Source organism: Nocardioides daeguensis (assembly GCF_019192965.1).
In the GTDB taxonomy this organism is placed as follows: Bacteria; Actinomycetota; Actinomycetes; order Propionibacteriales; family Nocardioidaceae; genus Nocardioides; species Nocardioides daeguensis.
Map to the genome: position 1 here is coordinate 169,695 of NZ_JAHTKU010000019.1, position 57,671 is coordinate 227,365.

General features: G+C 66.1%; 47 protein-coding genes and 1 pseudogene (2 of these 48 cut by a window edge). 16 read left to right on the top strand and 32 right to left on the bottom strand.

Annotated features, from left to right (window positions below; genetic code table 11):
- On the top strand, positions 1-119 hold the final stretch of the coding sequence (locus KU893_RS15640) for a hypothetical protein (protein ID WP_218235304.1). The gene continues 1,219 nt to the left of window position 1, outside the view; only the last 119 of its 1,338 coding nucleotides appear in the window; its start codon lies beyond the left edge, outside the window; the stop codon is at positions 117-119.
- A gap of 8 nt (positions 120-127) precedes the next feature.
- Here KU893_RS15640 and KU893_RS15645 read toward each other — a convergent pair whose 3' ends face one another.
- Genes KU893_RS15645 through KU893_RS15665 form a run of 5 tightly spaced genes read right to left on the bottom strand, consistent with a single transcriptional unit; the run spans position 128 to position 5,379 of the window.
- Complete coding sequence (locus KU893_RS15645) at positions 128-1,891, bottom strand: TraM recognition domain-containing protein (protein ID WP_218235305.1); 1,764 nt, start codon at positions 1,889-1,891, stop codon at positions 128-130.
- Positions 1,888-2,376 carry a hypothetical protein gene (locus KU893_RS15650; RefSeq protein ID WP_218235306.1) on the bottom strand — a complete coding sequence of 163 codons (489 nt, stop codon included), beginning with the start codon at positions 2,374-2,376 and terminating at the stop codon, positions 1,888-1,890. Before KU893_RS15650 ends, KU893_RS15645 begins: the two co-directional genes overlap by 4 nt.
- A gap of 2 nt (positions 2,377-2,378) precedes the next feature.
- Positions 2,379-3,440, bottom strand: coding sequence for an ArdC-like ssDNA-binding domain-containing protein (locus KU893_RS15655; protein WP_218235307.1), 1,062 nt, complete (start codon positions 3,438-3,440; stop codon positions 2,379-2,381).
- Positions 3,440-4,975, bottom strand: a complete 1,536-nt coding sequence (locus KU893_RS15660) for a putative type IV secretion/conjugal transfer ATPase (protein WP_218235308.1) — start codon at positions 4,973-4,975, stop codon at positions 3,440-3,442. Before KU893_RS15660 ends, KU893_RS15655 begins: the two co-directional genes overlap by 1 nt.
- Positions 4,972-5,379: a hypothetical protein gene (locus tag KU893_RS15665; RefSeq protein WP_218235309.1), complete on the bottom strand. Its 408-nt coding sequence runs from the start codon at positions 5,377-5,379 to the stop codon at positions 4,972-4,974. The genes KU893_RS15660 and KU893_RS15665 overlap by 4 nt, the downstream gene beginning before the upstream one ends.
- Positions 5,380-5,423: 44 nt before the next feature.
- Here KU893_RS15665 and KU893_RS15670 point away from each other — a divergent pair, with 44 nt between their 5' ends.
- Together KU893_RS15670 and KU893_RS15675 are read left to right on the top strand one after the other, a co-directional pair.
- The gene (locus tag KU893_RS15670; RefSeq protein WP_218235310.1) at positions 5,424-8,255 is read left to right on the top strand and encodes a UvrD-helicase domain-containing protein; all 2,832 of its coding nucleotides are present in this window, start codon (positions 5,424-5,426) and stop codon (positions 8,253-8,255) included.
- A 42-nt stretch (positions 8,256-8,297) separates the two neighbouring features.
- On the top strand, positions 8,298-9,011 hold the full coding sequence (locus tag KU893_RS15675) for a hypothetical protein (protein ID WP_218235311.1): 714 nt from the start codon (positions 8,298-8,300) through the stop codon (positions 9,009-9,011).
- Between the two features lie 70 nt (positions 9,012-9,081).
- Here the strand turns inward: KU893_RS15675 and KU893_RS15680 are convergent, their stop codons facing one another.
- On the bottom strand, positions 9,082-10,881 hold the full coding sequence (locus KU893_RS15680) for a hypothetical protein (protein ID WP_218235312.1): 1,800 nt from the start codon (positions 10,879-10,881) through the stop codon (positions 9,082-9,084).
- Positions 10,882-11,041: 160 nt separating this feature from the next.
- Here KU893_RS15680 and KU893_RS15685 point away from each other — a divergent pair, with 160 nt between their 5' ends.
- The gene (locus tag KU893_RS15685; RefSeq protein WP_218235313.1) at positions 11,042-11,263 is read left to right on the top strand and encodes a hypothetical protein; all 222 of its coding nucleotides are present in this window, start codon (positions 11,042-11,044) and stop codon (positions 11,261-11,263) included.
- Positions 11,264-11,289: 26 nt separating this feature from the next.
- Here KU893_RS15685 and KU893_RS15690 read toward each other — a convergent pair whose 3' ends face one another.
- The 6 genes from KU893_RS15690 to KU893_RS15715 all read right to left on the bottom strand — a co-directional run bounded on the left by KU893_RS15690 (position 11,290) and on the right by KU893_RS15715 (position 15,412).
- Positions 11,290-12,756, bottom strand: coding sequence for an SCO6880 family protein (locus KU893_RS15690; RefSeq protein WP_218235314.1), 1,467 nt, complete (start codon positions 12,754-12,756; stop codon positions 11,290-11,292).
- Entirely contained in the window at positions 12,753-14,057 is a 1,305-nt protein-coding gene (locus tag KU893_RS15695) for a TrbL/VirB6 family protein (RefSeq protein ID WP_218235315.1), read from the bottom strand. Before KU893_RS15695 ends, KU893_RS15690 begins: the two co-directional genes overlap by 4 nt.
- A 25-nt stretch (positions 14,058-14,082) precedes the next feature.
- A complete protein-coding gene (locus KU893_RS15700; protein WP_191279889.1) occupies positions 14,083-14,355 on the bottom strand; it encodes a DUF6112 family protein in 273 nt (90 codons plus the stop codon).
- A gap of 96 nt (positions 14,356-14,451) precedes the next feature.
- Positions 14,452-14,625: a DUF6349 family protein gene (locus tag KU893_RS23325; protein ID WP_344771643.1), complete on the bottom strand. Its 174-nt coding sequence runs from the start codon at positions 14,623-14,625 to the stop codon at positions 14,452-14,454.
- On the bottom strand, positions 14,592-15,125 hold the full coding sequence (locus tag KU893_RS15710; protein ID WP_218235317.1) for a DUF6349 family protein: 534 nt from the start codon (positions 15,123-15,125) through the stop codon (positions 14,592-14,594). The genes KU893_RS23325 and KU893_RS15710 overlap by 34 nt, the downstream gene beginning before the upstream one ends.
- Positions 15,122-15,412, bottom strand: a complete 291-nt coding sequence (locus tag KU893_RS15715; protein ID WP_218235318.1) for a DUF6112 family protein — start codon at positions 15,410-15,412, stop codon at positions 15,122-15,124. The genes KU893_RS15710 and KU893_RS15715 overlap by 4 nt, the downstream gene beginning before the upstream one ends.
- A gap of 494 nt (positions 15,413-15,906) precedes the next feature.
- Between KU893_RS15715 and KU893_RS15720 the strand changes: the two genes are divergently transcribed.
- On the top strand, positions 15,907-18,339 hold the full coding sequence (locus KU893_RS15720; RefSeq protein ID WP_218235319.1) for a hypothetical protein: 2,433 nt from the start codon (positions 15,907-15,909) through the stop codon (positions 18,337-18,339).
- A gap of 55 nt (positions 18,340-18,394) precedes the next feature.
- Positions 18,395-18,823 carry a hypothetical protein gene (locus tag KU893_RS15725; RefSeq protein WP_218235320.1) on the top strand — a complete coding sequence of 143 codons (429 nt, stop codon included), beginning with the start codon at positions 18,395-18,397 and terminating at the stop codon, positions 18,821-18,823.
- 517 nt (positions 18,824-19,340) lie between these two features.
- Here KU893_RS15725 and KU893_RS15730 read toward each other — a convergent pair.
- From KU893_RS15730 to KU893_RS15820, 19 genes are all read right to left on the bottom strand, one after another.
- Complete coding sequence (locus tag KU893_RS15730; RefSeq protein ID WP_246592696.1) at positions 19,341-20,252, bottom strand: M23 family metallopeptidase; 912 nt, start codon at positions 20,250-20,252, stop codon at positions 19,341-19,343.
- Between the two features lie 187 nt (positions 20,253-20,439).
- Entirely contained in the window at positions 20,440-21,108 is a 669-nt protein-coding gene (locus tag KU893_RS15735) for a hypothetical protein (protein ID WP_218235322.1), read from the bottom strand.
- 29 nt (positions 21,109-21,137) lie between these two features.
- Entirely contained in the window at positions 21,138-22,118 is a 981-nt protein-coding gene (locus tag KU893_RS15740; protein WP_218235323.1) for a ParB N-terminal domain-containing protein, read from the bottom strand.
- Positions 22,111-22,968, bottom strand: a complete 858-nt coding sequence (locus KU893_RS15745; RefSeq protein ID WP_218235324.1) for a serine/arginine repetitive matrix protein 2 — start codon at positions 22,966-22,968, stop codon at positions 22,111-22,113. The genes KU893_RS15740 and KU893_RS15745 overlap by 8 nt, the downstream gene beginning before the upstream one ends.
- Entirely contained in the window at positions 22,965-23,327 is a 363-nt protein-coding gene (locus KU893_RS15750; RefSeq protein WP_218235325.1) for a hypothetical protein, read from the bottom strand. The genes KU893_RS15745 and KU893_RS15750 overlap by 4 nt, the downstream gene beginning before the upstream one ends.
- Positions 23,324-24,229: a bifunctional DNA primase/polymerase gene (locus tag KU893_RS15755; RefSeq protein WP_218235326.1), complete on the bottom strand. Its 906-nt coding sequence runs from the start codon at positions 24,227-24,229 to the stop codon at positions 23,324-23,326. The genes KU893_RS15750 and KU893_RS15755 overlap by 4 nt, the downstream gene beginning before the upstream one ends.
- Before the next feature lie 175 nt (positions 24,230-24,404).
- Complete coding sequence (locus tag KU893_RS15760) at positions 24,405-25,718, bottom strand: hypothetical protein (RefSeq protein ID WP_218235328.1); 1,314 nt, start codon at positions 25,716-25,718, stop codon at positions 24,405-24,407.
- Positions 25,719-25,778: 60 nt separating this feature from the next.
- The gene (locus KU893_RS15765; protein WP_218235329.1) at positions 25,779-28,874 is read right to left on the bottom strand and encodes a LysM peptidoglycan-binding domain-containing protein; all 3,096 of its coding nucleotides are present in this window, start codon (positions 28,872-28,874) and stop codon (positions 25,779-25,781) included.
- Positions 28,871-29,296, bottom strand: a complete 426-nt coding sequence (locus KU893_RS15770) for a pilus assembly protein TadG-related protein (protein WP_218235330.1) — start codon at positions 29,294-29,296, stop codon at positions 28,871-28,873. Before KU893_RS15770 ends, KU893_RS15765 begins: the two co-directional genes overlap by 4 nt.
- The gene (locus tag KU893_RS15775; RefSeq protein WP_257441406.1) at positions 29,293-29,721 is read right to left on the bottom strand and encodes a TadE/TadG family type IV pilus assembly protein; all 429 of its coding nucleotides are present in this window, start codon (positions 29,719-29,721) and stop codon (positions 29,293-29,295) included. The genes KU893_RS15770 and KU893_RS15775 overlap by 4 nt, the downstream gene beginning before the upstream one ends.
- Positions 29,718-30,071, bottom strand: a complete 354-nt coding sequence (locus KU893_RS15780; protein ID WP_229856493.1) for a TadE/TadG family type IV pilus assembly protein — start codon at positions 30,069-30,071, stop codon at positions 29,718-29,720. The genes KU893_RS15775 and KU893_RS15780 overlap by 4 nt, the downstream gene beginning before the upstream one ends.
- 22 nt (positions 30,072-30,093) lie before the next feature.
- On the bottom strand, positions 30,094-30,282 hold the full coding sequence (locus tag KU893_RS15785) for a hypothetical protein (protein WP_218235332.1): 189 nt from the start codon (positions 30,280-30,282) through the stop codon (positions 30,094-30,096).
- Positions 30,283-30,324: 42 nt separating this feature from the next.
- Positions 30,325-31,230, bottom strand: coding sequence for a type II secretion system F family protein (locus KU893_RS15790; RefSeq protein ID WP_218235333.1), 906 nt, complete (start codon positions 31,228-31,230; stop codon positions 30,325-30,327).
- The gene (locus KU893_RS15795; RefSeq protein WP_218235334.1) at positions 31,227-32,084 is read right to left on the bottom strand and encodes a type II secretion system F family protein; all 858 of its coding nucleotides are present in this window, start codon (positions 32,082-32,084) and stop codon (positions 31,227-31,229) included. The genes KU893_RS15790 and KU893_RS15795 overlap by 4 nt, the downstream gene beginning before the upstream one ends.
- Positions 32,081-33,433 (bottom strand): TadA family conjugal transfer-associated ATPase, encoded by a 1,353-nt coding sequence (locus KU893_RS15800; RefSeq protein ID WP_308167226.1) that lies wholly within the window; start codon positions 33,431-33,433, stop codon positions 32,081-32,083. Before KU893_RS15800 ends, KU893_RS15795 begins: the two co-directional genes overlap by 4 nt.
- A gap of 113 nt (positions 33,434-33,546) precedes the next feature.
- Positions 33,547-34,314, bottom strand: a complete 768-nt coding sequence (locus KU893_RS15805) for a CpaE/TadZ family protein (protein ID WP_218235336.1) — start codon at positions 34,312-34,314, stop codon at positions 33,547-33,549.
- Complete coding sequence (locus tag KU893_RS15810; RefSeq protein WP_246592697.1) at positions 34,314-34,886, bottom strand: SAF domain-containing protein; 573 nt, start codon at positions 34,884-34,886, stop codon at positions 34,314-34,316. Before KU893_RS15810 ends, KU893_RS15805 begins: the two co-directional genes overlap by 1 nt.
- 127 nt (positions 34,887-35,013) lie before the next feature.
- Entirely contained in the window at positions 35,014-35,973 is a 960-nt protein-coding gene (locus tag KU893_RS15815; protein WP_218235338.1) for a hypothetical protein, read from the bottom strand.
- A complete protein-coding gene (locus KU893_RS15820) occupies positions 35,961-36,569 on the bottom strand; it encodes a hypothetical protein (RefSeq protein ID WP_218235339.1) in 609 nt (202 codons plus the stop codon). Before KU893_RS15820 ends, KU893_RS15815 begins: the two co-directional genes overlap by 13 nt.
- Before the next feature lie 337 nt (positions 36,570-36,906).
- Between KU893_RS15820 and mobF the strand changes: the two genes are divergently transcribed.
- Positions 36,907-40,410, top strand: a complete 3,504-nt coding sequence (gene mobF, locus KU893_RS15825) for a MobF family relaxase (protein WP_218235340.1) — start codon at positions 36,907-36,909, stop codon at positions 40,408-40,410.
- A gap of 316 nt (positions 40,411-40,726) precedes the next feature.
- Here mobF and KU893_RS15830 read toward each other — a convergent pair whose 3' ends face one another.
- Positions 40,727-42,016 carry a DUF6884 domain-containing protein gene (locus KU893_RS15830; RefSeq protein ID WP_218235341.1) on the bottom strand — a complete coding sequence of 430 codons (1,290 nt, stop codon included), beginning with the start codon at positions 42,014-42,016 and terminating at the stop codon, positions 40,727-40,729.
- Between the two features lie 93 nt (positions 42,017-42,109).
- Here KU893_RS15830 and drmD point away from each other — a divergent pair, with 93 nt between their 5' ends.
- From drmD to KU893_RS15870, 9 genes and pseudogenes are all read left to right on the top strand, one after another.
- Positions 42,110-45,301 carry a DISARM system SNF2-like helicase DrmD gene (drmD, locus tag KU893_RS15835; protein WP_218235342.1) on the top strand — a complete coding sequence of 1,064 codons (3,192 nt, stop codon included), beginning with the start codon at positions 42,110-42,112 and terminating at the stop codon, positions 45,299-45,301.
- Positions 45,301-49,311 carry an Eco57I restriction-modification methylase domain-containing protein gene (locus tag KU893_RS15840; protein ID WP_218235344.1) on the top strand — a complete coding sequence of 1,337 codons (4,011 nt, stop codon included), beginning with the start codon at positions 45,301-45,303 and terminating at the stop codon, positions 49,309-49,311. Before drmD ends, KU893_RS15840 begins: the two co-directional genes overlap by 1 nt.
- Positions 49,312-49,926 (top strand): hypothetical protein, encoded by a 615-nt coding sequence (locus KU893_RS15845; RefSeq protein WP_218235345.1) that lies wholly within the window; start codon positions 49,312-49,314, stop codon positions 49,924-49,926.
- Between the two features lie 2 nt (positions 49,927-49,928).
- Positions 49,929-50,186, top strand: a pseudogene (locus KU893_RS23815) (HNH endonuclease); the annotation flags it as partial.
- Between the two features lie 9 nt (positions 50,187-50,195).
- Positions 50,196-50,867, top strand: a complete 672-nt coding sequence (locus tag KU893_RS15850) for a hypothetical protein (RefSeq protein ID WP_246592698.1) — start codon at positions 50,196-50,198, stop codon at positions 50,865-50,867.
- Positions 50,868-50,911: 44 nt separating this feature from the next.
- Positions 50,912-54,616 carry a DISARM system helicase DrmA gene (gene drmA, locus KU893_RS15855; RefSeq protein ID WP_218235347.1) on the top strand — a complete coding sequence of 1,235 codons (3,705 nt, stop codon included), beginning with the start codon at positions 50,912-50,914 and terminating at the stop codon, positions 54,614-54,616.
- A complete protein-coding gene (gene drmB / locus KU893_RS15860) occupies positions 54,616-56,661 on the top strand; it encodes an MrfA Zn-binding domain-containing protein (protein ID WP_218235348.1) in 2,046 nt (681 codons plus the stop codon). The genes drmA and drmB overlap by 1 nt, the downstream gene beginning before the upstream one ends.
- Positions 56,651-57,355, top strand: a complete 705-nt coding sequence (gene drmC, locus KU893_RS15865; protein WP_218235349.1) for a DISARM system phospholipase D-like protein DrmC — start codon at positions 56,651-56,653, stop codon at positions 57,353-57,355. Before drmB ends, drmC begins: the two co-directional genes overlap by 11 nt.
- Positions 57,356-57,455: 100 nt before the next feature.
- Positions 57,456-57,671, top strand: partial view of an HNH endonuclease signature motif containing protein gene (locus KU893_RS15870; RefSeq protein ID WP_218235350.1) — the 5' end (the start) only. The gene runs 594 nt beyond the window's last position; the window shows 216 of its 810 coding nt (coding positions 1-216); it begins with the start codon at positions 57,456-57,458; the stop codon falls past the right edge of the window.

Below are 57,671 nucleotides of genomic sequence, written 5' to 3' on the forward strand. Positions count from 1 at the left end.
GCGAGGCACTCGGGCGCATCTACTACAAGCCTGACGGCCAGCGAGTCCTAGTCAGCGTCCATATCAAGCAGGACGAAAAGCAGCAGAGACGGCCCATCGAGCGGCTGCGATCCATCTGAGTACCGGGTCATCGCCTCCTCAGAGCAGCCTCGACATCTGTCCGACTGGCAGCGAGAACGCAGGCATCGCTCCGAGCGGTCCACGGCCGGAGGTCGGTCACGATGGGCGGCGCGCTTCGGAGCAGGACGAGCGCCGTCCCGAAGGGAAGCGTCCGAATCGCTTCGGGCGGCATGACCGGCACCCGGCGCATGGATCTCTGCAGCGACCGGGAGCCGTAATCGCCAACAGAGATCGTGTCGGTGCGTTCGTCGCGCTCGCCGATCAGGGACGACAGATCCTGGAGGTCGCGTGCCGCCGAGGTACCGCCGAGGACGACTTTCACGATCGACGCGTCCCAGATCGCGCCCGCAGCGTGGTCACCCCACTTGTCTCTTGCCTGCGAGAGCGACTGCAGCACGGGCATGGTCGTGATCCCGGTGCCGCCGCCCTCTGCCATGAGCACTGGCAGGGAGGGGAGTGGCGAGAGATTGCCGATCTCGTCGAGCGCCATCAGCAGGGGCGGGTCGAGCCGCGCCCCAGGTGAAGCGGCGGCGAGGTGCCGAGCTGTTTCGACGAGGTCCTCGATGAACGCCGCGACGAGAGACCACGACGCGCCGGCGCCCGCGCCGGTTGCGAGCAAGTAGAGCGTGCCGTTGCTGGTCAAGAACTCGCTCGGATCGAACTCCTCGCCGGGGCCGGGGGAGACGGCGTCGAGGACCCTCGGGTCCGCGAGACATGAGAGCGCGAGCGATACTCCCATCCAGATCGAATCCCGTGTTCGTGGGTCGGCGTGGATCATCGACTCGAGCGAATCGGCCCATCCGGGGGCGGCGTCCCTGTGGCTGCTCAGGATGGCGACCGCGTCCGCTGCGGCCGACGGGGAGAGTGTCCATGCGAACAGTTCGGCGGGGCTGCGTCGGTCAAGCGCCGCCGCGTGAAGGAGCGACTGCAGCGCCGTCCGCGTCTTGCCCTCCCAGAAGCCGCCGGACTCAACTCCGCCGGTGGAAAGGCCCGTGGCCGAGGCGAGCCCTGTTGCCCGGATCATCGCGGTGAGTGGGTCCTCGCATCCGCGCACAGGGGACCACCGCAGCCCTGCAGGAAGGCCGTCGGCCAACCGTTGCGGGTCGAACACCGCGACCGGTCCGCGAGCGCTGCGGGCGGAGATGGTCGCAGCGATGTTGTCGGGGCGAGTGGCGGTCGTGATGACCGCGCCGGGGGCGTCGAGGATCGAGTTGATGACCAGGTGCAGACCCTTCCCCGAACGTGGCGGGCCGAGCAGGAGCACTGAGTCTTCGACGGACGCCCAGACCTCGGTGCCGCGGGCGCGCCCGAGCAGGTACCCGACATCGGCCGCCGATGGGTGCGGTAGAGACGGACGGAGTGTCCGCCCGCGACTGAGCAACGCTTTGCGGGAGGCGGTCGTGCGGACGTCGTGGTGGGAAGCGACACCGGCCAGACGGTGCGGGTCCCGCCGGTTGCGGGACTGAAATCGGCTCACTCTGCGCCACGCCACGCAGGCGGTTCCTACGGCCGCAGCGATCAGCAGCGCCATGACGCCCCAATACGCCCAAGCTGAGAGCTCCGGAGTGCCGAGCGCCACGCCAGGGGATCTGGGGTCCGCGAGCACTCGGAGACCGGAACTCCAGCCACGAATCGGCTGGTCGGCGCCCGTAAACCAGGCGGCCAGCGTTCCCGCAAGTCGCAGGATGGCGGCGAGCAGACCTGTGAAGGCGATCGCGATCAGCCCGAGGTTGACCAGGTCGTTGTCGACCGACTGGCTGTGGGTGTTCATTCGCCGAGGACCCTGATCGCACCGGATGTCCGACCAACCAGAACGACATCGCCTCGGTGGGCTGCCAGGAGCGCCGGCGGAATTCGAGGGGCATCGCCTGCGTCGCCGCGCTGCCGGGCGACAACGACGGCGACAGAGACCTCCTCGTCCGGCAGAAACGGCTGCTCGCTCTGCTTTCGGGCCGGGCGCGTCGGCCGCGCCGTGCGCTCTGGTGGCCTTGGTGGCGTGACGATGTCGGTGAAGGCGGAGCCGTCGGTTTCGTGGACTTCGACGCGCAACGGGGTTCCGAGGTCGTTCGCGATGGACTCGAGTGTCGACTTGAGGTCGTTGCGGTGGAGGGCGCCGTCGGGGGAGTAGGGCTCCCGGTCGAGGCGGACGTCAAGATGGCCTCGGTCGTCAACGGTGACCTCAACGAGCGGCATGACGACGGGCACGCGCAGGGTTGCGTTCTCGTCGCGCCGGTACGGCGTTGTGCTGTTCAACATCGCTAGATCCCCAGTGCTTCGCTCGTCTGGCGTCGAGCGGCTGGCGCGTCGACTGCAGGGGTTCCTCGCTGGGCGCCGATGGAATCTCTGTCGAGGCCCGGTGGCGTGCCGTCGCCGATCTTGGCCGTCGGGAGGCTGTCGAGGATCTTCAGCGATGCGGCCCGCACCCTGTCCGCGGTGGCTTGAACGACCTCGACCGGAGACTTGCCCGGGACATCGCTGGCCCAAGTCGACACGTAAGGGACCGTGTAGCTCGACGTGTCGAGTCCGTGTGCAGCGCCGACCATGAGAGCGACCGACTCGGCTTCCACCTCCGCCACGCCGCGGTGCATGACTGCATCGATGTTGTCGGGTCCGTGGAGCAACACGTGGCCGAGTTCGTGGGCCAGCGTCTTCACCTGGGCGGCGTCGTCCATGTCCATCCGGATCGACACCTCATGGGTCAGGTAGTCGGTGAGGCCGTTCGCGCCGCCGATCGACCGGGAGCTCGACACCAGTCGGAGCTCGAAGCCGGCGGCAACGATCTGGTTGGCGAGACCGTCCCAGAGGCCGTCGGGTGCCAGGCCCTGTAGGAGCGCGGGCCGCGGAGGTTCGGGAATCGGATCTCCCTCGGTTTGGGAGATGTCCCAGACGTGCGCGGGCTTTAGCCCGATCAGCCGAGATCGAACGGATTCACCCCACTTTGGCTTCTCGCCCCGCGCGAGCCGCCGCCACGACTCCGGGTTCTCCGGGCTGGCGGAAGCGAAGCGAGCCGTGACTGGCGCCAGGATCGCGTATCCGCCCTGGCCCTTCATGACATGGCGGTTGAGGCTGAGCCACTGCTTGAAGCCGGCGACGTACGTCGGGACCGGGCTGGGCACTCTGCACTCTTGGTACGCCGCGTTGTGCTGGCTGTAGATCAGGAGAGTGTTGTTGAATGACCGGGACCGGAATCGCGCTGCGAACTCCAGTGCGCGGCGCCAGTCATCGCCCGTCACCAGGGCACTGACCGAGTCCGTGAGCTTCTGATGGAGTGCGTCGAGCTTTGCTTCGCGCGCCTCGACGTCTCGTGTCTGCGTCCGCATTACTGGCCTCCGTCCGTCGTTGCCTCACCAGCGAGGTGTCCGGGCGGAGCCGTCGCGTTCATCCGGCCGGTCGTGTCGAAGAGCTCGAGCTCTGCCGGGTGAAGCTGGTGCTGGACGACGAAGGACCTGTGCTTGATCCGCCACAGCCCCTGGCCAGTCCCGAGCGTCGGGAGCAGCGACTGCTCGGTGCCGGTCAGCCCGAGCGCAGACGCCGTCGACCCGAGCTGATCTGATTCCTGGCGATAGACAATCCGGGTCTCGGCATTCGCCAGCAACGAGGAGGCGAGCGCTCTCATCGCGCTGCCCTGATCGCCGACGTTGTCGAGGTCAGACAGCTTGTGAAAGATCAGCATGTTCGCGATCCCGTAGTGCCGGGCTAGACGCCAGTGCGCATCCATGCGGCGCAGTAGCGCCGGGTGCGACATCAGGCGCCACGCCTCGTCGTACACCACCCAGCGCTGCCCGCCGGAGGGGTCGAGAAGTGCCGATTCCATCCATGCCGACGCGCACGTCATGAGCACCGAGATGAGCGTCGCGTTCTCGGTCACGCGAGAGAGGTCGAGCGAGATCATCGGCAGAGTCGGGTCGAAGCGGACGGTGCTGGGACCGTCGAACAACCCGGCGAGATCGCCGGCGACCAGGCGCCGCAGCGCATGTCCGACGAGTCGGCCGTCTTCTGCCAGGCGTCCGTCAAGGTCGTCGCCTCGGTCGGGTGCGAGCAGCCGCTCAACCACCATCGGCAGCACAGGGACCGGTGTCGAACGCACGGCGTCGGCGAGTGCGACGTCGATCGCGGTGTGCTCGAGCGGCGTCAGCCGGCGGTCGAGAACCGTCTCTGCGAGTGCACCGAGCAGATCGCGTCGACGCGCGGTGACCTGCGCCTGCCATTGGGCATCGTCGAAGCCAGGTGGCCGATGGCCCTCGTCGAGCGGGTTGAGGCGGTTGGCCATGCCATGCCCCAGAGCGATTGCTCGGCCGCCGACAGCTTCGGCGACCGCGGTGTGTTCGCCCTTCGGATCTCCGGGCACGTACACGCGGCGGCCGAACGGGATCGACCGTGTGTAGAGGCTCTTGGCGAGTGCCGACTTGCCAGAGCCGACGATGCCGGCCAAGACGAGGTTTGGCGCCGTGATCATGCCGCGGGCGTAGAGCACCCACGGGTCGTAGACGAACGAGCTGCCGCTGTAGAGATCCTGGCCGACGAAGACCCCGTCGCTGCCCAGACCGCCCTCGGCGAGGAACGGGTACGCGCCCGCCAATGTCGCCGAGGTGTCCTGATGGCGGGGGATTCGGAGTCGGCCCGGTGTGCGGAGCGCCGCCGGACCGGGCTCGCCAGACCTGGGGAGGAGAACCGTCGCCTTCCGTTCGGCCGCCAGAACGTCGGCCTTTGCGCGTGCTACCGCTTTGCGCGTGCTGCGGTCCTCGTCCAGGCGGGACTTGGCAGCCGCGCGCCGCTGTCTCCGGACGCGTCGTCGCTCCCGGCCCGGCGATACCAGAACGGCGCTGTGGAGTCGGCCGTCCCGCCAGCCGCTCACAGCGACAGTCCGTGGCTGACGGCGGATTGCGCCGTGCCGTCTGGGATCAGCTGGTCGGAGCGCGTGTAACTGATGCGCGACTCGGCGCTGTGCGCGCTGCCGATCGACTCGGCGACCTGGTGCAGGATCTCGCCCGCACGATGGAGCTCCCACGACACTTGGTGTGCCGCTGCGCGGCCAGCGCGGGAGTCGCCGGCTACCCACACGCTGTCCTTCGCCGCGGCGTCGTGGAACGACCCGAGCTGATGCAGGGACTGACTCAGCGACGCGACCGCGGAGGTTAAGGATCCGAGGACGGAGTAGATCTGACGAGGATCATCGATCGAGCGCGTCGCGTGCGCGAGGCCTCGGAGCGCGGTCTGGACTTCGTCGGCGTCAGCAGCCGGATTCTCGAAGGTGGGCATCGGGGTCTCCTCGTGACGGATGGGTCACGAAGGAGGTGGTCCCGATGCGCCGCGGCGGGCGTCGGCGTGGAGGGCGGCGGGAGGCGGTTTTGCCACATCTGTCGGACGGTTCTGCCAGTCTTCAGGTGATCGGCGGATTGCAGCTTTGCCGACAGGTCGAAGGAAGGCGATGGGGCGTGATCGGCGGGCGGCAACTGAACTCGTGGTCCCCGTCGTTCTGGGCGCGGCATCTCGGACGCGCGCCTTACTGGACTCTCGGAGTTGTCAACCAGCACATCAGCGTGATGACGCCCACGGGACTCTCCACGGTGCACGTCGCCGAACATCAGAAGCTGACCTTCGAAATCGGATCGATCTGGGCACGGATGTCAGCCCCGGAACTTGGGATCCTGACCCCACTCCCGGGCCTTTCGAAGCGAGCCCTGTCGGAGTACCAGTCGTGCGTCGCAAGCCAGGTCAAGGAGTACGAGGAAGCGCTCGATCTTCAGCCGGTGCTGGACGCGCTGCTCGGTTGGTGGACGGGATTCCACGCCGAGACCGGTGAGGGCTGGGCCAACCGGCGTTGGCTCCCAGAAGAGTTCATTGTTGAGTGGGAGTCTCGACTCACCCAACTGCGCGCGATGTACCCGCTCAGCGCGGCCCAACGCCGCCTATTGGAGGATCGCGCCGACGTGGCGCAACGACCGGCATTGCAGACCCTCGACGGGGCTTGGTCCGTCCGCAGCCAGGTCGCGGCTCAGAACGATGCACTCGTGGACGTCGAGCTCATCGACGAACGAGCCTTCTTCGATCGGATCGAGAAGACGCCCCTGACCGAGGAGCAGGCTCGGGCAGTCATCTGCTTCGACAATCGAGTGCAGCTCGTCGCATCCGCCGGCTCTGGCAAGACGTCGACGATGGTTGCGAAGGCCGGATGGACAATCCGAAAGAACCTCGCGAAGGCCGACGAGATTCTGCTGCTCGCTTTCAACAAGTCAGCCGCCGCAGAGCTTGGCGAACGATGCGATAGGCGGCTAGCGAACGCGAACATCTCGGCCGCCGGCCTGCGCGCGACGACCTTCCACGCCTTCGGCCTGAAGGTGATTGGGGAGGCGACCGGAGCGAAGCCTCGGCTCGCGGCGGGCTTGGATACGGACAACGGAGTTCCGCTGCTCGCGGACGTCGTCCGCGCACTTCGACGTTCGTCGGCGGAGTTCGCGGCCAAGTGGGCGCTGTTCCAGAACGTGCTCGGCGTACCTATGACGGGGGACGCGGAACCTGAACCTGACGCCTGGGATCCGCAGAAACGGCGGAGCGGCTACCGAGACCTCAACCTTGAAGTGATGAAGAGCGCCGGGGAGCGCGCCATCGCGAATTGGCTCATCAAGTCGGGCGTTGAGTTCGACTACGAGCGTCCATACGAAGTCAACGTTGCGGACGCGCAGCACTCGCAGTACCGGCCCGACTTCTTCTATCCCGCCGCTGGTGTTTACCACGAGCACTGGGCGCTGGTGGCGGGCCAAGCAGAGCCGCCGGGCTTTGAGGGCTACCTCCAATCCAGCGCTTGGAAGAAAGGTGTGCACGCCGCCAATGGGACGGTGTTGATCGAGACCGCAGCACGAGACCTCGCCAACGGCAGCCTTTTCGAAAGCCTCGAGCGTCAACTGCGTGCACGCGGGATTGAACCGGACTTCGACCCCGACCGAGCGGTCCCTGGAACTCCGCTCCTGACCGATCGGGAAATGTGCAACCTCTTCCGTACGTTCCTCGCGCACGCGAAGAGCAACCGCCTCGGCGACCGCGACCTTCGCGCCCGGGTCGCGACGGGACGCAACGGAGCGCAGGACCTCCGCGAGACGCTTTTCCTGGACCTCTTCGACGAAGTCCGGCGCGAGTGGGACCGCCGCCTGCAGGACGCCAACGAGGTCGACTTCGAGGACATGCTGAATCACGCCACGGACCTCGTCGAAGCCGGCAGGTGGACGTCCCCGTATCGCGTTGTCCTCGTCGACGAGTTCCAAGACGCCAGCCACTCGCGCGCGCGGCTGGTGCAGGCATTGGTTAGCCGACCGGATCACTTCCTGTTCGCCGTGGGAGATGACTGGCAATCGATCTATCGCTTCGCGGGTTCAGACATCTCCGCAATGACACGGTTTGAAGCCACCTTTGGTCGCGGTCATGTCCTGCGTCTTGAGCGAACCTTCCGCAGTTCCCAGCAGCTCAGCACCTTGGCTGGCGACTTCGTCATGAAGAACCCGAGCCAGTTGAAGAAGACGGTTCGCTCGGAGCGGTCCTGTGTGGCACCTCTGGCGCTTGCGCTTGTCGACAGTGATGCAGGAGTCACTGGCGCGATCGACGAACGGCTGCGTGAGCTCGCAACTGTCGCTGCGGACGGATCTCGCAGGACGGTCAAGGTCCTCGGACGCTATCGGTACGAACAGGAGCTCGTCCCGCGCACCCGCTATCCGGGCCTCGACGTTTCGTTCCAGACTGTGCACTCGTCGAAGGGACTCGAAGCAGATCACGTCATCATCCCGGGACTAAGCCGAGGCGGGTTTCCCAGCACCAAGGAGGACGACCCGTTGTTGCGACTCGCACTTCCGGAAGGTGACGAGTTTCCCCACGCCGAGGAACGACGGCTACTCTACGTCGCGCTCACGCGGGCACGAGAGACGGTCCTCCTCATCGCCAGGAACGGCCGCGAGTCTGAGTTCGTAACCGAACTGCTTGGCGACGGCGTCGTCACGTTGCTCGGCGACGCTGCGTCCGGAGAGGCGCCCGAGCCCTGCCCAGCCTGCGGCAAGGGGCTCATGGTCTTGCGGCAGGGCAAGTACGGCCCGTTCCTGGCCTGCAACCGGTTCCCTGCATGCACGTCGAAGCGTCGGATTGCATCGTGACCATGAGCGTCGCAATGTCGAGAAGGAACACAGGAGATGTCCATGTCCAAGCGTGAGGACCGCGAGCGGGCGCGAATGATGTCCATGCTTCCCGAAGAGGGTGTGGTGGCCGCAGAGATCTTTGCTGCGGCGTCGAAGCTCGGCGACTCTGGCGATGAAATCACCCCGGAACTCGCGGCGCTCGCCAGCCAAGTGGCCGGCGCAGAGGCAGCGGGGCGCTGGCTCAAGGCTGGGCACTCGATGGACGACTGCGGCCTGGTCCGTCGTTTCTATGAATATGTCGGACAGCACATCGCGAGCGATGTCGGCTCTGGCGGCCGGCTCCACGGCATCACGATCGCCGATGACGACGACGAATCGTCGGGCCGGACGGCCGACAGCCCAGACACCATTGCCAGGGGGATCCGATACGAGCCCGCATTGGATTCAGATCCGACAGCCCTGATCGGCACGGCGGGCGGATTCATCGAAGGAGGATGGGACGCGTTCCGGACCTCGCGGTACTCCACGAAGACCGACGGGACATGGGTCCTGAATCATTACCCGGCCGACGGCGTGCTGGCGCTCCACTTCATGGGCGGGAACTTCTCCGGGTTCGCCGAGATATTCAAGGACGACATCGCCTCGGCGCGGGTTGCGGCGAAGGGCCTCAACATGGTCGTCGAGGTGGTCGACTGCAACGGCCGAACTATTACTGCGGTGGGCCCAAGGAAGCGGCTCCGCAGCATCTTCGCGCAGCTCGGCCACCCTCTGTAGTGCCGATCCGTTGGACTTGTGCAGCTCGCCGGCGCCGAGAACGACGGACGAGTCTGCGGCCACGAGAACGTCAGACGTCGAACTCGTCGTGAGTGGCGACGCGGGCGAGTTCGAATTGCCCATTCGGGAGCGCCCAGTAGTGAATGCGCCGTGCTGACGGAGTGTTCACCTGGAGGCTCGCTCGCCAGGCGATTGCGCCGTCATCCCTGACGCGCACCGGATCATCACCGCCCGTGCCTGTCCTGAGGTGGTGCACCTCGCGGCTCGGAATCTGTGGCGCGAGGCCGGTGACGATCTCGAACACGACGTCCGCCACCTTCTCCTCCTTGATTCCCTCAAGGCGGGCGAGGGACTCGAGGAACCGCTCGCCCACGACGAAGTCGGGAAGCGGACGCTCACTTTGCTCGCTCGGCAGGGTGCGCCGGGCCCACTGGGTCAGAACCAGATAGCGGAATCCACGCTCCGGGTCCGCGAACTGAGGAGGTGCGTCAACCGCCGGGCCCGACTTCACGCTGCCGGCCTTGCGAAGACGCGCACGAGCAGCCTTGAGGTCGTTCTCCGCGCGGTTCGCGCGACGTTCCGCCTGATCGAGGAGATACCGGAGCTGGGCGCGTTCATCACTCGCCGCTAGTAGTTGGTTCCGTACATCCTCGCGCTCGACCTTGAGTTGGCCGACCTCTGCAACGAGTCCGTCGATCTTCAGCAAGAGACTGCGAGTCGACCCTGGCGTCTGGGCGGCTGCAGGCAGAGCATTGCCCGGAGGTGGGCCCGGTCGCGGATGGCTTCGGTCGAGGAAGGAAGGACTCGGCGTGACGCGGAAGGACGTCGGCGCCGTGGGCGTCTTGTCGGTCAGATCCGCGGGTTCCGTGAGTCGAAGTGTCGGAGGCGCAAGGGGTTCCGGCTCCTCGGCTCGCAGCTCCTCAGATTCCTCGGTCAGCCACGGTGGACCGCCCGGAAGAAGCGACGGGGGCTCGACGATTGGCTCGTCATCGTCGATGTCGCTCAGTACGAGGCCCCACTGTGGCCCGGTAGCGGACACACGGGCCGGGATGACTTCCCCGACAGTCATCAGGGTTCGCAGATCGTCGGCCGGGTTGTCCGTGACGTCTCGGCGAAGGACCGTCACCGTGACCGCGGGGCTCGTGGCCTTCGGATAGAGCAGGAACTCGGCCCTACCGCTTCGTACGGCGGCCACCTTCGTGAGGACCACGTCGCCTACCGCGTACGCAGCCAGGGCGTCGCTGCTTGGGCGGAGACTCTTCGTAACGTCGATTCGGTTGCTCTCGCGATCGTACGAACCTTCGATCCGCTGGCCCGCAGTCACGATTCGATCGATGGACACATCCTCGACCGTTAGCTCTTCAGCGATGGACGCGGGGAACAGATTGCCGACGTCGACCAGTGCTCGACCCGCGACGGTCATCTTCACCGCACCGCTGACATCACGAAGTTCGCGCGCGGGAAGCGCTTGAAGGAGCCCTGCGGAGGCGGCCATGCGCAAGGTGTCGGAGATGAGCTGCTGAGTAGCGCGCTCACCGTCCTTTGCATCGAAGGCAAAGCGCAGCGGCGACTTGGCCAAGTCCGAGGCCCACGCGTGCCCGACGGGGTAGACGCGCCCGGCACCGCCGTACACCTGGGTGCCGTCTGCCATCCGGTTCGAGAACTCCCAGGTGAAGGGCCCAGTCGGCATCAGAAAGACCTCAGCCAGGTTCCCGGACTCCCGAGCAATCTCCTCGACGTCGATCCACGGCTCCGTACGTCCGGCGGGGATCGTGACAACCACAACCGGTCGCCGGCGCGAGTTGCCGTTGAGTAGTTCCGCGAGCGCAATCGCGGAGCGCTCGTCGTTGATGTGCTGGATGCCGGCCACGTTCGCAGCGTATGGACGTGCACCGACAGAAGTGAGCCGAATGGCCACACCAGGCAGCAGCGGTGGAGTCTGCCGTGCAAGTGTGCGGAAGCTGTGCCAGCGCGCCACCGACGGCTCTACGCTCGGACCTTGAGCTAGCGGCTGCGACGGGGTGATGTGCGTGACGACGATCTACACGACCAACGAATGGTCGGGCTACGGCAAGCAGAACTACTACTGGAACGAGTACCGCCTCGAAGGCGGCGAAGTCGTCAAGTACAAGTGCCACCGCCAGAAGTTCTTCGACGGTGATGAGAACACTTGGTCGCGCGACGAGCACGTCGAAGAGTCGTGGGCGACCGACGACCCGAACATGCCCGACTGGTTGAGGCAATACATCTGAGGTCTGGTGCTCGCCGATCTGGTGGTTCAGACCGAACGGCACACGGGGAGAGCGGCCGCAGAGAAGGCCTGCGCCTGTTGGCCCCACAGCCGTCGCGTCTCGCATGACGCCTGGATCGCGGCCTGCTCGATGTCTGCGACAGCCCGCTCGAGCTCGTCAAGATCCTGAGCGCTGACCGCGATGAGTCCGGTGGTCCGCAGGATGCCGTGGCCAGCGGTCAGATCGGCTTCCTGCTGGAGGACGTCGTTGAACTCGGCACTCTGCTGCGCGTCCTCGATCTGGCCGATGCGCTGCCGCTGGGCGGCATCGGAGATGTACTCGGTCTTCTTCTTGCGGATGTCGCGCGCCGCCTGGTCGGTCCGCAGCGGCGTGTAGATCAGGCTGAACGTGCGCCGGACGCCGGAGGAGAGCAGCACGGGTGCGAGGAACCCGGGGTACACGAGAGAGCGTGGCCACTCGCTGATCCACAGGACGCAGTGGTGGGCGGAGTCGCTCCGCACGCTGGACCAGTTCTCGCTGACGGCGACCGGTCCGGCGGTGGCCAGGTCGCGGCCAAGTTCCCCGTGGCGCTCCAGCGCTCCGGCAACGACTGGGTCGTAGGCCGAGCGGAGGATCACCGCAAGGTCCCCGGGCTCGAGCCAGTCGGACGGGGCGAGGTCGGCCGCACGCAGGGCAGCGGTCATCGTCGCCATCTCCTGGCGCAGCACGGCCGCGGCGCCACGGTTGCCGCCGCCGGCTGCCTTGATGGCGCGGGAGGCCGACTTCATGTCGAGCGAAATCGACACGGTGCTGGCGTGGCGCTCGCCGGCGGGTCCAGCCCGTTCGATGAGTTCGCCGTACGTCGTCGAGCTGAAACTCTCATCATGAGCGCCGTGCTGGGACCACCACTCGGCCAGACCCTTGCCCGAGTCCGGCAAGGTTCTCTCCATCACCTGCACGGATGCGATGCGACCCGATCGGCAGGCGGTCGCCAGCACCCGACCCCAACTGGTGACGCGCCGCTGCTGCTCGATCGGGTCGAGCAGGATGAACGCTGGGTGGGTGACGCCGACGACCGCGGTGAGCGTGGCGCGATGTGGGTCGTGGATCATGACCGCGCCGCTTTCGGGATCGTGCCACTGGCGCAGTCGGGCCGCGTCGCCGGGAAGGGCCAGCGTGCCGGCTGGGCGAGGCTTCACGACGCGGCGGCGGAACAGGAGTTGCCCTCCGGTGGAGCGCCACAGCCAGCGGCTGACCACGGGGAACCACCCGACCAGCTTCCTGCCGCCGACGCCCACCCACGCGAGAGCGGCGGAGACGGCCATGACCGGCAGGGCGTACGCGAGCGCTCCTCCGCCGCCGGAGTAGAGAGCCAGAACGAACACGATCGCGCCGAAACCGACCACGAAGAGTTGGGATCCCGACAGGCCGAGGAGGACACCGCGGCGCGTGAGCCGCGAGAACTTCACTGGAGACAGCTCGTAGTCGCGCGGACCAGCAGCCGACGCCGTCATCGCCCGCTCCTCGTTCCGTTCGAACCCGCTGGCACGGCATCCGCGACTTGGGGCGGCATTGGCGTACTCGACGGCGCAGCCTGTTCGGATGCCTCGACGTCCTGGGCAGCCTGGTGGCCGGCTGCCGCACCAATGCGTGGTCCAGCGGCAGACGCCTCCTTCGCGACCACAACGCCGCCTGCGATCGCGCCGCCCGCAGCTGCAGCTCCGCCGCTCGCCGCTCCACCGCTTGTGGCTCCCGACGCGCCGCTCGATCCACCTCCACTCGGTCCGGCGCTGGCCGGAACCGGTAGTGCGCCGCCACCTGAGCCGCCCGTACCGCTAGAGCCCTCCAACACCCGCGGCGGCTGCGACATCGGCTGACGGTTCATGGGAATCGGTAGCGGGCGGTTGAGGGCCCCCTTTGCTTCCTGCTCGGCCGACATCGCGTGGTACATGTCGAAGCCCATGAAGCTGATGGCCTTGTAGGTCATGTACGGCGCGAAGCCTGCGATGAGCATCAGGACCACGCCGGCGATGGGCTCGCTGACCGACTGGAGGTCGGCGTCGATTGGAGCCGAGACCTGAGCCGTCGCGAGCAGGAAGATCACGACTAGCACGACCTTGGACAGGATCAGTGCAATGACGAACTGGGCCCACTTGCTAAGCCAACCGCGCGTCTGGTCCCAGCTCGATCCGGCCAGAGCAATGGGCGCGAAGACGATCGCCACAAGCAGGAGTGCCTTCCTGATCAGCAGGCTGATCCAGACGATTACGGCGGCACCGAGGGCGAGCCCAGCGAGGAAGATCGTGAGGATCGCGCCTGCCCCTGGAGCCGCGACGTTGATGCCGACGAGGCCGGCGGTGAGTAGACCGATGCGGTCGCCCATCTCGCTCATGTTGGTGCCGGCAGCGTGAACGATGCCGATGCAGAGCTGGTCGGTGATCTCCAACGCTGAGGCCAGGAGCGCGAGGGCGACGAACGACCCGAGTATGGATTTGGCGAGGCCGAGAGCGGCCCGTGTGAGAGCCGCTGGCTCCCGTCGGATCATGCCGCCAATGACCTGGAGCATGAAGAACCCGAGCATCACGAACACCGCGACGCCGAAGAGGATGTTGTAGACCTTCGTGTACTGGCTGCTCGTGACGTCGACCATCGTGGTCGAGTCGAAGACCGTCCACACCGACTCGAACATCCACCCTGCAGCGTTCCCCATCGCCTGCGCGAGCCAGTCGAACGGCGCTGACACGAGGGCGCCGGCCGCCTCGCCCGCGACATCGCAGACGCCCGAGATCACGGGCACGTCGCATACGTCGACCATTGTTGCCTCCTTCGCCGGTGCTGGGTCAGACGGCCTGGCCGACGTTCCAGAAGAAGTTCACGAGCGCGACGGACGCGCCGGTGATGATCGCGGCGCCGAGCCCGACGAGTACGCCGAACTTGCCGCGTCCCGCCAGGTGTGGGTTGGACGAGTTGGCGCCGAGCGCCCACACGACCGCCGACACGATGAGGGCGAGGACGGCCAGGATCAGGCCGACCGTCATTGAAGCGCCGACGATGCTGCGTAGCTGACCGATGCCGGGCAGTCCATTCGAGTTCGGATTGATGTCGATGTCCATCGGGAGCAGCGCCACGACGTTGTGCAAGCCGATCTGAATCACGATTCCTCCAGAGGTTGATGGGTCTTCGGTGGTCAGGTGCTGGCCGCGATCCGTTCAGTCGCCCAGGCCGACGCCGGACGGCTCGTGCCGTCGCGTGAGCGCCGAGTCCGACAGGTCGTAGCCGGACCATGGCGAGCGACCGGGGACGTGGCGCGTCCCGGCGTTGTTGCGCTCGGTGATCACCGGCGCGCCGGTCACCTGCATCGCTTCCGGGTAGTGGTCGAGCACCCACTTCCTCGCCGTCTTGGACAGCCCTGGCTGGTCGACGGACCGCAGTCGAGCTGGGACCAGGGCAACTCGCGCCAGCGCGGAAAGACGTGGTCGTGCCATGCCTCGACTGCCGTGTTCTCGTCAGCGGCGAAAACGTGCCAGCCGTGGGGCTCGCAGATCGCTTGGTAGGTGAGTTCGCCGACGCAATGACACGTTCCGCGAGGTTCGCTGTGCTTCCACGGCTCGCACCGCAGATCGGCCGTGAACATGTCGAAGGCGTGGTCACCGACCTCGACGCCGCCGGGCACTGCGATGGCCCGATGCCACATTCGGTTCGGTCGCGATACGGAGTCGAGCTTGTGCAGGAACTGCCAGTGCGCGTACGCCGCGTCCAGGGCGGCAGGGGAGAAGTACGCCGTCGTGAAGTGGAGATGCGCGCCCGACCAGACGGGAGCAGCTTCGACGGCCGCCTCGTGCAACATGCCGTCGATGTCGAAGGCGAGCTGCTCGTCGTTCACAACTGCGCTCCGACGTCGAGCAGCCAGTTCGCCCACGCGAGTGCGCCTCCCGTGAGGGCGGCACCGCCCAAGGCGACGAACAGCCCTGTCTTTGCCTTGCTTGCGGCCTGCCAGCTTCCGCTCGATGATGCGACCGCCCACGTGGCGCCGCAGGTGACGACCATGAGCACGGCAATGATCAGGCCGTAGGTGAGCAGGGCTCCGACGATGGCTCGGAGTTGCCCCGACCCACCGACGGCACCGAAGTCGGGGCCAACGAGCGGAATGAGCGCGGAGATGAGCCTCATGCCGATTAGGTGGCCGTCGACCCCCGTGCATTGACGGCGTCGCCGGTGCACGCTTGTGGCTCTGGCGAATCAGGAAAATCTGTCGGCAGTTATCGCTAGGTTCTGGACACAGGAAGCCCGAGTCTTGGAAGGGGTCGAGGGTGGCGCGTCGATCGAGTTCAAGCCGCTGGTCCAGGCCTGCCACTGGCAAGCAGATCGCCGCGCTCAAATCGCACGGAAAGTACGACGGAAAGTACTACTCGATGGGGCGTGCCAGCCAAGCGATTGGGGGCTCGTCCGCGGGTGGGCGCCGCTCAGTTGGCGGCAACTCGAGCGGCGCTGCGTACTTCGGCCTGGCAGCCTCAGGACGGGGGCCGTCGACCTATTTTTCGACGCTGCTGGGTGCATCCGACGGCCTCGACGCGCTGCTCCAGCCTGCGCTCGGGATGGTTCCGGAGAGTCGGCTGGCCACGTCTGGCTCTGCGCCCACGAGCCTTCTGTCACAGGTTCTTGGAGTGCCGGACGATCTGGATTCACTGGTCCAGGCTGCGATGGATGGCACCAACGTAGGGCCCGGAGAAGATCCGGTTGAGTCTGTCCTCTACACGATCCGCTCAGATGACTCCCATTCCGCTGAGCCGCAAATTGTCGTGGAAGCCGAGGTAGTCCGCGATTCGGCATTCGAGGGCCTGCCATCCGTTCAGGTGCGCTTCGTGGGCAATGCGGAAGGAGTCAATGCCCTGGCGGGGGAACGCCCGCGTCTGCCTGGATCGGGCCCAACGCTTGGATATCGCCCAGCCTGGACGCCCGTCCTGGTGCGTACGCCGGCGGACCTTGCCGAGCAGATGCGAGTCCGGTGGCGTGAAGCCGTTGCAGAGTTGCAACAAGGCGTGGACCCCAGAATGGAGACGTTTCTAGCCGGGGTTGCCGGGATGGAGTCCGCCCTGGCAGTGCTCAGATCGAGTCAGTCCTCTGCTTCGAAGTTTGTGCTCCTGCAGGGGCTCATGGACCCCGACGGTGTGCTTCAGTTCGAAGGGCTCGGTCTGGACGCCGGCACCTTCGCGGAACAGATTCGCAAGGCAAGCGAGGGCGACGAAGATGCCCTGATTTGGCTGGCGGACGTCCAGCGCGAAGAAGTGCTGACCTCGCTCGCAGAGGTGACAGGCATCGACCTCGCCGCCGAGGCCGACTTCAGGCTGTCTCGTTGGCATCAGCAAGCGATGGCACTGATCGAGGGCGTGACGATGAGTGCGGACGATGCCGACTTCGAATTTTCGATGATCCGGTCGCTTCTGACCATGAGGGCGGACACGCAAGCGCGACGTGAGGAACTCCGGGCAAAGATTGCGGAGAATCAAGCGTCAAGTTCGCACGAGGCAGTCGAAAGTGCATTCAGTTCGATACTGAACCGGTTGGACTCTGACGACTCCTCCGACTCGTCAGGAGGCTATGGGATCCTCGAAGATTGGTTCTTCGAGGAAACGCGCAACTACCTCGAGATCAGGTTCCGGCAGTCTCTGCCCGGACAGTTCGCTACGGCTCTCGTGTCCCGTTCCGCCGACAGTGACGGCCATGCAGCACTAGTTGCTGAGGTGCGCAGGATGGCGCGCGAGGCGTCGGTCAACCCGATCGACTACGCGGAGCAAGTTGAGCCGGCCGCCGGACGCGGTCTCTTGTCGGGTCTGTATGGCCGGTCGTCTGGCAGTGATCGAGGCGCCGACCGCACGAAGAGGATTGTCCAGGCAGTTCGGTACGTGGTCGCTGAGGTCGATGCAGTTCGTGACGACGACCTTGGGACGCTGGTTGTAGCCCAAGAGGTGCTCGCCTATGCGAAGTGGAAGCGCGATGAGCTTCGTGCGGCGAAGCAGATGCAAGAGGCTGATCGCCGGAAGGCCGCGGCCGTCGAGCGAGCCAAGGAGGCGCAGCGGCGCTCTGATGCTGCCCTCCAGCGTAAGGAAGAAGAACGAACGATTCGCGATGCCGCGGGAGGCGTCGAGCGGGTCGTCCAGCAGTACGCGGAAGCATTGAGCCGTACGCCTCGCTCCATCGCGATTCAGGATCCCCTGCCGGAGTCTTCGCAGTCGGCTGCGAGTGCACGAGTGGAGAGGGCGACGGCCCGCGAGGCTGCTGCCGTCGATTGGCTGGCAGCTGCGAAGGAGCGCGAGGCCTGGGCAGTAGAGGAGGCAGCTGTTGCTGCCACGCCGGCCGTGAGCGCGCGCTTGGACGCTGAACGCGAAGCAGCTGTTTCGGAACAGACCGACGCGACAGCGGAAGTTCACGCAGCACGTGACGAGCAGCGGGATGCGGAGGCCGTCCTCACCCTCATCGCCGAGGCGCGATCCAAGTTTGAGGATCTGATCGGCCCTGTCCGTGATGAAAATCGAGGACGAGCGGAGGTTGAGTTCCAGCGCCAACAGCAGGAGAGGGCTCGGCAGGAGGAAGAGCGACGGCACAGGGCGGAGGAGTTCAGGAACAAGCAGGCTGCGGAACGAGAGCGGCAGGACGCTGCGAATCGCCGCCAGGAGGAACTCAATCAACGCCAGCAAGAGCGAGCCGCGGTTGCCAAGGATGCCCTCGCCCGAGAGTTGGAGCACCTACTTGGACTTCCGAGTACAGCCTCCGTGTGGCGGCGCAAGTCCCTCGCGGCGACGCGCGAGGCGTTGGAAGAGACGATCTCGAGACTGCAGGCCGAGATCGTGGGTCCGCTGGTTCCACCGCGCACGCGATCGAAGGTCTGGCCCAACATGTTGGGCAAGTCTGAGCGATACCTAGGAACTGTGAAGAAGCTGACGGATTACGGGGCATTCGTCTCGCTCCCCGCCGGCACGGACGGGTTGCTGCGTGCACCCGGGGCGAGCCTCTCAGTCACGGTGGGGCAAAGGGTGATCGTGGAAATCACGGATCTGCCTTACGGAAAGCCCATCGTTCTGAAGCTCGTCTCCGGCTAGCGCGTCAAGACGCGTAGGCGTTGATGTGTCGGAGGCTACGGCCACGATGCCTCGCATGCGAGACGGAGAACCGGGAAGCAGCGGGTACTGGATCGACGAACCGATGGGATGCCCTATCGGCGGCCCGTTCGATCTGTGGCGTCCGAACTACTTTCACGCGAACGGGGAGCTGCCCGACGACACCGCAAGGATGTACCCGTCGTTGGGACCGGAGACGGTGAAGGCGGTCGCCGTCGCGACGGTGACGCATGGCGCCGAACTGTCGGACGTGCTCACGGCGTTCGGCGATCACGGGCCGGAGGTGGAGCTGACTGTCGCCCATCGCTACTTCAGCCAGTGGCGCAAGCGGGTTGTCTTCATGCCTGACTCGATGCAAGACATCCCGCTCCGGCCGGCGCGAACCTCGCCCGAGCCGCTCGACGAGTTCCTGGAGGACTGGCGCAATAGCCGTGCGCCTCACCTAGCGCCCGAACGGGATCACTGAGTGACTCGTAGCAGCGACGGTGGATTCGAACGTCGTGGAATGCGGTGTCCGCAGCCAGGGACCCTGCGGTTCGAGCCATTAGTTGTGAAAGTGCAGGTCAGGCGGCCCAAATCGGTGCAATGATTGCCCGACCCCCGGCCCGACGACAGCGTCGGCATGGCGCGCTTCAAGGAGTTGGAATGGCCAAAGGTCATGAGTGCCCGAGCTGCAAGAGGAACACGCTCCAGCCTTACACGACGAATCAGTTGCGGTGCTCGAACTGCGGCACGATCGTGAAGAAGTAGCAGGAGCACGCCATGCCGACTGGGCGGAAGCACTACGTGATCCGGAAGGAGAACGGTCCTTCCTCACGGTGGGACGAGCCTTGCAGGTGCACCATCGGTTCAGACCACGACCCCGACGGATACCACATTTGGGACAGCGACTTCGAACGCTGGGACCGAGAGTCAGGACGTAGGAGCAACCCAAACTGCCCCGCCTGCGGCGGCACGGGCGCATGCGCCCTTTGCGACGACGACTAGTTCGGAACGGCCGTCCAGTGCAGGTGGTCGTAGTGCCCGCCCGTGACGCTGTTGGGGTCGTGCATCCCGCCGCCGTCGTACGGGCGCCAGCCTTCTGCCCTACGTGCGACTGACCAGATGCGCCCTTGCCAGATGAGGTACTCCACGCCGAGCGTCTCCGCGTTGTCTTTCATCCAGTTAGTGACCTGCCAGCCGTAGTCGAGCGCGTGGCCGGTTGCCGCCGTTCCGATGGAGTTCCCGAAAGTGCCGTCGCACGCACGGCCAAGAGAGTGCTCGGACGGGTCGCCTGGTCGGGGCGCCCAACAGGCCCAGGAGCTTTCAGGGAAGTTCGCCTGAACCTGAGCCAGGATGTGCGCGGTCCGCTCCGTGATCTGACCGTCCGACGTGGGGTCGTCAACGAGGTTCCCGGGGTTGCCGCCGTTGTATGGCGCCGCTGGCCCGCCAGCATCCGCACACCCGGCCTCTGATGCATCGGATCCGCTGTGGATGTCGATCGCTCCGTGAGCGGAAAGCCACGGCTCGGGGTCGATCGGAGCTGCGTTGGGGCCGCCGGGCCGGACCTCAAAGTGCAGGTGGGGTCCCGTCGAGTAGCCGGCCACTCCTACGTCGGCGATGTACTGGCCTGCGGTGACCATGTCGCCGACTGCCACGTGGATCCCGTCGGCGTACATGTGCGCGTAGCCGGTGGCGACGGTGCGTCCGCCCACCCTGTGCTCGATCAGGATGAGGTTCCCGTAGCCGGTCGCAGGGCCCGCCGAGACGACTCGACCGTCGGCCGCGGCCAGGATGTGTGTTCCCTCGGGTGCGGCCAGGTCGACGCCCGTGTGGAGCTTCGTCTCGCCGGTGACGGGATGGACACGAATCCCGAAGCCGCTCGTCTTGACCCAAGTCCCGGCGGGGAGGGGCATGACGACTCGCGAAGTCTCTGGGACTGGCGCAGTTGTGTTGCCGACGGTCGAGAACGCCGCCCTGGTCGTGGGAAGGCAGGAGGCTTGCGCGGCGGGGCTGAGAAGAGCCCCCAGAATCAGGAGGCAACTTGCAGGCCCCATGAGCACCAGGAGGAGCCCGCCGACTATCGCCTTGCGCATCCCCGCGTCACTCCAACGGATCGTCGAGCCGCGACAGGCGCAGGAGGTGGCACTCCGGGTACGTCGGCGCGCAGACGGCGAACACGGTGAAGGCAACGTCGTGCTCGCTTGTGACGTCCTCGCCTTCCCAGACGCCGGACCGATGGCGGACACCACGTACCGTCAAGGCCACCGTTCCGGGAGCTAGTTCGTCGCCTGCCTGCTCGAGTGCGATCGCCCATTGGTCGGGTACTTCGGTCGATGTCACTTCGATCCACTGCCGCGTTTCGTACTTGCGCAGCTCGAGCCAGATCTCCTCAGTCGGCAGGTAGTTGGCGATGTCCGCGACCAGGCCTGCCGACGACTCGCCGGTGGGGTCTGCGACCGCGACCAGGAGCTCTGTCGTGCTCGTGGGTGTCGTCATCTGTTGGGTGTCCCAGTTGAAGAGGACCTCGGCGACGCCTTGCGCGAAGGTTTCGGCGTCTGTGGCGCGGAGCGACACGTTGGTCTGCGGCTCGGCCCATGGGGTGGGCGGCGCAGCTGGCTCGTCGACGGCGCCCCGAGTGCCGTCGGATTGATGCCGATTGGCCAGGAGCGAGTACGTCGCGATGGCGCCGAGCAGAAGCACGGCGGCTAGTGCCACGACTAGGAGGCGACGCCACTTCACGTCGTTGATTTCGGGATTCCACGTCCACATGGCCGACCTCCTGATTTGCTCGTCCGCTGTCAGGTGGTCACGCAGGTCCGAGCCAGGTCGACGGCCTCGGCGAAAGCGTTGGTCTCCTGGAGGACTCGGAGGAAGGTCGACCAGTCGTCGTTGCTCGACTCGCGGGCGATCTCATCGACGTCGTAGTGCTTTGACCAGCCCTCCATCTCGCTCCAGACCATGCCGAATGACTTCACGGAGCGTTTGGCGGTCGCCGCGGCTGCTGCACGCTTGATTCGGTTCTCTTTGATCCGGCGCGCACGGTCGGCCCGTGCCTGCTTCAGCGTCTGGGCTATACGTTGGTCGAACTCAGGATTCGAGGGGTCGGCTTCAGCCGCCGCTACCACAGCGCGAACCCGCTGATAGCCCGGATCGACCGCTCCGCCGTTGCGGATCCGTTCGAGCTCGTCGTTGGCGACCCTGCGGACTGCGGCCGGCCGCTCGCGATCGCCGGCGATCCGTTCCATCTCGATGATCTGGTTCAACCGGGTGTACGACGCACTTCCCGTGATCATCTCGGCAGCCCGGCGCCTCGAGTCGCCTTCTCCTGGTCGGTGCGGTGCCGCCGATTCGGCGGCACCGTCCTGTGCCCCATCGCGATCGGTGTCTGACCCGAACTGAGTGGCCCGCTGCCGTCGGCTCGCGTCCTCCGCGATGATGGCGGACATCTCCTTGAAGAGCTGTGCGGCCTCGTACGCGGACAGCGGCTTGTGCGTCAGATTGTCGTCGCGCTCCGCGAGAAGTCGTGTCAGTTCATCGCTGAGGCCCGAACGAACCCAGACCCGAACTGTGGTCCATCCGAGACGACGGGCTGCTTCGAGCCGGCGGTACCCGCAGATCAGGTAGCCCTCAGGTGTGATCGTCACCGGTTGCAGCAGTCCGACCCGCTCGAGCGACTCCATCAGGGGGTGGAGATCGCCAGGGTCACGCCGATGGTGGTCGAACACCTGGATCGAGTCGATGCCGCGCTGAAGTTCGATGTGGCCGCGCGAGTCAGGCATGAACAGCCTCCGTCTCTGATGGCGCCGACGCAGCGATCGCTGAAGCGACCGCGCTGGATCCGAAGATCTCGGCGGTGCGTTCGCCGATGAGCAGGCGCTGAAGGATTCCCCTGCCGACCGCCGTGCGCTGGAGATTGGGGTTGTCGTGGCCGAGTACGGCGTGCAACACGCGGACCCACGCGTCTTGATCGATGTCGAGCTGGAGTCGGATCGACCGGTCGCGACGTAGCGACTCGAATGCGGCGTACTTGCTTCCGGTGCTGATCAGTCGAGCTGCGATGCACTCAAGGGCGAGGCGCGCCGCTGGCAGCGGCCACCCGGACTCGACGAATGCGGTCACGGCATCGTCGAGCGCGAAGAAGGCGTTGGTGGGTTCCGGGGGTGCCTGGTCGGCGTCCTGCCCCCGCGGGGGTGGTTCCTCGAAGTCGCTCACGTCGTCGTACGACCAGAAGGCGGGGTGGTAGTCGGCCAGGCTCGCCTCGTGCGCGTCGATGCGCTCGGCATCGTGGAAGTCGACGACGTCGTCGGTGCGGACCTGATCCGCCCCACACAGCAAGCCTCGCGCTCGCTCCTCGTAGTAGAGGTGCAGCGCCACCGAGTGAGTGATGACGGCCCACGGGTCACCAGCGATCCGCGCTGCCCTTGTCCGCATGACGTCCCAGGCGGCTGCCGCAGCTTCCGCCGGCTCCAATTGGTGCTTGATCGCCAAGCTGGCGTACTTGGCCGTTGCATAGGCGATGAGCTCGGCGGCGTCCGGATCGCGCTCCCAAGCTCCGTCGCCCTCGTAGTGCAGGTAGACGAGGAGCAGGCGCATGGTCTGGGGGTCCTCGAATGGATGGGGGCTGCTCATAGCTCGACTCCTCGTTCGACGGTGGGCGTGCTCGGTACAGGTCGCGCGATGGAACGTCGCGACAGTCGCTGTGCCGAACGGGCTGCCGCGCCGGGGCCGCGTCGCGCGCGGCGGGTCAACTCGGACTGCAGGTCGATCCCGCGCCGGATGAACTTCGAGCCGACGGTCGTCGGCAGTTCGCTCGGACGGACCCACGCGACGCTGGGCCGACCGAGGTCCTCCGGCGCGGAAGCGCCGCCTTGGCTGAGGGACGGGTCGCGGTGATGTGCGAGGGCGTTGACCTCCGCGTCCGCACTAGGTCTCGCGGAGGGTGGCTCGATCTCGCGGTCGAGGCGGCGCTCGTAAGGGTCGGTGTTCATAGCCGGACCTCCTCAACCGCTCGTGTAGGGCCCGACGGCTGAGCCGGTCCCAGTCGTGTGGCGATTCGGTACGCGGAGCGGATCGTCGTGGTCGCTTCGTGCTCAGGTAGCCCGGCCACCTTGGCGGCATCTCCGAGAACGTGTGCAGTCGTTGCGAACGGGAAGTTGGCCTCGGCCATGCGGCATGCGGCCCAGAACAGGCCTTCGTTTCGTCCGCCCTCCGGCCGGGAGGCAACCCAGTCCGCCAGCTTCTCCGGCCGATACGCATTGCTCGGGAGGTCGCTAGGAGGTCTGTGACGCCGCGGGGGATCAAGGAAGTTCCGCAGCGCCGCGCCGTTCACCTCGCGCGGCTGATGGTCGGCGATCGCCGCCAGTTCGTAGCGGCGATCGACCCCGTCGCGAGCGACGACGTGAGACGGGGGAGAGACGACGTAGCCGCCGTCACCTCGGAAGTCCACGTGGCTGCCGGGGAGCGCCCACGAGCGCTGTTCACCCGCGGACCATCGAAGGAAGTACGCATGGAGACCCCCGGATGGCGTTCGCACCTGCCAGGCCCAGTCCGAAACGATCCCCAGTCCTTCGGCGCGCGAGAAGGCCTTGTATCCGTCACCCCCTGAATGGACGTCCACGTCGACGACGTCCACACCGGACGTGGCCCCGGTTGGGATGCCGATGTTCGCCTCGGGCCACCGCTTCCACCAGGAGGCCACGACGCCGCGGTCGCTTGAGGCGTCGTGGAAGCCATGGGGAGTCAGCGGGTGCTTTTGACCGGGCGCACACGGAAACGCCGGGATGCCGTTGTCGGCCAGCATGGTGGCTGCGGCGGCCAGTGACACATCTGCGCTGCAGACGGCCTGGACGAGCTGAGGCGACCAGCGAGGTGTGGCGGTTGAGCGGCTCATGCCAACCACGCTGCACCTTGGGGGGCACCAATTTGCGCCCCTCCAAACCCCGCCCCTCCTCGGGACGGGCGCCCCTGTCAGAACGCGTTTGTGCAGGTCAGGAGTGGGCCCCTCCGAAAGTTGAAAAAGTTTCGGCTCGAGGCTTGCGCCGAGCGCAAATCAGGACGATGTCGCGTCAGGAAGCGCGCGCGGGCAGCACCAGCAGTGTCCCGTCTTGGTGCTTCTCAATCTCGATGACGACGTCCGCGGCGGCATTCGACTCCGCGGGGGCGAGCGCCCGCAGGCGGTACGAAGCGTCGAGGAGGCTGTCGACTTGCTTACGAGTCATCACCTTGTCGATCAGCCGCTTCGGTGATCGGAGCTCGAGTGACGACAGACGCCGGAGCACGTTCTCGATGCGTGCTTCCAGTTCGTTGATCCGCTGCTGATCAGCCCGAAGGCTCTGGACGAAGTTCTCGAAGGGATTGTCTTGATCGCTCTGCCCGGCCTCTACGCCCTGCAACACGATCACCCGGCGCTTGAGGGCGATCGCGAGTGCAGCCATTTCGAGGTGTGCTCGAAACTCGCCGCCCTCTTCGCTGATGCCGGGGAACGCTGCGTCGACTTCGGCGACATCGACGTGGTCATCTTCGAGGACCGAGTCCAGCGCTGCCTCCCACTTCTTGACGCGAGTCTCTGCTCGCTGCGAGGCAGTGCTGATGGCATGAACCGCGGAGTCCAATCCGAGCGATGATCCGACCTTGCCCCGGTCGAGCAACAGGGCAGTCGCCTTGTCGATGGCGTCGCGGCAGCCGTCGAGCTCACTTCGCTCGGCCTCCAACTTGTCGTCGTGCAGCTTTTCCAGGAGTTCGGTGATGTTCTCGATGGCCTTCTGCCGTTCGTGGTCCGCGTACGCGCTCGCTCCAACCGCAACCGCCATCAAGACAAGGGGCGCAGCCACGGTCATTGCCGTGCCAGCGGCTGCTGTCCCGGCTGCGGCACCGACGGCGGTTCCGGTTGCCCCAGCGGAGGCTGCTTCTACGGGCACGAAGGTGGCTTTGGCCGCGATCGCACTCTTGCCGGCGCCGGCGACCAGGTCGCCGTAGACCCCGCCGTCGACAGCCTTGGACGTCATCGGCTTCACGAGACCCTTGCCGAACTGCGATGCGACCTTGGCAGGAACATGCATCCGGTAGAGGACCTCAGTGGACTGCGTGACCTGCTGGACGGCAGGCGACTTCGAGGAGCCGGACACGAGCCTGGACAGCTCCTTCGCGAGCGGGCTCATGGCGTCGAGCGGGAGGCCACTCGACGCCCGATCACGCTTCGCGGGCAGGGGGTGAGCCTCCAAGGTGACCAGCGGTGCGGACGCGAATGCTGCGAGCGCCGAGCGGAGTTCAGTCAGCCGTTCTGGCGTGAGCGCTCCCTCATCTGCGAAGGCGGGGACGGTGGCGCCCTGGGTCGTGGACAGGGTCCATACGGGCACGATCGTGCCGTCAACGTTGCTCATTGGTCTCCTCGGTCAGGCGCCCAACACGATATCGGCCGGAGCCGACAGATGAGGCTGACTTCAGGAGGCCGACGGGTGGCGAGAGGGCTTCGGTACGGGCCGCGGCCGGCGGCGTCCCCATTCGTTCTTCGCGGCGATCTCCTTGGTCCGCGCTGGCAGATCGATCGGTGGCTCGTGATCGTCGCGTCGATCGAACACTTTCGCGCGCAGCATCTGGTCCGCAGCCGCTCCGTGGCCCTGAACCTCCATGACTCTCGCCAGATCGAGTCGGCTGACTTCGTCGTACGGCGCCGCCATGCACGCGGTCTCTGCGCTTTCGCGGGCCGTTTCCAGGTCGCCACGTTGAAGTGCATCCAGCACGACGACGTGTGCGGTGTCGACGATGGCACTCGGGATCAAGTCTTGGAGTCGGTCCCCGTCGAGTAGCCAGTTCCACCCTTGCTCGCGGAGTTGATCGAACGGTTGCCCGTGGACCAAATGGAGCGCTTGCGCGAGGTCGGCGATCCCGTCCGCGCCTCGAGCCTGACCACGGGCGCGGAGGCGACGGAAGAGGTCGACATCCACGAGCAGGTCATCAACGTGGTAGCCGTGCCACTCGTCCGGCGGGCCGTCCCCTTGTCGCGGAATGTGCAGGCGTCCGGTTCGCGGGTCCTCGCCAAGCCAATCGCGGACATGACCGATGTCTGTTCGTGCGCGGGGCAGACCGATGTGGAATGCGTCCGCGATGGTGCGTGAGCTTGCGCCTTCGGGGTGCAAGGCCAGGAAGGCGAGCAGCTCGGAGTAATACGGCCTGCGCTTGACGATCTTCTCGGGCAGTTCTCCGTGGGCGGTGACTCGAACGGGACCGAGGAGCGTGAGCTTGGGGAGTCGCGAAGCATCGTTGAGCCATTCAGCTAGGTCTTCATCGAGCGTTGGATCGAGTTCCTCGAGGCTGGTGAGGGCATCGTCCTTCGCTATCGGTGCCAGTTGGTCAACGTCCGCCGTGGTTGCCGCGCCCAGCTGCACGTACTCGTCCGCTTCACCCTTGAGCAGCGAGGCTTGCCCTGCGGGGCCCGTTGGCCTCGGCTGTGTGAACGCTTCGTGGAGCGCGCCTCCCTGATCCGTGACCCCCTGCCAACCGTCTGCGGCCCGGGAGAAGGGCGGGATGTCGACCGTCGGGGTGATCCTCGTGACGTCCACGATGGCCGAGCACATGGCGGCCTCCTCGGCGCTCAACCCTGACGCAGCAAGCGTGAGGGCCAGGTCTGGGATCGTCAGCGTCCCGTCTCTCGCCAGCTCCACGGCCGTGGCGCCCGAAAGCGCTGCGCTGTCGAAGGCGACGACCGCCGCCCCCAAACGGCAGGGCGACGCATCGATCGCTTCCCGCAACGCTGCGGCTACCTGCTCGTCCGGCGTTACGACGACCTGGAACGGGTCGGGATAGTCGATCCCGTGCTCGGCGAGGATACGGAGATCGTCGACGATCCCTTGGGCACCGGCGTCGCGCTCGTGCGTGCGGAGGCGGTGGGTATCCAGATCGGCCAATTCAGCTCCGAGGCCAAAGACGTCGGTTTGCACCAGGACGGACCAGGGATTCAGCGCCAGCTCAGCGCTGATGTGTCGGGCAAGGGCAACGGCAGCCTCCCGGTCACCGGTGAGCTGGATGCAGCCGAACTGCTCGAGATTCAGCAACCATTGGCGTCTGTCGGCATCCGTGCCGATGCTGACAAGCATCGGGTACGGCGGCAGGACGTCCTCGTCGTTCGTGCACTCGCGAACGGCGACGGTCCACTCGGTTCTCGCCCCGCGCCAAGGCGAGGGAAGATCGGCTGACTCGGCGAAGTGGAGCGTCACCACGTCGTTCCGCAGCGCAACCGTCTGCAGAAGCGGAAGTGGTTGATCCGCCGCTGCTGCATGCGCGGCGAGGCTGTTGAGTACTGCGTGGAGGCCCTCGATGTCGACGGCACCTGACGCGCCGTACACCTGTACGGTCTTGTCAACGTTCACCAGTTCGGGTGGAGGCGGCGCCAACGTCTGGCCCGGTCGGCGATAGCGAAACTGCGTCCTCCGGTGGGCCCGGACCGCCGTCAGGACTGCGCCGGCCAGCATCCCGCTGCCCGCGATCCCGGGTAGGACCCAGGCCGGCAGTGACGTGCTTTCGGATTCGTCCTCGGCGGTCGACGGCGGCTCTGCTTCGCTGGTGTGGAGGTCGTCATGATCGCCCTCGGCCGTGGGGGCCTCGGCGGACGGGGACGGCATCGTCGGTGGGGCTTCCTCGGGGGGAGCCTCCGGTTCCGACGGCGCCTCGCTCCGCGGCGGCAGCTCGGCCGGCGGCTCGGGGATCGTGAGCTTCCAGCCCGGTCGGATGAGATCTGGATCGGTGAGATGCTCGCCGTCGGGTTGGATCGTCTGCCGCGAGGCGTCGTAGATCTCGGGGTACCGATCGGCGTCGCCGAGTTCCTCTGCGGCGATATCGGAGAGGGTGTCGCCCGGCTCGACGACGACTGTGCTCTGCTGCTGTGGCTCGTCGGGAACCTTGAGGACGGTGCCCGGGGTGATGAAGTCGGGCTGCCCGTGGAGCGTCTTTGTGTTGAGCGCGACCAGTTCCGTGTAGCGGGCGCCATCGCCCAAGAGTCGGTCGGCAATGCGCCAGAGGCTGTCTCCGCGCACAACGGTGTAGTCGCGGGTGCGAGCGGATTCGGCAGTCGCCGGTGCAACTGCGGCCTCGGTTTCCGAGTGAATCTCCCGAACAGGAGCCGGCTCCGCAGGCGTGGTCTGGGCGACCGCGGTCGAGTGTGCGGGAGGCGCGGGCGCTGCGATCGCAATGGCGGGACCGGCGATGAAGAGCAGGGCTGCGATGCCGACAAGCCGCGCGGCGAACTCCTGAGGGAGCGCCAACCCGGGAACCGACGGAGCGGGCACTCGACGGATCTCCGCGACCACGGCGAGCGCGACCGATCCGGTCAGGACGGCCCACGCGCCCCAGCCGACCGCTGCAAAGGCCGCGAATGCAAGGCTCCCGTCGTCCGGTCGGGAGAGCATTCGCTGGAGTTCGCTGAAGTCGGCGTCCCATGGCGCGTAGCCGATCGAGACGAGGATCGCTGGGAAGGCGACTACCAGCGCCATTAGCGCCAGGCAGGCGGCGAACCCGCGGATCCGCTGGCTCAACGTGGTCATTGCTCAGTACCTCCCAAACTGCGAACGACGCGGGCGCTCGCCTCGCCGGTGACGTTCAGGTCGCCGATGCCGATAGCCCCGAGGAACGTGGGGGAGTAGGTGTCCGTCACCGTGACGGTGATGGTGTCTCCGCCGGAGACCGTGACCGTGCCTTCGACGCCTGCTTGGTCCAGGAACTCCTGCGCGGCACTGCGCGCCGCCGCAAGGTCGACGTACACCGCTCGTCCTTCGATGGCGGCGGCCGGTTGAATTCGTTGGCCGCCTGCTCGCGCGGCTTGGGCCGCGATGTTGTGGGCACGTTGCTGGGCATGGACCTGCCCGCCGAGGTCGACGGCCAGGCCAACGAGAATGATCATCACGAAGCTCGAGGTGGCCAGCCAGATGCTGACCGAACCGCGCTCGTCACGGATTCGCCGCGTCATGAGCGCTCTCTCCACGTGTCCAGCGGCGAGCTCACCGAAGCGGTGATGATGCGAGAGCCGGGAACCCCCGGGACCGCCAGATCGGCGAGATTCAGCCGGCACTCGACAGTCACCTGGACGGTTCCGGGGGTGCCGACGGGTACGTCGAAATCGGAGGTATCGACGGAGACCGTCACACTGAGGCAGTCGATGCCCTGAGCTTCGAGACTCGAGCGCGCCGCCGACTCCGCCTCGGCGCGCGCAGTTTCGTTCGTCCGCGAGATGGACGCTGACCTGGCGCCGTCTGCTGCGGCCGATTCGACAGCTCCGTGGGTCATGGCCGTTCGGCCGCCGAAGATGATGAGGCCGACGAAGAGGGCGAAGGCAGGCACTCCGATGGCCGCTTCGATCGAAGCGGAGCCCCGTTCGTCCCGTCGCGACTTCACGGTGCCGTCAGTCTCTCGGTCGGCAGCGAGGCGGACTGGACGATTCTGGGCGACCATCCCGGGATGACGCTGAGGCTGTGACCGGTCACCGTCACGGTCACCGTTGTGGAGGTCCGCTCGGCGGACGCCGTCGCGTTCTCGAGTACGTCGTCGCCTCCGGCGTCGGACACAAAATTGTTGGCGGCGTCGACGCCTTCGGACCGTGTCCCCGTCTCGGCACTTGCTGCCCGTGCCCCCTCCTGCGCGGCAGCGATCGCGACCGCTCGGGCGTGGTAGAACAACGCGGCCTGCATGCCGAGGAACAGCACCGCGAAGAGGGCAGGCAGGAGGATCACGAGCTGGATCGACACCGACCCGCGCTCGTCCCTCCGCCTACTTGATGTTGCCGGCTTGAGCCGTGACATATGCCTTCACCGCTGCGACCACGACCGCGACGATGGCGATCACGGCTACGGCCCAGAGCACGTGTTCGGTCGTGACCGAGCCGCGCTCATCTCGATGGCGCATTCGTGTGTCGAAGCCGATTCTCAGCCCGACCAGCGTGGTGATAATTCGATCCATTTCGGTTCCTTCCCGTCCGCGGTCCTTCCGTCGGGCTGGTTATTAGGTGTTGCTGAACATCCGGAGCAGTGAGGGCGCCACAAGGAGCGCCATGAAGACGACTCCCAGGAGCGAGCCCGGGATCGTCATGCGCTCTCCGACGGCGTTCGCCTCCGCGATCTCGTCGTTGAGCATTGCCGTGCGCATCGCAGCGGATCGAGCGCGGAGGTGGGTGTAGACGCTGGCGCCTTCCTCACCCGAGAGCCGCATGATGTCGGCGAAGTCCTCGAGTTCTGGCAGGGCCAGTTCGTCGGCAAGCGCGTTGAGCGCGTCCCACGGCGGCTGGCCCGACCACCGGGAACGGGTCAGTTCCTCCGAGAGGCGGGTGAACACCCACGAATCGCCGACGAGTGCTGCCGACTCCATGGCCTGGCGTACGCCCGAACCGTTGTTTCGTTCGAGCGCGACCAGATCGATGTACGCGCCCAGCGCTCGCGAGAACTCGAGCCGCGCTTTCCGAGCGTCGTCGATCGCGTTGTAGTTCGGCAGGAAGAACATGAAGGCCGCAAGTCCGACGGAGGCCGCGCCGCTCAGGACGATCGGAAGCCCGAGGCCGATCACATGGAAGAAGACCGAAAGCAGCGGCGGGATCGCGAGGCCGAGCATGGCGGAGACGAGTTTGTCGCCATAGAACCGCGCGGTGGGGATCCGAAGTACGGCGAGCTCGCGCGTTGGCGTTCGTGCCCACACTGACGTGGGCAGGGTCTTCAGCGCCCATGTCCCGAGTCGTTCCTTCCCATGCGACGGCGTCCCCGCATTGCCTGCTGCGCGGGCGGGCCGGCCGGGGCCAAGACGGGCAAGAGCGTCCGCCAAGTCCGGTTCGGCGGGAAGGAAGCGGGCTGCGAGGACCACCAGCCCGAACGCGATCAGGGCGCCGCTCAGGAGCGCCGCTTGAAGCCCGCTGGTCATCGGCCACCTCCAGCCTGAGTTGGCGCGGCCGACAAGAAGCGCGGGAGGTTGCGCCCAACGGCCATGCGCTTCATCCAAACCAGGATCGCGACGTACGCCGCGAGGAGGCTCAGCAGAATCACTTGGCCGAGCGGGCTCCGATAGGGCTCGACGTAGGTGCCGGACACCGCGAGGACTATGAGTACGCCAGCACTGATGATCGTGACCCAGCGCGCGGTGGCTCGAGGCTTGGCTCGGTCTGCTTCCACTTGGCGTCGCGCTCGGACGTCTGCTGCAACGGACTCGGCGAGCCCGTCTAGGACGCTCGCCAGTCCCGCGCCGCGACGACGTGCTCCCAGGATCAGGTTGGCGGCCACGAGGTCGCCGGTGGCGTCGTCAAGCTCGTCAGCGAACGCGCGGAGGGCATCCTCGGTGGGCCAGCGTGCTCGTAGTCGAGCGACCAGCCGCGTGACCTCGGGCGCGATGGCGGCGGGAGTCGAACGAAGGGTCGCGACGAGCGCCTGCTCCAGGCCGACGCCGACCGTCAGGACTCCGGATAGGGACCGAGTCCATTCCTCCATCGCCTCGAGTCGTTGGATGCGCGAATGCGCCGGACCCGCCGACAAGAGCACCGGCAGTCCGACGAACGCCAGAGGGACGAGCACGATGGCCAAGGCCCACCCCGTGACCATGACGGCGACAAGCCCGACAACGATGCCGGTCGCGAGGAGGAGCTGGGTCTGCTTGGTGAGTGGCCTCAGCCGACGTCGCCGTGGCGGCCGCTCGACGACCTCGGCAGGCTGCAAACCGACGACCGTGGCGAGGATCCCGCCCACGATCAGCGCTCCGGCCAGCGCAGGGATGAGGGCGATCACGACGCGCGTCCCTGCTCGGAGAGGTAGCCCGCCAGATCGAAGCCGTAGTCCGCCAAAGAGCGGTACGCATCCGGCAGCACATCCGGGACGGCAGCGCCGTCGGTGCCGGGCGAGAACACGTGGGTCGTTGCGTAACCCGTCTCGCGTTCACCTGGGTCGAGGGCGATGATCTCGGCAACCCTTCGGGTGCGAATCGGCCCGTCCTGCCCAGCCGTCGTACGAAGGTCGAGATGGACGATGAGGTCGATCGTGGCGGCGAGCTTGCTGGTCGCCAGTGACTGCGTCACGTGCGGCCCAGCCTCCATGGCGCAGGTGACGAGCTTCCGGACGGCTGCGACGGCGTCGGAGGAATGCGTGGTGGAGATGGAACCAGTGCCGGACTCCATCGCCTTGATCATCGCCCAGATCTCCTTGCCTCGGACCTCGCCGACGATCTGGCGCGACAGGTTGAAGCGGAACGAGTCGACGAGCGCCTCGTCGAGGGTGAACTCGCCGGCCTGACGCCCGTCGGGTCCGCGCTCGCCGGATCCGGGACGGGCTTCCCACGGATGGACGATCCGATGCCGATCGGGCAGTTCGTGCAGGTGCAGCTCGTACTCCGTCTCGAACGTCCCAATGGCTTCAAGCGGATCGATCTCGGCGCAGAGGGCTCGAACGAGAGTGGTCTTGCCAGCGCCTTGGCAACCCGACACGACGATGCTCCGCCGTGCCCGGACGGCCGCGGCCAGGAAGGACGCGGCGACTGGCGACAGCATCTTCCGTTCGACAAGGTCGGCCAGCGTCACCTGCATCAGTCGGTGGCGCCGGACGACGACGGAAGGCCGCGGCGTGACCCAGGCCGCCGCAGCGAGTCGCGAGCCGCCGTCGAGCCGAAGGTGCAGGCGAGGTTGCGCCTCGGAGAAGCCGCGAGCATTCACTTCGCTGCGGGAGGCGAGGAAGACGAGGAAGTCGATGAGTTCTTCGTCTGAATCAGCGACGGGTGGCCCCTCCTGGAGCGAGCCATCGACCAACTCGAGGAGGACTCGGTCGTAGCCGGTGATGATGATGTTCTCGATGCGGTCGTCGTCGACGAGCGGCTGCAGTCGGCCGAGTCGGAACAGCGAATCGAAGACAGCTCGGGCCAGGGATTCCTGGTGGGCGGGGGTCAGAGCGCCGACACCGTTGTTCACCTGTTCGGCCATCGTCGTGTCGATCAGCTCCAGGACGATGGCGCGGCCTAGTTCCTCCTGAGCAGTCTTGTCGAGGCGGCGGTCGGCCGCGACGGCCTGGCTAAGTTGGTCGGATGCCTTGGCTCGGAGTGCAGCGACGAGCTGCCAGTCGATGCCGTTGCTCAAGGCGGGGACGGACACGGGAAGCCTGGTGACGGAACCGGCGTGGCGGGCCAGTCGCGAACCGTTCTCCGCCGGCTCACCATGAGCAAAGAGGGGGAGCGACCGCGGGTCACTGCTGATTCGTCCGGTCGTCATGAGTGCGCTCGCTCGAGAAGCCCCGATCGCCTGCGGTTGATGGCACCTCGCATCGACTCGATCGCGGCGCGGAGGCTGCGGACGAATAGCCCGGTGTCGAAATGCTTCGGTGGTGCGGCGCCGCGGTGGAACACCGCTGCGGACTCCGCGTCGTCGGCGATCGAGGCAATGACCGGGAGTTCGACGACCGCACTGACTTCCGCCGCGGCGTAGGGCTGCCCGGCGCCGATCAGCAGAAGACCCGTCTGGCCCAGGTCGAGGCCGGGCTGTGCGACAGCATCGGACCACGCACGAGACGCCGACAGCGCAGGAAGGTTTGTGCGGGTCACCAGGAGGGTCAGGTCAGCGCCCAACGTGAGTGGCTCCGGCGCGTGGGCGAGACCGAGCCGACCGCAGTCGACGATCACGTCCTGCCCGTTCGACTCCAGTTCGCCAAGGGCTTCCGAAAAAGGGCGCCATACATCGTGGAGGGCATTCGCCTGGCTGCGCGATCGAGTCCCTGCGATGAAGGACACTTGGGTTCCCGGGATCGGTCGGGCAACCTCTCGCAGGGCGTCGGCGATGGGCGCCGCGGATAGCGCGAGCTCGACGAGGCCAGCGTCGTACTCATGGCTTCCGCGGAAGTAGCCGGCGAGGATGCCGGAGCCGCCTGTCGGGTCGGCCTCCACGAGCAGGACTGGGCGAGGCCACAGCAGCGAGAGTCCCACGGCCGTCGTCGTGACCCCGGGGGAACCGGATGCCGATGTCAGGGCGATGACGGCCATCAGCGATCCCGCGAATCCAGGACCAGAGCGACGTGGCCGGTCGCGATGCGGGCTGCCAGGACGGCCGCATCCTCGTGCTTGACGAGGAGATCGACCACGGTCCCACCGGTTGCCTCATCGACGTGGACCGCGACCACCTCAGCCTCGCTGTAGAGCGGGGTGCCGCCGGGGAGGTCGCCGTCCTGGCCTGGCGTGACGATCACCCGCACGTGGTCGCCACTTGAGAGCGCGATGCCGGGCGACTGGGCGGGCGTGAGCGCAATCCCGACCACGGACTCGCCGTCACTTGGGAGGGAGGCGGCTGAGTACGAGTCCGGAGTCAAGGCTGTGCCCGCAGCGATGTCGACCGTGGCCCGTTGGCCCACGACAGCTTCGAACTCGTCAGAACTGACCGGCGACAGCGCGGGGTCGGAGCTGATTCGGGCGGTCGTCAGGTCGCCCTTCTCGATGACCGATCCGCGTTCGATCGTCGTGCGCGCGACCAGGACCTCCTGACTGCTCGACGTTGCAGTCCATGTCCAACCTGCAACGACCGCACCGAGACAGATTGCGACGATGCCGATCACGGTCATCCCTGGCCGTCGGCGCAGTTTCGGTGGAGGGGCCGGGGGAGTGCCCGACTCAGTTGCTCGGTCGATGGTCGCGTCTCGCGTGGACGTGGTCATGGTTTCCCTCGCTGCTCCCGCGCCTCGGCCCTCGTCAGTGGACGAGCACCTGCGCCTCTCCGATCGAGATCTCGACAGCACGGACCAAGCCGTTCAGCCGGATCGTTCCTGTTTGGCCGGCCCCGGACCACGTGATGACCCAGTCCGACGTGGCGGTGACGGTGTAGTGATCGCTCGGCTGGTCTGAACTCGACTGCTCGTAGACATGACCGCACGTGGGCGAGCGCCGATCGCCGTACGACGCCTTGTAGGGGGTGCCCGGGCCGGTGCAAACGACTTCAGTGCCGTCGCCCATGTCCCAAGTGATTCGGTGGAGCTGAGCTGTGGCGGTCACCGTGATGCCTCCGGCAGAAGCCGATGCATTGATCGGTCCAACCGTGTGGCTGTCGGGGTTCGCTGCCCACATCCAAACCGGCATCCCCACGATCCCGATGCTGCCGTCGCCAGGCTTCGGCGCGATCCCAATGGTGATCGCCGACAGGTTCATCTGCTCGATCGCGATCGTTGCGACTTCGCGCGGAGTCGGGCCAGCGCCAGAGTTCGGCGGCGGATCGGCGGACCAGATGTAGATGTCGATGTCGGTTTGCGGCTGATAACAGCGGTACACCGCGCCGTCTCCTGGCTCGTGTCCCTGCCACGCCGGGTCGCCCGCTGGCGGCTGTGGATCGACGAGCTGGATGTAGCAGTTGTAGTTGTTCGACCAGTAGCCGTACTCGCTCGAGCAGGGGACCGGGCCGGGCGGCGGCTTGAGGACGTTCTGCTCGGTCCCATCCCAGTAGCAGGACGCGCCGGAACCCGTGTCCTCCGGGCCGTCATCACCGGGCTCACCGGGCTGGCCGGGCTGCCCAGGAACCTCGACCCAGATCAGGCAGACGCCGGTCTCGGGGTCGGTGACTTGGCACTCCGTGTCGGCTGACGTCGGCGCGGCTGCGCTGAGGAGGAAGCTCGCGATCGCGAGTGACAGAACGACGACATCGGCGATCAGGCGTCGCATGGCGTTCGCTCGATGTCCTGGCTCGAGGCAACTCGCCACGCGCCATCGGGATCGGAGTCCCACTCATAGTTCGAGACCGAGTACCGGATCCAGCCGGTGTCCGGTCGGTTCGGGGTCACGGCGGACTTGCCGTCCGCATCGAGCACGTCGACGTCGCTGACGTCGAAGCACACATCGACTTGAACGGTCGGCACCTTGCCGGCCTGCGGATCGGAGTTGTCAAGGTTGACCGACTCGACCTTCACCTCGACGACCTTCGTCTCGCCGACCTGGTGGAGGCCCTGCTTGCGCTCCCGCTTGAACAGCGTCTGCTGGGTCGACAGTTCGGTGCTAATCGCGACAGACGCGAGCCGGCTCAGCGGCTTCGTCGGATCCTGACGCAACTCGTTGCGGACCGCGTAGTAGTTCGCGATCGTCTCGGTGGCCGCCGCGGTGGCCGCATCCGAGGGTGATGTCGGCGTCGAACTCGGGGAGCTCGACGCCGTGGGTTCGGAACGCGGATCGCTCGGCTCCGAGTCGTCCTTGGCACACGACGTCCCGGCGATCAGCAGCAGTGCTGCGGTCGCGAGTGAGAGTGCTCCTCGTGAGTTCGTCATGCCCGAGTCCTTGCAGAACTCCCCGAGATCGAACCCGAGGACTCAGCAAGCGACGTCCTGCCGGCGGTCCGGCAAGGGCGCCGCCTCGTCCATTCAGCCACTGCTGTCTCAGTTACGCAACCTCTCCCCATCTCGCCACTCCTCCCGATCGATGCCGTTGCTGTCATCCCGTAGGTGTCGCACGGCGCCCGTCCCGCCTCGGCGGCAGCCTCGAATTCGTCCTACACCTCTTGCAGAACGAGGGCCGTAGGTCGGCGCGGTCAACTGTGGATGGACCCGCACCAACTCGGCCTGTGGACCAACCACGACACCTCACGGCCAAGGAGGTGATGCCTTGATGACCGTCTCGATGCGCGTGATGTCGGCCGGTGTTGGCTACCAATACCTGCTGCGGAGCGTGGCAGCGGGCGACGGCAACCGACACCTTTCGACTCCGCTGACCCGCTATTACTCAGAGACTGGGACGCCGCCCGGTCGGTGGTTGGGATCGGGCCTTCATGCCTTTGGCCATGGCGACATCCGGAGCGGTGATCCGGTAACCGAGCACCAGCTAGCACTGCTCCTCGGGATGGGGCGCGACCCCGTGAGCGGGCAGCCCCTGGGACGCGCGTTTCCTGACCTTGGAGGCGAGCCGACTGACTACGGCTCGGACGTTGCGATGTCGGCGCGCCGGGCGGTCGCGGGGTTCGACCTGACGTTCAGCGTGCCGAAGTCTGTCTCCGCGCTGTGGGGCGTGGCCGACGCCGGCACCCAGGCGCTGCTCGTCGAGGCTCACCACGACGCCGCCGCCGAGGTGCTCGATCTTCTCGAGCGCGAAGTCGCCGCCACGCGCAGGGGAGTGAGCGCTGGCAACGGCGCGGTCGCTCAGGCGGACGTCGTGGGCATTGCCGCGACGGCGTACGACCATTGGGACTCAAGGCTCGGCGATCCACAGCTTCATACACATGTCGTGGTCTCCAACAAGGTCCGGACGGTCGAGGACGGGCGCTGGCGCAGCCTGGACGGGCGCCCTCTCCATGCATCGGTCGTCGCGCTCTCTGAGCACTACAACGCGCTTGTGGCCGACAGGCTCACACGCCTGTTCGGAATCGAGTGGGAGGAACGGGCGCGAGGGGACGGACGGTCGCCCTCGTGGGAGTTGGCGCCCGTACCAAGCGAACTCATCCATGAGTTCTCGTCGCGGTCGCGGGGCATTGAGTTGGAGACCGACCGACTGGTTGCGGAGTACGTCGCGCAGTTTGGCAAGCGGCCGACGAGCGCGACTGTCATCCGGCTCCGTGCGCAAGCCACGCTTGCGACGCGTCCGGAGAAGCGGATCCGCTCTCTCGCCGATCTCACCGGTGAATGGCGAGGACGGGCGCGGTCGATTCTTGGGACGGGCGCTCCAGAGTGGGCGCGTCAGATCACGTCCGGAGGGGGCGCCCGTCCTACCCCGGCGTGCCTGCTCCGCGCGGACGATGTGCCCCATGACGTGGTGGAGGACCTGGCGGTCGCGGTCATCGACAAAGTGGGTGAGAAGCGCTCGACGTGGCGCCACTGGAACCTGTGGGCGGAGGCATCGCGACAGACCATGGGCTGGCGCTTCGCGTCAGCCGACGATCGCGAGACCGTGATCGGCCAACTGGTCGCGGAAGCAAAGGCGCAGTCGCTGTGCCTAACTCCACCGGAGCTCGCGAGTGTTCCGAAGACCTTCCGACGGAAGGACGGCTCGTCGAGGTTCCGTCCTCGCCACAGTTCCGTCTATTCATCCCGCGCGTTGCTCGCCGCCGAGGATCGCCTCCTCGCCTTGAGTCGCGGCCGTGGCGCGCCGACCGCAGATGCAGCGCGGATGGGCCTCGAGGTTGGGCCGGGCAAGGACCATCACCTCTTGAGCGAAAACCAGACCAAAGCCCTGGCGAGCGTCGCCGAGTCCGGGCGCCGGCTCGACGTGCTCGTCGGGCCAGCAGGTGCGGGCAAGACGACTGCGATGAAGGCACTTCAAACGGCGTGGATTGCCGAGCATGGTCGAGGCAGCGTCGTGGGGCTGGCGCCCAGCGCCGTGGCCGCGCAGGTGCTCTCCGAGGACCTGGGCATCGATTGCGAGAACACCGCGAAGTGGCTTCATGAGCATGACCGCGGACGCGCAGCCCTCTCCTCAGGGCAACTGGTCATCGTCGACGAGGCGACGCTCGCCGGAACCCTCGCGCTTGATCGCATCTGTGGGGTCGCTGCCGAAGCAGGCGCCAAGGTTCTCCTCGTCGGCGACTGGGCACAACTCCAGTCTGTGGACGCTGGCGGCGCCTTCTCGTTGCTGGTGAACGACCGAATCGATGTTCCAGAGCTCGCCGAGGTCCATCGCTTCGTCAACGGCTGGGAGCGTGACGCCTCGCTCGACCTGCGCTTGGGGCGCAGTGAGGTGATCGATGCATACGCCAGCCACGACAGGATCCGTGAGGGCACCACCGAAGCCATGGCGGATGAGGCCTACACCGCGTGGCGAGCCGATATCGGAGCAGGGCGCTCCAGCATCCTCGTGACCGAAGCAACCCGCTCGGTCTTCGAACTCAACAAGCGCGCACGAGCCGAACGGATCCTCGACGGCGACACGGCAGCCTCGACCGAGGTGCGGCTGGTCGACGGCAGCCACGCGTCCGAAGGCGACATCGTGATCACCCGGCGCAACGATCGTCGGCTCAAGCCGCTTCGTGGCGGATGGGTCCGCAACGGCGACCGCTGGCAGGTCATGCATGTGGGCAAAGACGGCTCGGCAGACGTACGCCGAATCTCCGGAAGCGGACACGGGACAGTCACCCTGCCGGCGGCGTACGTCGCAGAGCATGTCGACCTTGGGTATGCCGTCACAGCCCACCGAGCACAGGGCATCACTGTCGACACTTCGCACGTGGTGGTCTCAGGGACCACGACGCGGGAGAACCTGTACGTCTCTATGACTCGCGGTCGCGAGTCCAATATCGCGTACGTCGCGCTCGACCAGCCTGACGAGAGCCATTCCGCACCCGAGCCTGCCGAGGTCACTGCTCGGACGGTGCTCTACGGCGTCCTCCAGCACTCGGGTGTCGAACTCTCCGCTCACCAGATGATTCGCGCCGAGCAGGATCAGTGGGGCTCAATCGCCCAGCTCGCGGCCGAGTACGAGACGATTGCGGCGGTCGCCCAGAGGGATCGGTGGATCGAGCTTCTCGATCAATCCGGGCTGACGCGCGACCAGGTCGACCGGGTCGTTGGGTCCGACTCCTTTGGTCCGCTAACTGCAGAGCTGCGCCGCGCGGAGTCGAGCCATCTCGACATCGCGACCATTCTCCCGCGAGTCGTGGCTCGGCGCGGATTCGGAGATGCCATCGACATCGGCGCGGTCCTCATCAGCCGCCTGCGGCATGAGTCGCGACGCACAGGCCGTGGCAAGCGGACGATCGAGCCTCAGCTGATCGCCGGGTTGATCCCGGTGGCAGGTGGCGCGATGGAGGAGGAGATGGCCCTGGCGCTTCGTGAGCGGGCGCGGCTGATCGAGCGCCGGACACAGGAACTTGTCGAGGCCGAGGTCGACTCGGCCGGGCCGTGGGTCGCGAAGGTTGGCCCTGGACCGGATGAACCCGCGGAGCGAGCTCGGTGGCTTCGCGAACTGGGCGCTATCGCCGCGTACCGCGCTCGCTACGGCATCACGTCGCGGAGGCTCCTTGGGGAGGAGCCGACGACCGAGGCCCAGCGGACCGATGCGGCACGTGCGGAGCAAGCCGTCCGGCGGGCTCGCGCCGTTGCCCGAGAGGCTGGACGGAGTCGTCGAGAGTCGAGATCCACAGCGCCGCGGTGGGAGGCAGTTATCCACCGCCCCGGGGAGCGATGACTGGCGAAAGTCCGAGTGGACGGATGGTCGAGGTGACCGAACGAGGAGATCTCGATGCTTGCCATGTTGTGGAATCTCAGTGCCGCGATCCGTGGCTACCTTCGCTTCTACATGCCGACGAACCGAGCGCTCGACTGGATGCGGACAGCGCGAGGAGTGGGGTGGGCCGTTCCCATCGCGCTCCTCGCTGTGCCGGCGTACCTAGCGGCTGTTGCCATCGCCTCTGAGTTGGCAGAGCGGCCAGGCCTCGCATGGCTGAACATGCTTGTGCTCCTCTTCTTCTGGAACGCCGCGAAGTTCGCGTGGATGGCGGTCCTTAGCCTGCCGGTGTGGCTGAGCCGCTTCGTCGCTTTCGTCCGTACGTCCTCCTGAGAGCGGAAAGTTGGACCCTGAGAGGGTTTCGCTCGACCTTGTCGAGATTCAACGGCGGATCCAAGTGCCGCAGCACCTCGGTCTCCACCCGACCTAGGCTGTCGGCGTCCGCGACGGGGACCGCGATCAGCCGAAGGTGTTCGTGCATCCACGTCGTTAAGGCGGGCTCGTCGATCTCCCGTTCACCCCGCGACGCGGCGATGACGGACCCGAGGCTCAGCCGGAAGGTCGAGAACTCATGTCGCCCGCCGAGATGCATCGTCTTGATGCGGCCCCACAGGGTGTTCTTCGACTTCCCGCCGCCGGAGCGCGTGGCGCCGGCCAATCCGGCGTAGATGAGCCCAGGTTCGACCTCGGCTCGGAGCCCGGCCGACAGGTCGGCGGCGCCCGACACGTCGACCCACCAGCTGTAGAGCCCGGGGGAGCGATATGACGCCGCGCCGGACTCAAGAAACTCGGTCGGCGAGATCGACCGGTCGGCCGCGAGCAGGCCCCCGATCAACTCGCCGATGTTCGCATCGGCCGATGGCGGTGTCGGCTCGATCGAATGGTCCCCGTACCAAGCGAGCCGAGACCCTATTGGGAGACCTCTAAGCGGTTCCACCACCTGGGCGCGCGCCGCACGGAGTCCGTCGCGGATTGGATCCGCGTACGCCGCACCTGCATGGACTTCGACAGTGATGCCGTCGAGTGATCCGAGAGCCGCCAGGAGCGATTCGACAACGTCGGCGCCCCATTTGCGGCGGTACTCGCGAGGGGTGTCGCTGAGCCGGAGGTCGTACGGCTCCAGCTCTTCGTCGGGCGCGACGAGTCCGTGTTCTGCAGAAAGAATGAACCAGGGCACGCCGAGGCGTTCGGCGTACGCCCTGCCTTTCCGAAACAGTGCCGAGACGTAGAGGTCCTTCGCCGGCGCTGCGGTTGGGAGCTTTCGCTTCGCGCAGCCGATCAGGACGACATCTCCCGGCGATGACCGGTCAGCTTGGGCGGATGGACTGGAGCGCGGCGCGGGCTTGCGTGGGGGAGCGCCTGTGCGGACGAAGGTCACGGACTCTCCGACTCTCACGTCGGTGGTCGAGAACCCGCGCCAGCCGGTTCGAGCCCCCTTCCAGAAGGCACTGTGTGCGTAAGCGGAGTGAGGGAGTCCATGGACAAGCGCTTCGAGCTCCGCCCAGGTGAACGTCGCCGAATGCTCGACCTGAGCCAGGATGGTGCGTAGGGGAGTCCAGTCGGCCACCCGACGAGTCTGTCCCACGGTGGGGGAGTCCGCATTCAGACTCATGGCAACGTTCGGGCCATTTCCGTCGGGACTCGCAGATAGGTTTCTGCTGTGACTGGAGTGGAGACGGAAATCGACGTCGCTAATTGGGCTGCGATAGGCCGAAGCGCGATGCCAACCCTTCCCGAGCCGGGGCAGGTCGTTGAGGTGCGGGGGTCGACGTGGGCGGTTGCCAACGTCCAGGCCCAGGGACTGCCGCGCAGTCCTGCCGACGAAGCTACGGCGCAGCTCTCACATGTCGTGGATCTCCAGTCCTTGGATGAGGACCGTCTCGGTGAGCAGCTCTCCGTCGTCTGGGAGCTGGAAGTGGGCCACACAGTCACTCCTCCGCAGGGCCTGCCGGATGTCATCTACGCTGACGGATTCGACGAGCCGGCCACACTCGCAGGCTTTGTCGACGCGATGCGCTGGGGTGCGGTCACCAGTGCTGACCCCAACCGGTACCAGGCACCTTTCTGGTCCGGCGCCACCGTCGAGGCTTATCAACTGGAACCGCTCCGTCGCGCCCTCGGTGCACCTCGCGCCAACCTGCTGCTCGCCGACGATGTCGGTCTCGGCAAGACCATCGAAGCCGGTCTGGTCATTCAGGAGTTGTTCCTGCGTCACCGCGCCCGCACAGCTGTCATCGTCTGCCCGCCAAGTCTCGCGCTGAAGTGGCAGGACGAGATGCGCGAGAAGTTCGGTCTGGAGTTCACCATTGTCAATTCCGAACTGATGGCCCAAGTCCGCCGCACCCACGGCCTGCACGCCAACCCGTTCCAACTCTTCCCGCGCGTCATCGTCAGCATGGCGTGGCTCCCGCAGATCCGCGCCCAGCGCCTGCTCCGCGACGTCTATGCCCAGGCCAGCAACCCCAAGACGGGGAAGCGGTACGCCTTCGACATCCTCGTGGTCGATGAGGCCCACCACGTCGCCCCGTCGAGCCCGTCAGCCATCGCAGGCGGCCGCGGATATGCGGTCGACACCCAGCGCACCGTCGCGGTTCGCCAGCTCGCGGAGAAGTGCGAGCATCGCCTGTTCTTGAGTGCGACCCCCCACAACGGCCATCCCGAGTCGTTCACGGCCTTGATGGAGATGATCGACCCACGCCGTTTCGCGCGTGGCGCGAACCTTGACTCCACAGCGCTGAAAGACGTCACCGTCCGCCGCCTGAAGACCGATCTGTCCGGCAAGGGATTCAGAAAGCGCAAGGTCAACACCCTCGACGTCACGCCGTCCGACTCCGAGCAACAGATGTTCTCCTTGCTCGACGACATCGTCACCAAGAGCGCGAAGCAGAACGGCACAAAGCCCGGCGGCGACATCGTCACGATGCTGCTGAAGAAGCGCTTCCTGTCCAGCCCGTTTGCATTCGGCATGACACTGAGCCACTACGTCGCCTCGAAGGCTGGCCGTGGTCTATCCGAGGACGAGTACGACGACATCTTCGGCGAGGGCCAGTCCGACGAGGAAGAGGGCCTGTGGGAGCAGGACGAGGCTGAGAAACTGCGCGAGTCCAAGGGCTCAGACCCGCTCGTAGCCGCCGAGCCCGGCCAGCTCGAAACTCTCATGGAGTGGGGGCTCGGGTACGAGAGCCGTGCCGACTCCCGGCTCGACCGACTCATCAGTTTCCTCGACGCGGTGTGCCGCCCCGACGGCAAGACCTGGTCGAACGAGCGCGTCGTGGTCTTCACCGAGTACGCCCACACCGTCGACTGGCTGACCCGCGTCCTCAACCAACGCGGATACACCGACGATCGGCTCGCGGTTATCCAAGGCGCCACCGCGACCGAGGACCGCGAGTACATCCGCTCGCAGTTCACTGCCGATCCAACCAAGGAGCCGGTCCGCGTTCTGCTCGCCACCGACGCAGCGGGGGAAGGCATCGACCTCCAGACCTACTGCCACCGGCTCGTGAACTTCGACATCCCGTTCAACCCCTCGCGCCTCGAACAGCGCATCGGCCGCATCGACCGGTACGGCCAGACCGAGGAACCGCAGGTCTTCCATTTCGTACCGGTCGTCGAATCCTCGACGTACGCCGCCGACCTGAACTTCATGGAGCGCATCGCTCGCAAGATCGCTCAGGTCGAGTACGACCTCGGCTCCGCCAACCAAGTCGTCGGCGAGGAGATTCAGGGCCACTTCGGCAAGCGCACCCCGACCAAGGCCAAGTCCAAGGGCGTCGACACCAACGAGGTCATCAACTCCGCCCTCGCGGGCGGCATGGAGCTCAACGCTCGCCTGACCCAGTTGGAGCAGGGCTACGACGTGTCCCGCACCGAGATGCACCTCGACCCGGCCAATCTGCGCCGGGTGGTCGACACGGCCCTGCGGATCAACCACCAGTCACCGCTGATCGAGAACCATGAGTTCGCGCAAGACACCGACGCTGAGGTCTTCATCGTGCCATCGCTGACGACCGGCTGGCACGACGCCCTGCGCGGCCTCGACACCCGACTCAAGCCTGGCGAGTTGCGGCCCATCACCTTCGACGCCGCCGCGGCGGAGGGCCGCGCTGAGCTCGTCTACGTCCACCTCGGGCACCCCATCGTTCAGAAGGCCCAGCGTCTCCTGCGGCGCTCGCTGTGGAGCGTTGACTCGCCCTTGAACCGCGTGACCGCCGTCGTGGTCGACGACCTCGAAGAGTCCTTCGTTGCCGCCGTCACCCGCATGGTCCTCGTTGGTCGAGGCGGTGTTCGCCTCCACGAAGAGGTCTTCCTTGCGGGTGTGCGCCTGAAGGGTCGCCGTGCGATGGCCGAGGAGAAGGCCGAGGCGGCCCTCGACAAGGCACTCGACCGCGAACGCCTCACGGTTGCGGACGAGCGCGTCCGCGATCAGCTCTGCGATGTGTGGAACGTCCCCGACGCGCCCCTGCGTCTGCGTCTCGAAGAGTCGATGCAAGCTCGCGCCGGCCGTCGGCACGAACTGGTGATCGAGCAGCTCGCCAAGCGCCAAGCCGCCGATGTCCAGCGTGCCAGGGAGATCTTCACAGCGTTCCGCGCCAACCTGCGTGACTCGCTCGCTCGTTTGAAGGCCGAAGAGGACGAAGCGCAGGGCCAGTTGTTCGCCGATCCCGACCAGATGCGCCAATGGAGACGCGACATCGACGCCATGAGCCGTCGCTTGGACGAACTTGACGACGAGGAGGCACGAGAGATCGACGCGATCACCGCCCGCTACGCCGACGTGAAGCCTCACACCACCGCAGCGGCTGTCGTCTTTGCCCTGACCCGCGCTGACGCAGATGGGTGGGTCGAGTGATGACACGCGCAAAGAGCAACACCGCCTCCCGTGGCAGCAAGCCGATCAACGCAACCGACCAGCACCGCGCCTGGCTCGAACTCGTCGACACCGAGGGCCCGTTCCTCGCCATCCCGCCGCTCAAGCGGGTCTGGCCCCAAGGGATGCCCAGCCTCACGGACGAGCGCAAGACGGCGCTTGTCGATGCCCGCAAGGACTTCGAGGGCGCATGGGAGACCCTCGACCGCGCACCGGACTCTGAGACTGCACAGGACTCTTACCGCGTGGCCCGCGACAAGTGGGTCGAGACGATCCTGCGTGACGTCGCTGGCTGGGCCGAGTCGCTCTCGTGGGGCGAAGTTCCCGGTGTCGAGGCACAGTCGCCCAACCGCGCGGTGACGATCCGCGCTCAGGCATCCCTCAATGGCACGGATGGCATCGGCGCGATCGTCCACGTCATCGACTCCGTCGACTCGCTGCGTCAGACGCCGGGGGACTTGTGGGCCGCCAATCCCATCGACCGTGTCGAGGTCATGCTCCGGGAGAGCAAGATTCCGATCGGCATAGTCACCGACGGCCGCTGGTGGGGCCTCGTATGCGCCCGCGAAGGCGCGATGGCTGCCTCAGGCATTGTGGACGCCTTGACGTGGATCGAGGAGCCCCGAACGCGGGACGCGTTCTTCGCCCTCATCGGGCGGCAGCACCTCATCGGCGGTAACCCGACCGAGCGGCTCCCTGTCCTGTTCGAGGAGTCCGTCGCAGCGGCCGAAGAGATCACTGAAGCCCTTGGTGCCCAGGTCCGCCGGGCCGTCGAGCTGCTCATCCAGTCTTTCTCCGAGTCCGCCGCCGACGCACAGCGTCGCGGTCTGCCGGACCCGCTCCCGAAGCGCACCCACGACAGCTACGAAGCCGCTGTCACGGTGATGATGCGAGCCGTCTTCCTCCTCTTCGCCGAGGAACGCGGGCTTCTGCCGTCGGGCGAGTTGTTCGAGCAGGGGTACGGCATCGCGCGCGAACTGGAACGCCTCATCGCTCGCGAGACCGAAGAGAGCGAGGAAGCGCTCGACGCGACCTCGCTCACTTGGCACCGGCTGCTCGCCACTAGTCAGGCTCTCTACCGGGGCGCGAGCTTCGAGAACCTGCGGATGCCGGCCTACGGCGGCTCACTATTCGACCCAGCCCGGTTCCCGTTCCTCACCGACACGAATGAGCAGGGCACCCTCGCCATTGCGGTCTCGGACCGAGTCATGCTTCACGTCCTGCGCTCGGTCCAGGTCGCAGACATCAAGGGCGAAGCCCGCCGAATCTCCTTCCGTGACATCGACGTCGAGCAGATCGGCTACATCTACGAGGGTCTGCTCGGCTACACCGCAGCCATCGCCGACGAAGTCACCGTCGGGCTGAAGGGCACCCTCGGCGACGAGCCGGAGATCCCGCTCGCCACGCTCGAAGCGCTGGCGGCCGAAGCCCCGGACCCGAAGAAGCTCGCAGCGGCGATCCGCGCCTTCGTCGAAAGCGACCAGCCTTCGGCCAAGCCCTCCTCGGCAGCGGCCATCGCCAAGGCCATAGGCGCCGACGTTGAGCCGAGCATCGTCAGCGCGCTCACTCAGGCCGTTGGCGACGATCTCGAACTGCGTGACCGGGTGAAGCCGTGGCTCGGTCTGATCCGTCTTGACCTGCGACAGCGACCCTTCGTTGTGCTCCACGGCGGCCTCATCGTGAAGGAGACCCCGTCACGCAAGAACGCGGGCGCTCACTACACGCCCAAGTCGCTTGCCGAAGATGTCGTGCTTCACGCGCTCCAGCCGCTCTGCTATGCGCCGGGGCCTCACCAGACGGCCAGCGACGAGGAGTGGAAACTCAAGTCTTCCGACGAGTTGCTGAGCCTCAAGGTCGCCGACATCGCTTGCGGCTCGGGTGCGTTCCTCGTGGCAGCTGCCCGCTACCTCTCGGAACGGGTAGTCGAGGCATGGACGGCCGAGGACCCACGCAACGCCGCGCGCAAGGACCTCTACACCCGTGCCATCCGTCAGGTCGTCGCCAACTGCCTCTACGGAGCAGACATCAACGACATGGCCGTCGAGATGTGCAAACTCTCCCTCTGGCTCGTCTCACTCGACCGCGACCTGCCGTTCTCCTTCGTCGACGACAAGGTCTTCCTCGGCAACTCGCTCCTCGGCGTCACCGATCTCAACCAACTGCGCCGGCTCCACATCGACCCGAAGGTCAAGACGGAGATGGCCGGCTATTACGCCTACGACGTCGACATCGACTCGATCATCGACCGAGCCAAGGAACTGCGTCGCACTCTGTCGACCGAGATCGATGAGAACGACCCGGCGCGCAATAGCGCCGCCAAACATCGCCAACTCGGCGACTTCCGGCAAGTGACCGCCGACCTCCGCCGCATCGCCGATGGCGTCGTCGCCGCCGGTCTATCCCAGGGTGGCAAGCCCGGCAAGGCGCTCAACGAGGCGTACGACAACCTCCGCGTCGCGGTCGGCAAGGCATACCCCGACAAGGGCGAGCCTGACCTCGGCTTCCTGGACTCAATCATTGACGCCGGACTGACCCCCAGGGCCCTGACCGATTACGAGAGGTGGCAGCCGCTCCACTGGGTTATCGAAGCGCCAGACATCATGGTCGATAAGGGTGGCTTCGATGCCGTTATCGGCAATCCTGCGTTTCTGCACAGCAAGAAGATCACTACAGCGAACGGCAAGAATTACCGCGACTTCCTGCAAGCAGTGCTGGCGAACGGAGTCGCCGGGGACGCTGATTTGGCGGCCTACTTCCTCCTTCGGCAAGCAGGTTTGCTCTCATCTGAGGGGGATATCGGGATCGTGGTGACCAAGTCGATCATGCAATCGCACACCAAGATCGTGGGTCTCGATCAGGTTCTCGCGGGAGGTGCGACGCTGGTTGGCGCCTCCGATCCGTTTGACTGGGGACCGGGCGGGGCAGCGGTGTCGGTGATCAAGATGTGGGTCACGACCGGGCCGCTGATTGCTGGCGGAAGGCTCCTCGTGGCCGATCCTGAGCAGCCAAGGGGTGCCCTTCCGGTGCGTGCCTACGTCGGGACGTATCCGAACGGAGATGGGTTCCGGGTCCCAGCTGAAGACGCGCGGGCGTGGTTGGCCGAATACCCGAACTTGGATTCTCACCTGTTCCCGTACGTGCGTGCCGCCGATTTGTCGCAAGGCGATCCATCTGCCCCTGACGAGTACCTCATCGACCTCGACGGGATGCCTGAAGAGCAGGCACAACAAGTTGAGCCTCTCTGGTCGCATCTCGATAGGCATCAGAGACCCTGGCGGGAGCGACCTAAGACGAAACCGCACCTGCGCGAGCGATGGTGGGACTTCGAGAGCTCGGCATCTGCGCTCTACGGAGAGTTGAGGACTGTCGACCGTGCAATCGGAATCCCTCGCACGAGCAATCTTCTAATGCCGCGCTGGATTCCATCGCAGATCAGAATCGACATGGGAGTGGTCGTCTTCCCGGTTGACGATTGGGCGATCTTTGGGCAGGTTGCGTCGAGTCTTCATTACCACTGGGTCCTGAGCTACGGAGCAACCACCCGTGACGATCCAAGCTATGCGCCTAGGCGCCTCTCGAACACCTTCCCTTGGACGCCATGCCCGCGGACGGAAGCGGTAGAGGAGTTCGAGAGCGCGCTAGAACAGCGCTGTCGGGCGATGGGCGGTCTTCGAGCAGTCATGAACGAGTTCAATGCTGAATCGGCGCGATCGGACGAGGTTCAGCACTTGCGGGAGCTCTTCGTGGCCTTGGATTCGGAGGTTCTCGCGGCCTTCGGCTGGACCGACATCGCTCCAACATACGATTTTCGCGAACGCAACAACCTTCGTCGATTCACTGTCGATCCCCAGTCGCGAGATGAAATGCTCAGCCGGCTGTTGGCCGAGAACCTCAGTCGGGCTGCTGTGGAAGGACCGAGCGGGGCCAGTCCGAAGCGGCCCGGCCGTTCGACTCGGGTCGAATCGCAGGACAGCCTGTTTGGGGATGGATAGATGCCAGTTTCGCCATTCCAAGCTGCGATTGACGTCCTCGATCGGGCCGACGCGCTGCTGACCCTTGATTCTGGGTCCGGATCGGTGCTGGACGCCGACTTGCGACGTCAAGCTCTCGTCATGGGTGTGGCGGGCCTCGATACCTGGATGCACTGGAAGATCCATCGTGTCCCTTTGGACGCTCTCTCCCAGAACCTTGCGGAGATCGCTGTGCCGTTCGCCAACCTGGTCGAGATGGGTGAGCGCTCCGTGGAAGCACGGAAGCAGGGTGTGCGCGACCGGCCAATGGTTCGGGCTCGTAACGCTCTCCACGCACAACTTCTCAGGATCACATTTCAGTCAGCCCGAGACTGGCAGCGCGGATTCAATCTGCTTGGAGTGAGAAGTGGATTCACGGCTGTTGGTGCGGCGATGGTTCCGTCCGAGGCCAAGGCGGATATTGAGAGCCGCTTGAACCAGCTCAGCCATCGTCGTAACCAGGTTGTCCATGAGGGCGACCTCATGAGGCAGGCGAAGCCACGGGCGATTCGTCACAACGACCTGGAGGCCGCGAAGGTCGCCGACGACTTGTTGTGGATCAGACGATTCTTGACGGCAGTCGACTCGATGGTTTGACCGTGGCGAGAACCCATTCGGAGCAGACGATCAAGATCCTCTTTGGGCAAGCGAGGCGCTGCGCCTACCCAGGCTGTAACAGCCCTCTGATCTTCGATGACGCAGACCGTGGCGTTCGGACTCCAGTTGCCGAGATTGCTCACATCAGGTCTGCCAGTCCGGACGGACCACGACACGATCCCGACTTCCCAGGCGACCAACTCAACCGTGAGGGGAATCTTCTGTTGCTCTGCGGAACTCACCACCGAGCTGTAGACCAAGCCCATGCCGTGTTCCCGGTTGAGGAACTGCTGGAGTGGAAGCAGGCGCAGGTCGCCCAAGCTGGCGGATCAGCCATTTCAGACGCTGAAATTGTCGCGTATGTGAAGTCAATGGAATCGGCGTTGCAGTCGGTGTATGAGGCGCTTCAGGTGACCACCGCGGTGGACATCGTTCCTGCCCGTCGGGTTCCCAACACCTACATGACGATGTCTACGGATTTGTTCGAGGCGCTCCAGCGCGAGTCGCCAGAGCAAGTTGAGGCGTTCACCAAGGAGCTGATCGGCGTCTCTGTTGCCAACGTCGGCTTCAGCGGGGTCGACGTCGTCGGCGCTGGTCTTGAGTTGGTCCTGCACAGGGCAAAGGACACGCCCGCGCCCTGGTTCTTCCCGACAGGTTGGTCGCCCCAGTCACTTCCGCATCGGTTGCAAGGCAGGTCGTCAGCCGTCTGGTACGCGGAGGCGGACTCAGCACGTGGATTGGTGATTGAGGCAATCCAGAAGTACAAGACCTACCCGACTCATGTTCGGGCGTTTGCCTCTTACGCTGACGGGACCCGGGAGGTCGGGGTTTGGGTGCCATTCCTCGACTTTGCCGAGCAAACGCGGCTGTACGACGCCGAACGTCTGATTCAAATTCGGTCTGTGGCACCGGTGGATCTCGCGGGTCCTCCGGTGAACTGAGCAATCCCTACGAGTGTCGGACCCCTACGGCAGACTGTTGACCCGTGACTGAGGCAACCACTGAGGCGGCTGGGCCGCAGGCGTCGTACGAGTTGAACTACGAGTTGGACGGCTCGTCGTACGCGGTGCGCGAGAACCTCGTGGACATCGTCCAGCGTGAGTTGCTCGGACCCATCCACGGTCCCGAGGAGACTCTCCCGTTTAGCCCCCGGTCGCAGTACCTTGTGGGCCACATTGCGCCGGTCAAGTTGGTCGGCTCCGCTACGGCTACGCCGGACGACACCGACGGCGGTGACCTCGTCGAGGTTCGCACTGACAGCGACGGGGTGGCCGAGGGCCGGGGCATCCCGGCGTATGCCGCCGACGACACCGAGGCGGATTCCGAGGACGACGACGTCGAGGACCGCGCTCCGAAGCAGGGCCTGATGATCCCCGCGTCGATGGGGCTGCGGTTCCAGGTGCCTGCCGACCTTGATGCGTTCCATGTCGTCGCCTTGTGGGGGACGTACGAGACGGTCGAGACCGACAAGGTCACCAAGGCCGGCCGTCCCGTGCGTGAATATCAGCGCACCCCGGTCGAGGAGACCCGCACTATCCGCCTCGCTGACCTCCCTCCCGGCCAGACCGTGACGGTCGGTCTGAAGGAGTCGATCGTCCTGCGAGTCGACCGCTACGACGACCCGAACTTCAATCGCGTGCTGGTGGAGATCGCACTGTGCAACGACCGCGAGACGCCGATGCCGATCCCGTTGAGCATGTGGATGTTCCAGACCAAGCTCCTTGTCGATGCTGGTGGGGCCGAGGTGTTCCTGCCCGTGCAGGACGTGATGGAGCAGGACTGGCCTGAGCACGACGAAGAGGTCAAGCGCCTCAACCTCCAGTACCGCAACCGGCTTGAGTTCGCCATCGGCCGCACTTGCTCGGCCGACTGGACGCTGAAGTCCGGCTCCCGGCGCGCGACTGCGGTCGAGACGACGTGGCTGCCCATCGGTGAGACGCCGCAGACCAAGGCGCGGTCGGTCGACGATGCGACATTGTCGATGGATGCGCTGTCGTCAGTCACGGCAGACGATCTGCGGGCGGGGCTTGCTCCGTTGGTTGACGGATACGGCGCATGGCTGGCTGCGCAGGAGTTGGAGGCCGTCACGCTGCCGAGTCACCTCCAGGAGACCGCCGAGGTTGCGTTGTGGGAGGCGCGCGAAGCGCACAAGCGACTCGTTGCGGGCTTGGAGCACGTCGCAACGGACACGGAGGCGCTGCGATGCTTCCAATTCATGAACCGGGTCATGCGCGACCAGCGCATCGCCTCTCAGGTTGCCGCGACGCGCGCTGCCGACGCGGGTCTCTCGATCGAGGCGGCGCAAGAGATCGTCGCGGGCCGCGGCCCATCGGCCGCTTCGTGGCGTCCGTTCCAGCTCGCCTTCATCCTGATGCAGCTTGGCGCGCTGACCGATCCGGCCGCTACGATCCGCAGCTCGGAGCACCAGTCGAAAGTCGAATTGCTGTTCTTCCCTACTGGTGGCGGCAAGACCGAGGCCTACCTCGGTCTCGCGGCATATACGTTCGCGATCCGGCGCCGCCAGGGCGTCGTGGACTCTGCCGCTGGTCCGCTCGATGGCGGCGACGGCATTGCTGTCCTCATGCGCTACACGCTCCGATTGCTCACGGCGCAACAGTTCCAGCGTGCGACGGCGTTGGTGTGTGCTGCCGAGTTGGCCCGCCTCGACGACGTGGAGACCTGGGGCAGCGAGCCGTTCCGCATCGGCTTGTGGGTCGGAACTGACGTCAGTCCCAAGCGGTTCGAGGAAGCCGACGAGCAGCTCAAGAAGGCCAACGAGGGCTTCGGGCATCGCCTCACAGTCCTCCAGATTCAGCGCTGCCCGTGGTGCGGCACCCCTATCACGGGCGCGCAGGTCAAGGCGGACGCCAATCATCGGCGCGTGTTCGTCCACTGTGGTGACGAGCTAGCTCGCTGCCCGTTCTCAAAGGGCGGAGTCGTGAGCGAGGGCCTGCCCGTCCTGACTGTGGACGAGGAGATCTACCGCCTCACGCCGGCGTTCGTGATCGCCACAGTGGACAAGTTCGCACGACTCGCGCGCGAAGGAGAGGCAGCCGCACTTTTCGGGTACGTCAGCCGGCGCTGCGGTCGGCACGGCTACGTCCACGCTGACTACGCGCCCTGCCAGGTCGGATCGCATCCGGCGAAGGACGGGCTTCCTGCGGCGACCGTCGCTCCTGTGGGCCGGCTGCGCCCGCCCGACCTCATCATCCAGGACGAGCTGCACCTCATCACCGGCGCGCTTGGCACCGCTGTTGGGCTCTTCGAGGTTGCTGTGGAGACCCTGTCCTCGTGGGAGACGACCGACGGCGCGCCTGTGAAGCCGCTCATCGTCGCGTCCACCGCAACGGTGCGCAACGCACAAGAACAGGTGCGCGGACTCTATGGGCGACAGGTCGAGATCTTCCCGCCACAGGTGCTCGACGTCGCCGACACGTTCTTCTCCCAGGAAGTCCCTATCGACGACGCCAATCCGGGTCGCCGCTACATCGGTGTCAGCGCGCAAGGCGTTCGACTTTCCAGTGCCGAGATTCGGGTCTCGGAGGTGCTGCTGTCGGCCGGGCAGTTGCTGCTCGACAAGGCCGGGGCTGCTGCCGATCCGTACATGACCTTGGTCGGTTACTTCAACGCCACCCGCGAGCTCGCCGGCATGGCCCGCTACGTTGCCGACGACGTCCAGAGCCGGGTCAACCGCCCGCGCAAGGACTCCGGCTTCCCGCGCCGATGGGGGACCTCGTTCGGCCTGCTTAATGTCGGTGAGCTGACCTCCCGTATCGCCTCCTCCGAGATCGGCCAGACACTCGACCACCTCGGTCTGGAGTTTGACCCGGACTACGACACCACCGCGGCAACCCTCGCACGCATTGCCGACGCACGCGCTGGCAAGAAGCCCGCGTCCCGGAAGAACTCGCCCTTCGACGTCGTGCTTGCGACCTCGATGTTGCAGGTCGGCGTTGACGTCCAGCGACTTGGTTTGATGCTCGTCGTCGGCCAGCCGAAGAACACAGCCGAATACATCCAGGCTTCATCCCGGGTCGGTCGTGACCCCTCGGCACGACCCGGTCTCGTGGTGTCGCTCGGCAACTGGGCTCGCCCACGCGACCTCGCGCACTTCGAGCAGTTCAGGCACTACCACGAGACGTTTTATGCCCAGGTCGAGGCGCTATCGGTCACGCCGTACTCCCCGACGTCCTTGGAGCGGGGCATCGACGGCCTGCTCGTGAGTGCTGCGCGCGTCTTGCAAGCTTCGGTCACAGACGGACTGTCTCCGGAACGCGAGGCATGGCGTATCAGGGATGAGCGCACAGCGGTGGAAACCATCGCGGAGAAGCTCAAGAAGCGCATCGCTGCCGCGGCACTCGATGAGGCTGCGACCAAGCGGGCCAACGACCTACTGGTCAACCGGCTCGACCGCTGGGCTGAGCGCGCCAAGCGGGCCGCCGACATGCACAAGACCCTCGTCTACGAACGGACAGGTGAGGGCGGGAAGTATTTGCCGCTGATCATCAGCCCCGAGAACGCCAAGGCGTCGGTTGGCGGCTCGATGGAGGCACCGTTCGTGATCGCGAACTCCATGCGCGAGGTCCAGCCAGAGATCAACCTGCTGGTCAGCCCGGTGCCAGATCGGCTCTTCGCTCGAACGCCCGATGGGGTGGCCGAGTGGACCCTTCCGGTTGGGGAGGAGGACTGATGACGGATCTGCTGCCGGAGTCCGGCGAGGAAATGCTGCACGACGACCAGGAATTGCTCGACCCGCTTGGTGACGCTGAGGAGGGTGTGGTCAAGAACCGCGCCAAGGTCGGCTCGGCCCGACCTTCTTCGCTGCTCTACACATACGGTCCCGGCGCGATCATGGACTTGCCCAGCTTCTCGATCATGCCCGCTGGCCTCGATGACTGGGAGACGATCTGGAAGCGCCGGGACCATGTCCCGAGCATCCTCGAACCCCGCCTGCTCAACGTCGTCCGACTTCACCTCGGCCCCCAGGTCGACGCCCTGCGGCCGTTCCCGTGGCAGCCCAAGCGCATGGGCATGTCCAGCGAAGGCTCAGACCTTGGCATCCCAAGCCGGGTGTTCCCGCAGTGGTTCCGCTGCACGGGCTGTGACTACCTCGGCCCGCTGCCTCGCTTCCACTACACCAACACCCATCCGTTCCGACCGGACCTGGCGCAGTTCACCCACAAGAACTGCCCCGGCCGCGGAGGGAACTCCAACAAGAAGTCAGGCAGTCCCGCCGTCCCAGCTCAACACCTGCTGACCTGCACCAATGGGCACCTCGACGAGTTCCCCTACTCGCTTTGGGTTCATCGCGGCAAGAAGTGCCCCAAGGCTGAGCTGCCCGACCTGAAGATGCGCGACGCCAACGTCGGCAAGAGCGTCGGCTCGATCATCGCCTGCGCGTCGTGCGGGCAAACCCGAGGAATGGCCGAAGCGCAAGGCTCCATCGGCCGTGACAAGCTTCCGCAGAAGTGCCGTGGACGCCACCCGCACCTCAACGCCTTTGACAACGGTTGCGACGCCCGACCGGCCCTCATCATGATGGGAGCATCGAACCTCTGGTTTGCTTCCACGCAGTCGATCATCGTCATGCCTCGTACCGACGCTGAGGAGAAGGAAGCCCTCGCCGACCGCCTCCGCGTTGAGCTCGGCGTGGAGCAGGTCAAGCAATTCGGCACCCAGATCGACGTCATCAAGGCACTCGCTGGCGCGAAGAACATCGACCTCAACGACCTGAGCGACGACGACATCGTCGCCGCTATCGCTGACGTCCTCGCACCTGAGGACTCCGAGGAAGTGCGCCAGGAGAAGCTCGCAGCCTGGGACCCGGTCGATCTGCTCGTTCCCGAGTGGCGCTACCTCCAGAAGCCCTCGCTGTTCCCGCAGCAACAGAACTCCAGCGGCCTCATGGTCACCGAGATGCAGCGCGACGCAGATCTGCATCCTCGGATCAGTCGCGTCGTCGCGGTCAACAAGATGAAGAAGGTCAACGCCGTCCTCGGCTTCACCCGCCTCGACGAGATGGACCGGGTCAACGACCTTGTCAGCCGACTCGTCAAGCTCACCCGGAACGGCAAGCCGAGCTGGGTGCCCGCGACCGAGGACCGTGGCGAAGGCATCTTCGTTCAACTAGACCTTGAGGCGGTTGCGAGCTGGGAGCAGTCGATCCTCTCCACGCCGCTGTGGGAGGCGCACCGCTCGGCTCACCGCCGCAACTTCGAGCGCCGCTTCTCCGAGACAGCCAAGAACGTCGACCCCGACCTGCGGCTGCCGGCACCCAGGTACTGGCTGCTTCACACGCTGTCGCACGCGCTTATCCGAGAGATGGCAATGTCGAGCGGATACGGCGCAGCCAGCCTCACTGAACGCATCTACGGATGGAGCAGCACACCGCAGCGCGAAGCTGCCGCTGGCCTGCTGATCTGCACGACCGCGTCCGACAGCGAAGGCACCCTCGGTGGTCTCGTGGCTCTGTCCGAGCCGGCGCGGCTCCACGGACTCGTCGTGTCCGCGCTGCGCCGGGCGTCGCGCTGCTCGTCAGACCCGGTGTGCGCCACCCGGACGCCGAGCGATCCCGAGGACTTCCTGCACGGTGCCGCTTGCCACTGCTGCTCCTTCGCCTCGGAAACCTCTTGTGAGAAGGCGAACCGATTCCTCGACCGGCGGTTCTTGCTCAACCTCCCGACGGCCACGGGCGAGACCGTGCCCGGGTTCTTCGGGAGCCCGGATGCCCTCTGACCCCTTCGCGTCACTCGGGGAGTTCCTGACCGCCAGCGAAGCCGAGGCGCTCGCCGCCCAGTTCGCCGCCGGTCAGCACACCATCAAGGCACTGGCGGTCGTCAACGCCGCACGTCGAGGCGAGGCCAAACAGTTTCTCGTCGCTGCTGGGCTGAGTCATGAGGATGGCGCTCGTGCTGCCGGCGTCCTGCGAGCCATCGCTGGGGCCAAGTCGCTCAACCGCGATCTGACGCCCGTCTGGACGATGCCAGGCAACGAAGCCAAGGTTGGCCACCTGACGGGCGAATTCCACCGCCTTGTCCAGGCGGCACGGCAGTCGGTTGTGTGTGCGACGTACAACTTCGAGCAGACCTCCCAGATGTGGAGCGTGCTCAAACAGGCGTCCGAGCAGCCCGGCGTCGTGGTCACTGTCTACGTCGATGGTGACAAGGCGGACGCCGCCAAGGTAAAGGCACAACTGCCGAAAGCGACCGTCTACCAGTCGGCCGAGCTGCCCAACGGCAAGCGGGTCGTCAGCCACGCCAAGTTCATCGTCATCGATCACGAGGTGCTGCTGCTCACGAGCGCCAATTTCTCCTTCAGCGCTGAGAACCGCAACGTCGAGTTCGGCCTCCTGATCCGCGACTCAGCTCTTGCCGAGTCCGTCGAGTCGACCATGACCAGCAAGCACGGCACCCTCTACGAGTTGGCCTGATCACCGGGCAAGCGTTCTCGGATTCCCAAGATGCGTCGGCCCCCTCCACTAGGCTGGCTCGGTCGGGCGGAGCACCCACCGCCAAAGCATATTCGGACCGATGGGCGGCAAGATGGGACGCAGTTATTCTGATCGCGACCTCAAGTTGCTGTTCGGGAAGTCTGGCATGTTCTGCGCGTTCCCTGCGTGTCGAACCAGGCTCCTGGCTCCGGGGACCGACGTGGACGACGAGGCTGTTCTGGGGCACATCGCCCACATCGTTGCTCACGCCGACGCTGGTCCGCGCGCCGATGCCACCTTCCCGGCCACCGAGCGG

Bases quoted from the DNA above. Each gene is read 5' to 3' on its own strand.
- KU893_RS15645 (WP_218235305.1), bottom strand. From the start codon at position 1,891: ATGAACACCCACAGCCAGTCGGTCGACAACGACCTGGTCAACCTCGGG.
- KU893_RS15650 (WP_218235306.1), bottom strand. From the start codon at position 2,376: ATGTTGAACAGCACAACGCCGTACCGGCGCGACGAGAACGCAACCCTG.
- KU893_RS15655 (WP_218235307.1), bottom strand. From the start codon at position 3,440: ATGCGGACGCAGACACGAGACGTCGAGGCGCGCGAAGCAAAGCTCGAC.
- KU893_RS15665 (WP_218235309.1), bottom strand. From the start codon at position 5,379: ATGCCCACCTTCGAGAATCCGGCTGCTGACGCCGACGAAGTCCAGACC.
- KU893_RS15670 (WP_218235310.1), top strand. From the start codon at position 5,424: ATGCGCCGCGGCGGGCGTCGGCGTGGAGGGCGGCGGGAGGCGGTTTTG.
- KU893_RS15675 (WP_218235311.1), top strand. From the start codon at position 8,298: ATGTCCAAGCGTGAGGACCGCGAGCGGGCGCGAATGATGTCCATGCTT.
- KU893_RS15690 (WP_218235314.1), bottom strand. From the start codon at position 12,756: ATGACGGCGTCGGCTGCTGGTCCGCGCGACTACGAGCTGTCTCCAGTG.
- KU893_RS15695 (WP_218235315.1), bottom strand. From the start codon at position 14,057: ATGGTCGACGTATGCGACGTGCCCGTGATCTCGGGCGTCTGCGATGTC.
- KU893_RS15700 (WP_191279889.1), bottom strand. From the start codon at position 14,355: ATGGACATCGACATCAATCCGAACTCGAATGGACTGCCCGGCATCGGT.
- KU893_RS15715 (WP_218235318.1), bottom strand. From the start codon at position 15,412: ATGAGGCTCATCTCCGCGCTCATTCCGCTCGTTGGCCCCGACTTCGGT.
- KU893_RS15725 (WP_218235320.1), top strand. From the start codon at position 18,395: ATGCGAGACGGAGAACCGGGAAGCAGCGGGTACTGGATCGACGAACCG.
- KU893_RS15730 (WP_246592696.1), bottom strand. From the start codon at position 20,252: ATGCCCCTCCCCGCCGGGACTTGGGTCAAGACGAGCGGCTTCGGGATT.
- KU893_RS15735 (WP_218235322.1), bottom strand. From the start codon at position 21,108: ATGTGGACGTGGAATCCCGAAATCAACGACGTGAAGTGGCGTCGCCTC.
- KU893_RS15740 (WP_218235323.1), bottom strand. From the start codon at position 22,118: ATGCCTGACTCGCGCGGCCACATCGAACTTCAGCGCGGCATCGACTCG.
- KU893_RS15745 (WP_218235324.1), bottom strand. From the start codon at position 22,968: ATGAGCAGCCCCCATCCATTCGAGGACCCCCAGACCATGCGCCTGCTC.
- KU893_RS15750 (WP_218235325.1), bottom strand. From the start codon at position 23,327: ATGAACACCGACCCTTACGAGCGCCGCCTCGACCGCGAGATCGAGCCA.
- KU893_RS15755 (WP_218235326.1), bottom strand. From the start codon at position 24,229: ATGAGCCGCTCAACCGCCACACCTCGCTGGTCGCCTCAGCTCGTCCAG.
- KU893_RS15760 (WP_218235328.1), bottom strand. From the start codon at position 25,718: ATGAGCAACGTTGACGGCACGATCGTGCCCGTATGGACCCTGTCCACG.
- KU893_RS15765 (WP_218235329.1), bottom strand. From the start codon at position 28,874: ATGACCACGTTGAGCCAGCGGATCCGCGGGTTCGCCGCCTGCCTGGCG.
- KU893_RS15770 (WP_218235330.1), bottom strand. From the start codon at position 29,296: ATGACGCGGCGAATCCGTGACGAGCGCGGTTCGGTCAGCATCTGGCTG.
- KU893_RS15785 (WP_218235332.1), bottom strand. From the start codon at position 30,282: ATGGATCGAATTATCACCACGCTGGTCGGGCTGAGAATCGGCTTCGAC.
- KU893_RS15790 (WP_218235333.1), bottom strand. From the start codon at position 31,230: ATGACCAGCGGGCTTCAAGCGGCGCTCCTGAGCGGCGCCCTGATCGCG.
- KU893_RS15805 (WP_218235336.1), bottom strand. From the start codon at position 34,314: ATGGCCGTCATCGCCCTGACATCGGCATCCGGTTCCCCCGGGGTCACG.
- KU893_RS15810 (WP_246592697.1), bottom strand. From the start codon at position 34,886: ATGACCGTGATCGGCATCGTCGCAATCTGTCTCGGTGCGGTCGTTGCA.
- KU893_RS15815 (WP_218235338.1), bottom strand. From the start codon at position 35,973: ATGCGACGCCTGATCGCCGATGTCGTCGTTCTGTCACTCGCGATCGCG.
- KU893_RS15820 (WP_218235339.1), bottom strand. From the start codon at position 36,569: ATGACGAACTCACGAGGAGCACTCTCACTCGCGACCGCAGCACTGCTG.
- mobF (WP_218235340.1), top strand. From the start codon at position 36,907: ATGACCGTCTCGATGCGCGTGATGTCGGCCGGTGTTGGCTACCAATAC.
- KU893_RS15840 (WP_218235344.1), top strand. From the start codon at position 45,301: ATGACACGCGCAAAGAGCAACACCGCCTCCCGTGGCAGCAAGCCGATC.
- KU893_RS15845 (WP_218235345.1), top strand. From the start codon at position 49,312: ATGCCAGTTTCGCCATTCCAAGCTGCGATTGACGTCCTCGATCGGGCC.
- drmB (WP_218235348.1), top strand. From the start codon at position 54,616: ATGACGGATCTGCTGCCGGAGTCCGGCGAGGAAATGCTGCACGACGAC.
- drmC (WP_218235349.1), top strand. From the start codon at position 56,651: ATGCCCTCTGACCCCTTCGCGTCACTCGGGGAGTTCCTGACCGCCAGC.